Source organism: Enterobacter sp. NFIX59, from assembly GCF_900113755.1.
GTDB lineage: Bacteria > Pseudomonadota > Gammaproteobacteria > Enterobacterales > Enterobacteriaceae > Enterobacter > Enterobacter pseudoroggenkampii.
The window spans coordinates 1-56,864 of sequence record NZ_FOQN01000011.1; the positions used below are offsets into that span (position 1 = coordinate 1).

Sequence of the window (56,864 nt, forward strand, 5' to 3'; positions counted from 1 at the left end):
TCGATTCGAGCGTAGCGAGAAAGCGTTGCCGAAGGCAACGACCCGAAGGGCGAGGCGCATCGCGCCGAGTCATCCTTCCCCCACCACCATCACTTTCCCAACATAAAAAACCGAGTCCGCCTTTGTAGGCCGGGTAAGGCGCAGCCGCCACCCGGCGACAGAAACCTACATCGGCGGCAAACGACGCTTCACCGGCGAGCTCTTCACAATCGACGTATTACACTGGGCATGTTCTGCCAGGCCGTCCAGCAGCGCATCAAGCTGTTCGATTGACCGCACCACCAGCCTAATCACAAAGCAATCTTCCCCGGTGACTTTGTCGCTCTCAATACACTCCGGCATCGCCTGAATGTACTTATCCACCTTATGCAACAGCCCCGGCAAAGGCCGCACGCGCACCAGCGCCTGCAGCGTATACCCCAGCGCCGCCAGATTCACCCGCGCACCATAACCCTGAATCACACCCCGTTCTTCCAGCCTCTTCAGGCGTTCTGCCGTGCTGGGGGACGTCAGACCGATGCGGCCGCTGAGCACCTTCAACGACATGCGCGCATCCTCAACCAGGCAGGCTAAAATTTGTCGGTCGATATCATCGATAAGGCATTCCATTCTTTTCACCTAATTTTAAAAAGTCATTTACCTTTTCAACCTTATATCACCCCTGTAAAACCCGACAGCGATTTTCGACAATAGCGTCATTAATCAGGAGGTGGATGATGCGTGATTTACATAAAGGCGTCTGGCAAATGAGCCTGGCGATGTTAATTTCCGGCTCTATCGGCGCGTTTGTTTTGCTCACCGGTCTGCCGGTGACGGAAGTGGTGTTCTGGCGCTGTCTTATCGGGGCTATGGCGCTTTTTATTTTTATCCGGGTAAGTCAAAAACCCTTCAGTCCTCTCACCCGCACCACGCTGCTGCTGGCTATTCTCGGCGGCGCGGCATTAGTGGTGAACTGGCTGCTGCTCTTCGCCGCCTATGAGCGGATCTCGATTGGCCTTTCGACCGTGGTCTATAACACCCAGCCGTTTATGCTGGTACTGATGGGGATGTTTTTAGGTGAACGCGTCAGCCTGGTGAAATGGGGCTGGCTGTTCCTCGCCTTTGGCGGCGTGGTGATACTGCTCTCCAGCGAGCTGACCGGCGCGCATGGCGGTGAATGGCTCGCCGGAATCGGTCTGGCCATGGCCGCGGCCTTCTTCTATGCGGTCACGGCCATGATTGCCCGCAAGCTCAGATCCGTTGCGCCGCAGCATATTGCCTTTATCCAGGTGCTGACGGGCGTCGTGATGCTTTTGCCGTTTGCCCATATGCCGTCATTTTCCGGTGATTTCCCCTGGCCGATCCTGCTGACGCTGGGCATTGTCCATACCGGCATTATGTACCAGCTGCTCTACAGTGCAATTCAGAAGCTGCCGACGCCTATAACCGGCTCCCTGTCGTTTATCTATCCGGTGGTGGCCATTGTTGTTGATAATCTGGTGTTCGGATACGCGCTGAACCTGACGCAGCTGGCGGGCGGCGCGCTGATCCTGTTTGCTGCCGCTGGGAACAACCTGGGCTGGGGCGAAAAAAAACCCCGCGAGTGCGGGGTTGGTATCAAAACGGCAAATTAGCGACGGGCGCGTACTATCTGGTATTTGCGCGTCAGGTACTCCACCGGCGCGCTCCAGATATGCACCAGGCGGGAGAACGGGAACAGCACAAACAGCGTCATCCCCAGCACCAGGTGAACGCGGAAGATAAACGCCACGCCGTCCAGGTGCGCGGAGGCTCCGCCGTGGAAGGTCACCACGGACTGTGCCCAGCCCACCAGCTTCATCATTTCGCTCCCGTCCATATGCTGCGCCGAGAACGGAATGGTCAACAGACCCAGCGCACACTGCACCATCAGCAGGGAGAGGATCAGGATGTCCGCTGCAGTCGTGGTCGCACGCACGCGAGGGCTAAACAGACGACGTTTCAGCAGCAGCAGGCCACCGACCAGAGTCATCACCCCGCAGGCACCGCCCGCGATCATCGCCATCTTCTGCTTCACCTCAATCGGTAGCCACGCTTCATACATCCAGTGCGGCGTCAGCATTCCCAGGAAGTGGCCGGCAAAAATCCCCAGAATACCGATGTGGAACAGGTTAGAGCCCACATGCATTCCCTTACGATCCAGCATCTGGCTGGAGGCAGCACGCCAGGTGTACTGCCCGTAGTCGTAACGCAGCCAGCTTCCCACCAGGAACACGGTGCCCGCGATATACGGGTAAATGTCAAAGAAGAACATATTCAGGAAGTGCATTAGTGCCGTCCTCCGTTAGAGATATTCAAATATTGCGGGGCAACCGCGCCGGCAAAACGACGCTGGTGAGCGGAGATTTCAGACTCGCCGCAGTTCTGGTCAGCAAAGAATTTCACCTGCTCTTCTTCCCAGACCGCATCCAGCGCTTGTGGCGTATCATCGCGGGCTTCATCCGCAATTTTCTCCGCCACTTTTTCACGGTCGACCGCGGCGTTGGCCAGCTTCACCAGCAGATCGAGCAGAACCGCATAGCGGCTCTCGCGCTGCTGAAGACGCGCGCCGAGCAGCGCCAGGATCGGCGCGATGTCCTGCAGACCGCCCAGCGCCTCTTCTTTCGGCAGCTGCGCCAGGTACTCCAGATACAGCGGCAGATGATCCGGCAGCTCGCGGCTGTCGAGCTGCAGGCCGTGCTGTTCATACTGGGCCATCAGATCCACCATCGCCTGACCGCGGTCGCGGGATTCACCGTGCACGTGTTCAAACAGCAGCAGGGACGTTGCACGACCACGGTCAAACAGCTGGCTGTAGTCCGACTGGGCATCCAGAAGGTCGCGCGCAAGCAGGTCGCGGAGGAAAACACCCAGCTTCTGGGCATCGTCCTTATCCAGGTTTTCAGATGACGCGAGTGCATCAAAGAGTTCCTGCTGATGCTGCGCAAGCGCAGCATCCGGATACTCGAGCAGACGCGAAACAATGACGAGTTCAATCATTGGTGCGGCTCCGTTTTGCTGGTCACATCCATGGCATCAATGCGGCGGCTGTTGAACAGGTTGAATTTGCTGTCTGACCCGTGGCAACCGTCGCCAAAGGTAAAGCCACAGCCATTTTTTTCCGGGAAGGCTTCGCGGGCCAGCTCACGGTGGCTGCTCGGCACCACAAAACGGTCTTCGTAGTTAGCGATCGCCAGATAGCGGTACATCTCCTGCGCCTGCGCTTCGGTCAGACCGACCTCTTCCAGCGCGCGGGTATCGGTTACGCCATCCACAGTTTCGGCACGCTTGAAGTGGCGCATCGCCAGCATACGCTTCAGCGCCAGCAGGACCGGCTGGGTATCGCCTGCGGTCAGCAGGTTTGCCAGATACTGAACCGGGATACGCAGGCTCTCCACGTCCGGCAGGATGCCGTTGCTGCCCAGCTCACCCGCGTCAGCCGCAGACTGAATCGGCGACAGCGGCGGCACGTACCAGACCATCGGCAGGGTGCGGTATTCCGGATGCAGCGGCAGGGCCAGCTTCCAGTCCATCGCCATTTTGTACACCGGCGACTGCTGCGCGGCGTCAATCACGCTCTGCGGGATGCCGTCCTTCAGCGCCTGCTCAATCACCTTCGGATCGTTCGGATCGAGGAACACGTCCAGCTGACGCTGATAGAGATCTTTCTCGTGCTCGGTGCTGGCTGCGTTTTCAATCGCGTCCGCGTCGTACAGCAGCACGCCGAGGTAGCGAATACGGCCTACGCAGCTTTCGGAGCAGACGGTTGGCATCCCGGCTTCAATACGCGGATAACAGAAGATGCACTTCTCGGATTTGCCGCTCTTCCAGTTGAAGTAGATCTTTTTGTACGGGCAGCCGGTGATGCACATACGCCAGCCGCGGCACTTGTCCTGGTCGATCAGCACGATGCCGTCTTCTTCACGCTTGTAGATGGCGCCGCTCGGGCAGGTCGCCACGCACGCCGGGTTGAGGCAGTGCTCGCACAGGCGCGGCAGATACATCATGAAGGTATTTTCGAACTGGCCGTACATCGCCTTCTGCATGTTCTCGAAGTTCTGGTCTTTGGCGCGTTTCTCGAACTCGCCGCCCAGAATCTCTTCCCAGTTTGGACCGCTGGTAATTTTGTCCATGCGCTGGCCGGTGATCAGCGAGCGAGGACGGGCGATCGGCTGGTGTTTGCCTTCCGGCGCGTTGTGCAATTTCTGGTAGTCGTAATCAAACGGCTCGTAGTAATCATCGATGCCCGGCAGATGCGGGTTAGCGAAGATTTTTCCCAGAAGCCAAGCGCGGTTACCCATGCGCGGCTGCAGCTTGCCGTTGATTTTACGGATCCAGCCGCCCTTCCACTTCTCCTGGTTTTCCCAGTCGGTCGGGAAGCCGGTGCCCGGCTTGCTTTCGACGTTGTTGAACCAGGCGTATTCCATACCTTCACGGCTGGTCCAGACGTTTTTACAGGTGACCGAGCAGGTATGGCAGCCGATGCATTTATCCAGATTCAGCACCATGCCGACTTGTGAACGAATTTTCATTTTACGCTCTCCTGTACCTGGTCATTACCTTCGCCGTCTAACCAGTTAATATTCTTCATCTTACGTACCACCACGAACTCATCGCGGTTCGATCCTACGGTGCCGTAGTAGTTAAAGCCGTAGGCCAGCTGCGCATAGCCACCGATCATGTGGGTCGGCTTCGGCGTAATGCGGGTCACGGAGTTGTGGATCCCGCCGCGCTGCTCGGTGATCTCTGACCCCGGCAGGTTAACGATACGTTCCTGCGCGTGGTACATCATGGTCATCCCGGCCGGTACGCGCTGGCTCACCACCGCACGCGCCGTCAGGGCACCGTTACTGTTGAACACTTCGATCCAGTCGTTATCTTCAATACCCAGATCTTTGGCATCCGTTTCGCTCATCCAGACAATCGGGCCGCCGCGCGACAGGGTCAGCATCAGCAGGTTGTCGCTGTAGGTGGAGTGAATACCCCACTTCTGGTGCGGCGTCAGGAAGTTCAGCGCCTTCTCAGGGTTACCGTTCGATTTCGCGCCCATCACGGCTTTCACGGAGCGGGTGTCGATTGGCGGACGGTACACCAGCAGGCTTTCACCGAAGTCGCGCATCCACTGGTGATCCTGATACAGCGACTGGCGGCCTGACAGGGTACGCCATGGGATCAGCTCGTGAACGTTGGTATAGCCCGCGTTATAGGACACATGCTCGTCTTCCAGGCCTGACCAGGTCGGGCTGGAGATAATCTTGCGCGGCTGGGCCTGAATATCGCGGAAGCGGATTTTCTCTTCCTCTTTATTCGTCGCCAGGTGGGTATGGTCGCGACCGGTGAACTCGCTCAGGGCCGCCCAGGCCTTCACCGCGACGTGGCCGTTGGTTTCCGGGGCCAGGGTCAGGATCATCTCTGCGGCATCAATCGCCGTGTTGAGCATTGGCTGGCCTTTGGCCGGACCGTCCGCTTTGGTGTAGTTAAGCTTGCGCAGCAGATCCATTTCGCTCTGGGTGTTCCAGGCGATCCCTTTACCGCCGTTGCCGATCTTCTCCATCAGCGGGCCGATAGAGGTAAAGCGCTCGTAGGTTGCCGGGTAGTCGCGTTCAACCGGAATAATGTGCGGCGCGGTCACGCCCGGGATCAGGTCGCACTCGCCTTTTTTCCAGTCCTTCACGTCCAGCGGCTGCGCCAGTTCGGCGGCGGAGTCGTGCTGGATTGGCAGCGTCACCACGTCGGTCTCTTTGCCGAGGTGCCCCACGCAGACTTCGGAGAATGTCTTCGCGATGTCTTTGTAGATTTCCCAGTCGCTTTTCGATTCCCACGCCGGGTCAACGGCCGCAGACAGCGGATGAATAAACGGATGCATATCCGAGGTATTCATGTCGTCTTTTTCGTACCAGGTGGCGGTAGGCAGCACGATGTCGGAGTACAGGCAGGTGCTGGACAGGCGGAAGTCGAGGGTGACCACCAGATCCAGCTTGCCGTCGAGACCGTTGTCTTTCCACTCCACCTCTTCCGGCTTCACGCCGCCCTGCTTGCCGAGATCTTTCCCCTGGATACCGTTTTCGGTACCGAGCAGGTATTTCAGCATGTACTCGTGGCCTTTACCGGACGAGCCCAGCAGGTTGGAGCGCCAGATAAACAGGTTACGCGGATGGTTTTTACCGTTCTCCGGCTGTTCCGCCGCGAAGCGAATTGAGCCGTCCTTCAGGGATTGCACGGTGTAATCCACCGGTGACATGCCTGCCTGCTTTGCCGCTTCCGCAATGCGCAGCGGGTTCGTGCCCAGCTGCGGCGCCGACGGCAGCCAGCCCATGCGCTCAGCGCGCACGTTGAAGTCAATCAGATGGCCGCTGTAGCGGGATTTATCCGCCATTGGCGACAGCAACTCCTGCGCGGTGACCGTCTCGTAGCGCCACTGGCTGGAGTGGTTATAGAAGTACGAGGTGCTGTTCATGTGGCGTGCCGGACGCTGCCAGTCGAGGGCAAACGCCAGCGGCTGCCAGCCGGTCTGCGGACGCAGTTTTTCCTGGCCCACGTAGTGCGCCCAGCCGCCGCCGCTCTGGCCGACGCAGCCGCAGAAGATCAGCATGTTGATCAGGCCACGGTAGTTCATATCGAGGTGATACCAGTGGTTCAGACCCGCACCGACGATGATCATGGAGCGACCGTGGGTCTTGTCGGCGTTATCCGCAAACTCGCGGGCGATACGCACGATCTGCGCGCGTGGAACGCCGGTGATTTGCTCTGCCCATGCCGGGGTGTAGGCTTTCACATCGTCATAGCCGGTGGCGCAGTTTTCATCGCCCAGACCACGTTCCAGGCCGTAGTTCGCCATGGTCAGGTCATAGACGGTGGTGACCAGCGCGGTAGTCCCGTCGGCCAGCTGCAGGCGTTTCACCGGCAGCTTGTGCATCAGTACGTTTTTCAGTTCAACCTTGTTGAAGTGCTCGGAACCTTCACCGCCGAAGTACGGGAAGCCCACCTCGGCGATCTCGTCCTGGCTACCCAGCATGCTCAGGCGCAGTTCCGTCTCTTCACCGGTCGTGCCGTTACGCTGCTCAAGGTTCCACTTGCCCTTCTCGCCCCAGCGGAAGCCGATAGAGCCGTTTGGCGCCACCAGCTCGCCGTTGCTGTTATAGGCAACGGTTTTCCACTCTGGGTTATTTTCCTGGCCCAGCGCGTCCACCAGATCGGCGGCGCGCAGCGTACGGCCTGCTGCGTAGTAGCCGTCACGCTCTTCGAGCATCACCAGCATCGGCATGTCGGTGTAGCGACGGACGTAGTCGGTGAAGTACTGGCTTGGTTTATCCAGATGGAACTCGCGCAGCATGACGTGGCCCATCGCCATCGCCATCGCCGCATCGGTACCCTGCTTCGGTGCCAGCCACAGATCGCACAGCTTGGCGATTTCGGCGTAGTCCGGGGTGACCGCCACGGTTTTGGTGCCTTTATAACGGACTTCGGTAAAGAAGTGCGCGTCCGGCGTACGGGTCTGCGGCACGTTAGAGCCCCAGGCGATGATGTAGCTGGAGTTGTACCAGTCCGCGGATTCCGGCACGTCGGTCTGCTCGCCCCAGGTCTGCGGAGACGCCGGCGGCAGGTCGCAGTACCAGTCGTAGAAGCTCAGGCAGGTACCACCGATTAAGGAGAGATAGCGCGCGCCGGAGGCATAAGAGACCATCGACATCGCCGGGATCGGCGAGAAGCCCGCCACGCGGTCAGGACCGTAGGTTTTCACGGTGTAGACGTTGGAGGCGGCAATCAGCTCGTTCACCTCTTTCCAGGAGGAACGCACAAAGCCGCCGCGGCCGCGAGCCTGCTTGAAGCTTTTCGCTTTATCCGCGTCTTCAATGATAGAGGCCCAGGCATCCACCGGATCGCTGTGTTGCACTTTCGCTTCACGCCACATTTTCATCAGGCGCTTGCGCATCAGGGGGTATTTCAGACGGTTCGCGCTGTAGAGATACCAGGAGTAGCTGGCGCCACGCGGGCAGCCGCGCGGTTCGTGGTTCGGCATATCCGGGCGGGTGCGAGGATAGTCGGTCTGCTGCATTTCCCAGGTCACCAGACCGTTTTTAACGAAAATCTTCCAGCTACATGAGCCAGTGCAGTTCACGCCGTGGGTCGAACGGACGACTTTGTCATGCTGCCAGCGCTGGCGGTAACCGTCTTCCCAGTCCCGGTTGGTATCCAGAACCTGGCCGTGCCCATCGGCAAACGTTTCACCCTTCTGCTTGAAGTAGCGAAACCGGTCCAAAAATTTGCTCATCGGGTATCTCCTGTGTGGAGCCTGTGGCTCTCTAAATCGACATTGCTGATTTGCAGCGAAGGTAACGCCCTGAAAGAGGGGGAGAATTGATAACGATCAAGACGAGGAGGGACTTTCAGGCGAGGGATTACACCGAATACCACCAAAGCGGTATCGTTTAAGATTTTATATCCTAATGAAATATATCGTTATTTTTATTTTATCGTACAAACCGCCAGGCAAAATTTAACCTCTCAGGTATTAAGGGGTAGAGCGCCCTGTAAAGCGATGGCGATCACAGTGCTGCCTGCGGATTTCCTCTGCATGGCAACCAGTATGTTGTAACTATTTTGACGCCAAAAAAAACGCGGCCCGAAGGCCGCGTAAACGGATAATCATACTTACTTATTTTTCTTGGTATTACGGCCATATACCAGCCACGTAATCACGACGCAGGCGATATAGAAGACGAGGAAGACTTTCATGGCACCGGCCGGAGAGCCAGTCAGGTCCAGAGAGATACCGAACGCTTTCGGGATAAAGAAGCCGCCAATCGCGCCGATGGCGGAGATAAAGCCCAGCGCCGCAGCCGTATCCGTCGCCGCTTCGCGCATGGCCTGTTCTTCGCTTCCGCCCTGCGCTTTTACGCGGTCCATGGTCAGCTTACGGAAGATCACGGAGATCATCTGGAAGGTGGACGCGCTCCCCAGCCCGGCCGTCAGGAACAGCACCATAAACACGCCGAAGAAGGCGATGAAGTTACCGCCCTGTCCGTCGGCCGGCAGCGTGAGGAACAGCAACGCACAGAAGACCGCCATCACGACGAAGTTAACCAGCGTCACCCGGGTACCGCCCAGACGGTCAGACACCATGCCACCCAGCGAGCGAGCAAGGGCGCCAATAAATGGGCCGAAGAAGGCGAATTGCAGGATCTGCACGTCCGGGAATTGCGTTTTCGACAGCATCGCGAAGCCCGCTGAGAAGCCGATAAACGAACCGAAAGTCGCCAGATACAGCAGCGCCATCACCCAGAGGTGTCCACGCTTCAGCACCGGCAGCTGTTCGCTCAGCGACGCCTTCGACGCGGACAGGTCATTCATAAAGAACCAGGCTGCGAGGGTGAAGACCACGAGGAACGGTACCCAGATCCAGGCTGCGTTTTGCAGATAGAGGGAAGAACCGTCCGCCTGCTCAACGCCACCGCCGCCAAAGGCTGCAAAAATGGAGACCGAGATCGCCAGGGGAGCGATCAGCTGCATCACGCTCACGCCCATATTGCCCAGACCGCCGTTAATCCCCAGCGCGCCGCCCTGCTTCGCTTTCGGGAAGAAGAAGCTGATGTTGGCCATACTGGAGGCGAAGTTCGCCCCGGCAAAGCCGCACAGCAGGGAGATAATCACGAACACGCTGAACGGCGTGGAGGTATCCTGCACCGCGAAGCCCAGCCACACGCAGGGGACGATCATGATGCCCGTACTGAATGCCGTCCAGCGACGGCCGCCAAAGACCGGCACCATAAACGCGTAAGGGACGCGCAGCAGCGCGCCTGACAGCGACGGCAGCGCGGTCAGCATAAACAGCTGATCGGTCGTGAACGTAAAGCCGACTTTAGGCAGGTTTACTGCCACCGCGCTAAACAACATCCATACGCAAAACGCTAATAACAAACACGGCACGGAAATCCACAGATTTCGGCTTGCTACACGATGGCCGCGCTGTTGCCAGAACGCCGGATCCTCTGGACGCCAGTCAGTAATAACGGCACCATTTTCCCTTTCGGGAGCGGATGAGTGACTCATAGACACCTCTGATTCTCGAATGATGCTGCAAACATTAGGGTTTTAGGGCGGCGGTAAGTTGATATAAATCAAAGGAAAAGTGGGAGGATTTGCGGCACAAAAAAAGGTGTTATCCTTAGTGAGTAGGCTAATTCGGTAAAAAAGACGTGGTTTTTCACGGCACTGACGATTCCCTGTAACGCCCACCTCTTGCCCCCTACTCCGTTGGCAATTTAGGGGTAATCCTTTATTGGTATGGGTATACTCCAGGGTATGCACCAGAATAGCGCCATTCCTGCAAGCAGGCCACGTCAGGAGCACGCCCACTCAATGTTAAAAAGATGCTTATCTCCGCTAACGCTCGTGAATCAGCTCGCCCTGATTGTTTTGCTGTCCACCGCCATCGGCGTGACCGGCATGGCGATCTCCGGCTGGCTGGTACAAGGGGTACAGGGTAATGCGCATGCCATCAACGAGGCAGGCTCACTACGCATGCAGAGTTATCGCCTGCTGGCGGCGGTTCCCCTGACGCAGGACGATCGGCCTTTAATCGATGAAATGGAGCGCACAGCGTTCAGCCCCGAGCTGGAAAACGCCGCCATCCGCGCCGGCCAGCAGTCCCAGTTGAAAGCCCTTCAGGGGTACTGGCACACCCAGCTGCAGCCCGGCCTGAAACAGGCGCGCAGTACAGAAGCCGTTGCCCAGGACGTGGCGGGGTTTGTCTCCCGCATTGATGCGCTGGTCTCCGCTTTTGATCAGACGACCGAATTACGCATCGACCGGGTGGTGATGGTACACCGGGCCATGGCGCTGTTTATGGGGCTGCTGCTGATCTTCACCATCGTCTGGCTCCGCGCGCGGCTGTTAAATCCCTGGAAACAGCTGCTGGCGATGGCCCGCGCGGTGACCGCACGCGATTTTACCCAGCGCACGCACATCAGCGGGCGCAACGAGATGGCCATGCTCGGCCAGGCACTCAATACCATGTCGGCAGAGCTCTCCGAGAGCTACGCGGTGCTGGAACAACGCGTTCAGGAAAAAACGGCCGGGCTGGAGCAGAAAAACGAGATCCTCTCCTTCCTCTGGCAGGCCAACCGTCGGCTGCACATGCAGGTGCCGTTGTGTGAACGTCTTTCGCCGGTGCTGAACGGCCTGCAAAATCTGACCCTGCTGCGCGACCTGGAGCTGCGGGTCTACGATGTGGAAGACGAAGAGAACCACCAGGAATTTACCTGTCAGTCCGATATGTCCTGCGATGACAAAGGCTGCCATCTTTGCCCTCGCGGCCTGCCGCCGCTGACGACCGGCGGCACCACCCTGAAGTGGCGCCTGACGGACAGCCACACTCAGTACGGTATTCTGCTGGCAACACTGCCAGCCGGGCGTCACCTCAGCCACGACCAGCAGCAGCTGGTGGATACACTGGTTGAACAGCTGACGGCCACGCTGGCGCTCGACAGGCATCAGGAAAAACAGCAGCAGCTGATCGTCATGGAAGAGCGCGCGACCATTGCCCGCGAGCTTCACGACTCTATCGCCCAGTCGCTCTCCTGTATGAAAATGCAGGTGAGCTGCCTGCAGATGCAGGATGCGGAGATGCCCGAAAGCAACAAGCAGCTGCTCAGCCAGATCCGCAACGAACTGAACACCTCCTGGGTGCAGCTGCGCGAGCTGCTGACCACCTTCCGCCTGCAGCTGACCGAGCCGGGCCTGCGCCCGGCGCTGGAAGCCAGCTGTCACGAATTTAGCGCCCGGCTGGGGTTCCCGGTGAAGCTGGATTACCAGCTGCCGCCGCGGTTTGTCCCCTCCCATCAGGCCATCCATCTACTGCAGATCGCCCGCGAAGCGCTGAGCAACGTGCTTAAACACGCTGACGCGACGGCGGTCACGGTCACCGTCAGCCAGCACGATAATCAGGTCAAACTGACGGTTCACGATAACGGCCGCGGCGTGCCGGAAAATGCCGAACGCACTAACCATTATGGTTTAATCATTATGCGAGACCGCGCCCAAAGCCTGCGCGGTGATTGCCAGGTTCGCCGGAGAGAGACGGGCGGCACGGAAGTTGTCGTCACCTTTATTCCCGAGAAACCGCTCACAACTGTTCAAGGAGAAACCCATGACTAATCAGGAACCGGCATCCATCCTGTTGATCGACGACCATCCGATGCTGCGTACTGGCGTGAAACAGCTGGTCAGCATGGCACCCGATATCACCGTGGTGGGCGAAGCCAGCAACGGTGAACAGGGCATTGAGCTTGCCGAATCTCTCGATCCCGATCTGATCCTGCTCGATCTGAATATGCCCGGCATGAACGGTCTGGAGACCCTCGACAAGCTGCGGGAAAAATCGCTTTCCGGGCGCATCGTCGTCTTTAGCGTGTCGAACCATGAGGAGGACGTAGTCACGGCGCTGAAGCGCGGGGCAGATGGCTATCTGCTGAAGGATATGGAGCCGGAAGACTTGCTTAAGGCGCTACAGCAGGCGGCGGCGGGCGAAATGGTGCTCAGCGAAGCCTTAACGCCGGTTCTGGCCGCCAGCCTGCGCGCCAACCGCGCCACCTCTGACCGTGACGTCAGCCAGTTAACCCCGCGCGAGCGCGATATTCTCAAACTCATTGCCCAGGGGCTGCCGAACAAAATGATCGCCCGCCGTCTGGATATCACCGAAAGCACGGTCAAAGTACACGTGAAGCATATGCTGAAGAAAATGAAGCTAAAATCCCGCGTTGAAGCCGCCGTGTGGGTGCATCAGGAACGCATTTTTTAAGGACTACTCATCCGGCAGCAGCTTCCAGCGCGGATCGTCGTCAGGCAATGCGACCAGCGGCTGCACCACGGCAAGCGTGATCTCATTGGACGAGACGCGCTGGCCTTTCTCATCTTCCACCACCGCCGACAGGTGCCAGCGGTTTGTCGCCCCTTCCCGGTCATCCCAGGCAGGGATAATCACGCTCCAGCCGTCGCTGCTGTTGCTTTTCGCCGGTGACGTCAGGCTCAATGCCTGCGTATCCCCCTGCCAGTGGATCTGACGAATACCGTTCGTGCTGCGAACCTGTAGCTTCAGCATAACGGTCTCGCCTCCTTTCAGATCCCACGGCGGCGTGGCCAGCCAGACGGACAGCGTTTTACGCTGGCGGAACTCTATCACCGGCAGGCTGGTGCGCTCCGGTGAGTCATAGCGGCTGCCGCGCAGGGAGCGCGTGGCGGCGACTTCACCGGCGGATAGCTGCTTTGCCAGCGGCACGCCAAAGCGATAGTTGAGCTTCAGTCCGAGGTTATTCTGGCTCTCGCCGCTTTCGCCCTGCTTGTGCCCGGCGGTCAGCGTCACCAACGGAACGGGGGTATAGTTAAGCCCCAGATTGACCGCAACCGGGTTGTGGTAGCCGGTTCCGCTGTTGAACAGGTCGACGTTATCGCCAAAATATTGCTCAAAGCTGACGCTGGTATTCAAATGATGGAACCAGGGCAGCCAGGCTTTAGCGGTGACGTCATATCCGCGCGCCATGCGCTGCTCCTGAACGTCAGAGCGCTCGCGCCATCCGGCAAAGGGCTGATAATAGTTCGCTGACAGGCGCAGATTTTCCCCCCACGCTTCCGCCCCCAACCCGGCACGCTGCAGATTTTCATCCAGAAGATTATCGTAAAAAGTGTTGTAACCCAGCAGCCATTTCCCGGCGACCCAGCGCTGACCGATTCCAGCGTTACTGACCAGGCCATCCGTCTGCTGGGTCAGGCCAAGCTGGCTCCAGCTCAGGTAGCGGTTAGTATCGTTCCACGGGATAAACCAGCTCCCGCTGCTGCCGTTAAATTTGCCATCGTTATCCACCAGCAGGTTCACGCTGGCGTTTCCCCAGGGCGACAGCCAGGACTCAATCTGCTGGTTCACTTCCCCGCTTACCGCGTCGCGCACCTGACCAAAGGCAAACTGACGCGCCTGCTCGCCGGTCGTCAGGCCATTGTCGGTCATGCTGGCTTCACCAAAGGCTTTCACCATTTCGGCCAGATGCTTCTCCCCCTCGCCCGTTGGCGCCGCCAGGCCGAGGTCGGGCAGACTGTCCCCGTTATTATCAAAGGGGTGCTGTGCCTGATGCATAAAGGAATTCGGCGCACCGTGAACGGCTCCGGCCGACAAAAGGGAGAGTAATAGCAGAGAACGAATGCGAGACGATACAGCCATCAACGTCGGGTTTAGCGCCTGGATTTTTGTAAAATACGTCTTACCTTAACGCTATTAAGAAAGAATTGCAGCCTTACGGGAAATTTCAGGAATATCCTGAAGTTTATTGACGGCTGCAGGCAGCGTAAACTCGGTAAACCCTATATTATTCGTGCCTTTATAAGAACAGGAGTCAACATGCAAAAGATTGTTATCGTCGCCAACGGTGCGGCCTACGGGAGTGAATCCCTTTTTAACAGCCTGCGCCTGGCCATTGCGCTGCGTGAAAAAGAGAGCGACCTGGCGTTACGCCTCTTTTTAATGTCCGACGCGGTCACCGCCGGGCTGAAGGGACAAAAACCGGCCGAGGGTTATAACATTCAGCAGATGCTGGAGATCCTGACCGCGCAAAACGTGCCGGTGAAATTGTGCAAGACCTGCACCGACGGCCGCGGCATTACCGGACTTCCGCTGATTGATGGCGTAGAAATTGGTACGCTGGTTGAGCTGGCCGAGTGGACGCTGTCCGCAGATAAAGTATTAACTTTTTAATAATAAACCCGTAAAAATATTATTTTCTTATGGACGCGGTTTCAGCATCAAGTTTACCTGCTGGCTTGCCGATAGGCATGGAAACAACACAGCAGGTATTTCACTTATGTTCAGATCGATTCGTGCACGCATCATCGCGGCGACGGCAGGCTGTCTGGTCGTCGCCCTTCTCCTCAACACCGTTATTAACTTCCAGGTCACACGCCAGGATAACCAGCAGTCACAGCGCGATATCCTGACCAGCACCAGCGCCAGCCATAACATGGCGATTGCCGACTGGGTCAAAAGCAAGATGACGGTGATCGCCTCCGCGCAGACCGTCGCACTGAGTGACGATCCGGTTCCGGTGTTTAAACAGCTTGCACAGGCGGGTGGATTCACCAACGTTTATGTCGGCTACGCCAGCAAAACGGCGAAATTCTCTGAACCGGCGGGCGTTCCGGCGGATTATGACCCGACCATTCGCCCGTGGTATCAGCAGGTGGTCAGTACGGACGGTCCGGTTGTCACCGCGCCCTACGTTGACGCGGGGACCGGTAAACTGGTGGTGACCTTCGCCGTGCCGGTGAAAGAGAATGGCACACTGAAAGCGGTAGTGGCGGGCGATGTGGCCATGGACAGCGTGGTGGCGAACGTACGCGGGATCCATCCAACCCCGGCCAGCAGCGGGTTGCTTCTGAACAGTGACGGCAGCGTGATTGCCGCTAACGATCCGGCTCTGACGCTTAAACCGTTTGCTGAGACCATCAAAGGCATCGATTTTGCTGCGCTGAAAAGCGGTAACCCGGTTGACGGCACGCTGAACGATGCTGAAAAAACCTTCGTGGCGACAGCCGTGCCGGGCACAAACTGGCTGCTAGTCGTCGCCCTCGACAACGGCGACGCCACCTCCGGCATGCGTTCCCTGCTTAAAGCATCGGCGATTTCGCTGGTGATCCTGGCACTGCTGAGCGCGGCCATTGTTCACCTCCTGATTGCCCGCCTGCTGAAGCGTCTGTCCGACATTCGCGACGCGATGCACAACATTGCCAACGGGACTAACGATCTGTCGCAGCGTCTGCCGGACAGCGGCGAGGACGAGGTGGCGCAGATTGCGCAGGCCTTTAACGCCTTCAGCGATAAGCTGTCGGTGGTGATGGTGCAGCTCCGTGATGCCAGTGAATCGGTGAAAAACGCCGCCCAGGAGATTGCGGCGGGTAACCAGGATCTCTCCGGACGTACCGAGCAGGCGGCGTCCAGCCTGCGCGAGACGGCCAGCGCCGTGGAGCAGATCACCGCCTCCGTGACCCAATCGAACGAGTCGGCGGCAGAAGCGAACGACCAGGCGAGCAAGGCCTCAGCGGCCGCGGCGCGCGGCGGCGAGGTGGTATCCCAGGCGATCAGCACCATGCAGTCCATCGAAGTCGCATCGGCTAAAATTGGCGATATCACCAGCGTGATTGACGGCATCGCGTTCCAGACCAACATTCTGGCGCTGAACGCCTCCGTCGAGGCGGCCCGTGCCGGGGAGCAGGGTCGCGGGTTTGCCGTGGTGGCAGGCGAAGTGCGTAACCTGGCAAGCCGCAGCGCCCAGGCGGCGAAAGAGATCAAATCGCTGATCGATTCCACCACCGACAGCGTGGCCACCGGCTCCCGCTACGTGCATCTGGCCGGGGAAAGCATGGACGAGATCCGCTCCAGCATCGGCAGCGTCTCCGGCATCATGCGCGAAATCTCCATCGCCACCAGCGAGCAGATGAAAGGCATTCATGAGATCAATCATGCGGTGACCCATCTCGACAGGATGGTCCAGCAGAACGCCGAGCTGGTAGTGGAATCCGCCGCCGCCGCGGGTGCCCTGCAGAGCCAGGCTGGGGACCTTGCTGAAACCGCCGGCCATTTCCGCATTTAATTTTATTCCGGCGCGGGTTTACCGGGTAAAACCCGCGCCAGCTGAATGCTTTCAGGAATTTTGTCATTTTTGTTTAAACGTTATGCCATTTTTTGATCAAAATCATCATCCCTCGCCCCCCGCTTTGGTGTTATGCAATGAGTAATTTGTGAACAATATCACGCTCGGGATGGGCAAAATCGACGGGGTAAAAAAATGGCACTGGTAAAAACAAGTTTGAAGCTGTTTGGCGGGGATACGGTAGTGGTGCGTTGCTCAGAGCGCTGTCGTATTCACCTGATGAGTGCGAAAGCACATAAACAATCCCAGGCGGATATTCTCACCGTGCAGGATGATAAAGCGTGGCTTACCGTACCGTATACCGGCACGTGGGATGTGCTGATCGACAGCCACAGCCAGTCGCTGGAGCATTCCGTCAGCTACGTGGCTGCATAATAATAAACGCCCGGCGAGCCGGGCGTATCATCAGGCAAAGCCCGGTCGCAGCGTGCCGTTGAGCGGGTTCCTTTCCAGCAGAGCCTTCACCTTTACCACCAGCTCATTCAGACAATCGTCTTTCATGCCGAGGCGGGTCAGCTCCTGATCCAGGGAGAAGAGATATTGTGCATTGGTCCCCAGCGGTCCGCTGGCGGCAGCAATCAACGGGGCTATGACCTGCGTGCGGGTGTCCGCTTCATACAGCGGATGACGCGGGTCCATAATAAACACCAGCGCATTGACGGTGCGTCCGTCGTCCAGCTCCAGCTTGCACCAGCTCGGCATATAGCAGCCGGTGATCATCTCACGCTTCCAGAGCAGCGTAAGCTCCTCTTCCAGCGAGGCATCAGGAAGGCGATACGCCACGCCCGTGGTGCGCCCGCCCTCTTTCAGTGCAAGCATACGTCCCGGCTGGCACGCGCTGCCGCGTCCGGCCGTCAGACGCAGGCAAAATGCGCGATGCCAGCCAGGCAGCGTTCCCGTTGCCGATTCGACAAATTCCAGAGCCGGGTTCCACATCAGGGAACCGTAGCCAAAAATCCATACCGGGCCATCATCCGGGCGGCAGGCAAGCGTGGCAGCAAGTGACGCCGCACGTTGTTCAGCTGACCAGAGAAGCGATTCCTCAATAGCACCAAATGCCGTCTTACAATCTGCCTTCATTAAGAAATCACGCGTTAACACTTTACACCTCCGCCACTGCATGCTTCCTTGCGACATCTGTAATTCGCCTTCCCGGTATTATGTGCTGGTCATTTTGCCAGCAGTTAAATAACGATAAGCAATTAGCGGACCAGTTGCAATACAACGGCAGTTCAACCGCCTGAAAAGTCAAAATGAAGGCAGCGAATTATTTCACGGCTATTTCTTTTTATGCCATTTATCGTCGCCTCCTTTTTCATATTCATGTTTTACGGCGGACCAGGCGACTTTGTGTGCCGTCTCTTCACGGCTGGCATCATCCCGGCGATCGTCCTTATCTTTGTATTGATCCCAGGCGCTGTTAAACGCCTCTTTGTAGATATCCTGCGCGTGAGCGGGCAGCACGTTTTGCACGTTGTCTGGTAATTCGCGTTTCGTTTTATATGGCATCACTCACCTCTCTTTTGCTTAAAGAGATAAGTGTGGACGACGATATGGCAGCGTGCCACCCGGCCTTAATTTATGGTTTCAAACCAAATGTAATTTATTGTTATTTAATAAGTATTATATGAAAACAGTCAATTACATGAGTCAGGCATTAAATTTATGAAAAAGGGTAAAATTAAGTAAAAAATAAAGGGTATTTAACAGAGATCTGTTAGTTTAATGACCTCAAAAATCTATCTATAATTACAAGCACCTGCATTGATGGAGAAGCACATGACAGCAACACACGAGGCGGTAAAGACCCGCCACAAGGAGACGTCACTCATTTTCCCGGTTCTGGCACTGGCTGTGCTGCTCTTCTGGGGAAGCAGTCAGTCACTGCCAGTGGTGGTTGGTATCAATATTCTTGCCCTGGTCGGCATCTTAACCAGCGCATTTAGCGTCGTTCGCCATGCGGACGTCCTGGCCCACCGTCTGGGCGAGCCGTACGGATCGTTAATTCTCAGCCTTTCCGTCGTTATTCTCGAAGTCAGCCTGATTTCCGCGCTCATGGCGACCGGCGATGCCGCGCCGACGCTGATGCGCGACACGCTCTACTCTATCATTATGATTGTGACGGGCGGCCTGGTGGGCTTCTCTCTGCTGCTGGGCGGGCGCAAGTTCGCGACCCAGTATATGAACCTGTTCGGCATTAAACAGTATCTGATTGCCCTCTTCCCGCTGGCCATTATCGTGCTGGTCTTCCCGATGGCGCTGCCGGGCGCGAATTTCTCTACCGGTCAGGCACTGCTGGTCGCACTGATTTCCGCCGCCATGTACGGCGTGTTCCTGCTGATTCAGACCAAAACGCACCAGAGCCTGTTTGTTTATGAGCATGAAGACGACAGCGACGACGATGACCCGCACCACGGTAAGCCGTCGGCCCACAGCAGCGCGTGGCATACGGTTTGGCTGATCGTACATCTGATTGCGGTGATTGCCGTCACCAAGATGAACGCCAACCCGCTGGAAACGCTGTTAACCGAGCTGAACGCGCCGGTAGCGTTTACCGGCTTCCTGGTGGCGCTGCTGATCCTGTCTCCTGAAGGGCTGGGTGCGCTGAAAGCGGTGTTGAATAATCAGGTACAGCGCGCAATGAACCTGTTCTTCGGCTCCGTACTGGCGACAATATCACTTACCGTGCCGGTGGTGACGCTGATTGCCTTTATGACGGGCAACGAGCTGCAGTTTGCGCTGGGTGCGCCGGAAATGATTGTGATGGTGGCCTCGTTGCTGCTGTGCCAGATTTCGTTCTCCACCGGGCGTACCAACGTGCTGAACGGCGCGGCGCATATGGCGTTGTTTATTGCGTACTTAATGACGATTTTTGCGTAAGATTGATCCGGTGCGGCCTGATGCCCTCACCCCAACCCTCTCCCTGTGGGAGAGGGAGAAAACATAAAAAAACCCGCCGAAGCGGGTTTTTTTATTAGTTGCTGGTATCCAGCTCGTCGAAGCTCTTCACCAGATCGTCAATCGCTTTGATCTGTTTCAGGAACGGCTCCAGCTTATCCAGCGGCAGCGCAGATGGGCCGTCGCATTTCGCATTAGCCGGATCCGGGTGCGCTTCAATAAACAGACCTGCCAGGCCGGTCGCCATACCGGCACGCGCCAGCTCGGTAACCTGCGCACGACGGCCACCGGACGCGGCGCCAAACGGGTCGCGGCACTGCAGGGCGTGGGTCACGTCGAAAATCACCGGAGACTGGCCGGAGACATTTTTCATCACGCTGAAGCCCAGCATGTCGACAACCAGGTTGTCGTAACCGAAGTTAGCGCCACGGTCACACAGGATCACCTGATCGTTACCGCCTTCGATAAACTTATCAACGATGTTACCCATCTGACCCGGGCTGACGAACTGCGGTTTTTTCACGTTAATCACGGCACCGGTTTTCGCCATCGCGGCGACCAGGTCGGTCTGGCGAGCCAGGAACGCCGGGAGCTGGATCACGTCCACCACGTCTGCCACCGGCTGCGCCTGAGAGGCTTCATGCACGTCGGTGATCACTTTCACGCCAAAGGTCTGCTTCAGCTCCTGGAAAATCTTCATCCCTTCTTCCAGGCCCGGGCCACGGTAAGAGTTGATGGAGGAGCGGTTGGCTTTGTCAAAAGAGGCTTTAAACACGTACGGGATGCCCAGCTTCTGGGTCACGGTCACGTAGTGTTCGCAGATACGCATGGCGAGATCGCGGGATTCCAGCACGTTCATGCCGCCAAACAGGACGAACGGCAGGTCGTTTGCTACCTTGATATCACCAATGCTAACCACTTTTTGTTTCATAGGATCGCCTTATTCAGGTGTGAATCGGAATTAAGATTAATGCAGTGTAATTTGCTTGTGCGAGATCGCGTTGATCTGCGCACGAATCATTTCGCTAATAGGATCTTCCGGACACTGCTCGACGAAATAATTCAAATCATTCAGCGCCACGTGCTCACAGTCGAGCTGGGCATAGATCAGCCCGCGATCGCGAATTTCGTACGGGTCTTCCGGGTTGAACTGCAGCAGCACTTCGCTGGCGCGCAAGGCCAGCTCCATCTGACGCTCTTCCATTAATGCAGACTTCAGCGTATCCAGCAGCTTGCGAATGACCTCTGCGTTGTCCGCCTCGTCGAGATCTTCGTTGAAGAGTTCGGCCACCGGGCTGATATTGCCTTTCAGCCACACGTCCAGCGTATGTTCATCCAGCGTGTCGCCGTTGAAGGGATTAATGAGCCACATTTCGCCGTCCAGCCACTCTGCACGCAGGATCATCTGCGTCGGAAAAATGACCGGCACCAGCGGAATATCCAGACGCTGTGCGACCCATAGTAAAATAGACCCCAGCGCCACGGCGCTGCCCTGACGATTTTTTAAGACCTGGTCCAGCCATAATGCGTCAGACAGGCGATACACGCCCCGCGTGTCGCAGAAACCCCATTCGCCGTAGAAAAGCTCCAGCAGCTTCTCTAATTGCCAGTCTTGCGGGCGAGCCTGATTAATCTCTTCACGCGCCAGGCTGACCAGATTCTCCAGCTCATCATAGACAAACTGCGACGTAAAATCGTCGCGAATCATCTCTGAAATCAGGATCATGCCATCGCAAAGCGGCACTTTATTAAATTCGAAATCGGCTAAGGACCTCATGACTTACCCCAGTAACGCCTGAGCGAACAATGACGCTCAGGCGCGATAAAACTCAAAACGATGTAGATGATAACGCCAAACTGCCTTTCAGTCAGCCTTACGCCTTTATCAGTAAATGGCAGATACCCGGAACTCAAGACCACCGCCCCAGCGTCAGGCGTTCGTTGCCGCCGTAGTCGCGGCAGGTTTCGACAGCGTCATAACCTGCTTGCGTAAACAGTGCCCGCACGGCTTCTCCCTGCGTCCAGCCATGCTCCACGAGCAGCCAGCCGCCGGGAAGTAAATGTTCCCGTGACGTTGTCACAATGTGATCAAGATCGGCTAATCCCGCGTTGGCGGCCACGAGCGCCGTCAGCGGTTCGAAGCGAACATCTCCCTGCGCAAGGTGCGGGTCGTGTTCGTCGATGTAAGGAGGATTGCTGACAATCATCGCAAATGTGCGATTCTCCAGCGCGGAAAACCAGCTGCTTTGCAGCACCGTCACGTTGCGGACCCCGAGATGTTCCACGTTACGCTGCGCCAGCGCCACCGCGTCGGGCATGACATCCACCGCCGTCACCGTACAGTCGGGCCGCTCGGTGGCGAGCGCCAGCGCGATAGCACCTGTTCCCGTCCCGAGATCGAGAATGCTGCAGGCCGCCGCCGGTAAACGCGCCAGCGCCTGCTCCACCAGACACTCGGTGTCCGGACGCGGGATCAGCGTCGCCGCCGAGACGTACAGGGGTAACGACCAGAACTCACGTTCACCGACAAGGTGCGCCACCGGCTCTCCGGTTTTACGACGGGCAAGCAGCGCGGCGAGCTGCGCTTCCTGCTCCGCGGTCAGTTCGGTTTCTCCAAAAGCCAGCAGATACGTGCGGGCTTTACCCGTCACATGCTCAAGCAAAATTTCGGCATCGCGTTTCGGGCTTTCGCTTTCGGAAAGCTCACCTGCCGCCTCACGTAACCAGCGCTGAAAATCCATTATTCCTGCTCGGACAGTGCCGCCAGCTGGTCGGCCTGGTATTCCTGCACGATAGGCTCAATCAGCATGTCCAGCTTCCCTTCCATCACCTCGTCCAGACGGTACAGCGTCAGGTTGATGCGGTGGTCGGTGACGCGGCCCTGCGGGAAGTTGTAGGTGCGGTTACGGTCGCTGCGATCGCCGCTCCCCAGCAGGTTACGACGCGTAGACGCTTCCGCCTGCTGGCGTTTCGCCATTTCGGCCGCGTGGATACGCGCGCCCAGCACGGACAGCGCTTTGGCTTTGTTTTTGTGCTGTGAACGCTCGTCCTGACATTCGACGACAATGCCGGTTGGCAGGTGGGTAATACGGATGGCGGAGTCGGTGGTGTTAACGTGCTGACCACCCGCGCCAGAGGAGCGGAAAGTATCAATACGCAGGTCCGCCGGATTGATGTCCGGCAGTTCCGCTTCCGGCAGCTCCGGCATCACCGCCACCGTACAGGCGGAAGTGTGGATACGGCCCTGGGATTCGGTGGCCGGTACGCGCTGCACGCGGTGACCGCCGGATTCAAACTTAAGACGACCGTACACGCCGTCGCCGCTGATCTTGGCGATAACCTCTTTGTAGCCACCGTGTTCGCCTTCGTTGGCGCTCATGATCTCCACGCGCCAGCGACGCGACTCGGCGTAGCGGCTGTACATGCGGAACAGATCCCCGGCAAACAGTGCCGCTTCGTCACCGCCGGTCCCGGCGCGGACTTCCACGAACGCGTTACGCTCGTCGTCCGGATCTTTTGGCAGCAGAAGCACCTGAAGCTGCTGCTCCATCTCCTCAGAACGCGCTTTCGCATCCTGCAACTCTTCCTGCGCCATCTCGCGCATTTCAGGATCGTCGAGCATCATCTGCGCGGTTTCGATATCTTCCTGAACCTGTCGCCAGTCGGTAAAGCATTTAGAAACATCACTTAACTGCGCGTATTCACGTGAGAGCGCGCGAAAACGCTCCTGGTCCGCAATGGTCCCGGCATCGCCGAGCAGCGCCTGGACTTCTTCATGGCGCTCGTGCAGAGCTTCCAGTTTAGCGACGATAGAAGGCTTCATAGGCGTAAGTGCACCTTGTCTTAGAAAATGGGTATAGGGCGCTATTCCAGCCCGAGGCTGTTGCGCAGAATAGTCAGGCGTTCATCATCCCCGTCACGGGCAGCCTGCTGAAGAGATTTGGTTGGTGCATGGATCAGGCGGTTGGTCAGTTTCCACGCCAGATCCTGCATAATTGCATGTGCGTCGCCGCCCTGTTCAAGGGCCGCTAACGCTTTGGCAGTCAGGTCATCACGCACCTGCTCCGCCTGTCCGCGGTACTCGCGGATGGTCTCGCTGACGCTTTGCGCGCGCAGCCAGGCCATAAACTCACTGGTTTCCTGCTCAACGATGGTTTCCGCCTGCACCGCCGCCGCTTTACGCTGGGCGAGGTTGTGCGAAATGATGCTTTGCAGGTCATCCACGCTGTAGAGGTAGGCGTTAGGCAGCTTGCCCACTTCCGGCTCAACATCGCGCGGGACGGCAATATCCACCAGCAGCATCGGCTGATTACGACGGGACTTCAGCGCACGCTCCACCATCCCTTTTCCGATAATCGGCAGCGGGCTGGCGGTCGAGCTGATAATAATGTCCGCCTCTTTCAGACGTTCATCGATGTCGCTCAGGGCAACCACCTCTGCGCCCACTTCATCCGCCAGCACCTGCGCGCGTTCGCGGGTGCGGTTAGCGATAATCATCTTTTTCACTTTATGCTCGCGCAGATGGCGCGCCACAAGTTCGATGGTTTCGCCCGCGCCCACCAGCATCACGGTGACGGTGGAGAGGGATTCAAAGATTTGGCGCGCAAGGGTGCAGGCCGCGAAAGCAACGGAAACCGCACTGGCACCAATATCGGTTTCGGTTCGCACACGCTTCGCCACGGAGAACGACTTCTGGAACATGCGCTCCAGCTCGCTGGCCTTAAGATGCCCTTTTTGCGAATCCGCAAACGCTTTTTTCACCTGCCCCAGGATCTGTGGCTCGCCGAGCACCAGCGAATCCAGCCCGCTGGCGACGCGCATCAGATGGCTGACGGCATCGTTGTCCTGATGCCAGTACAGGCTATTGCGTAGCTCGTCTTCATTGAGATTGTGGTAATCGCATAGCCAGCGGATAAGCGCTTCATGCAGGTTGTCCTGCTCTTCCACGCTTAAATAGAGCTCGGTACGGTTGCACGTCGAGAGCACCACGCCACCCTGCACCATCGGCTGTGCAAGCAGGCTGTCCAGCGCCAGGTCGAGCGTATCCGGCGAAAACGTCACGCGTTCTCGCAGTGAAACCGGGGCTGTTTTGTGATTGATGCCGAGTGCTAATAGGGTCATGTTGAGCGGGAGTAGTACCAGCGTTAATAAGGTTAGCAGAACGCATCATACAGGATGCGCGAGATCAATAAAAGAGACAGCCCCCTTTCGGAGTAATAGCTTATACCCGTCATACTTCAAGCTGCATGCGCGTTGGCTGCGCTCGTTCACCCCAATCACATAGTTATCTATGCTCATGGGGATTCACTCTCTTGCCGCCTTCATGCAGCTTGAATTATTTAGGGTAGATACAACGCTTTGAGATAATTTGAACGTAGACGGTAGCCCCCTTCGACGCTAGCATTAACAGTTATAACTGCAACGTATCTCAAGGATTTGTCCTTATTATGACCCGACTGATTCGCCTGCTGCCGCTGGCAGCACTGGTTCTGACCGCGTGTACCGTCACCCAACCAAAAGGCCCGGGCAAAAGCCCTGATTCACCGCAGTGGCGTCAGCACCAGCAGGACGTCCGTAATTTGAACCAGTACCAGACTCGCGGCGCTTTCGCTTATCTCTCTGACGAACAAAAAGTTTATGCCCGCTTCTTCTGGCAGCAGACGGGTCAGGACCACTATCGCCTGCTGCTGCTGAACCCGCTGGGCAGCACCGAGCTGGAGCTTATCGCGAAACCGGGCGAAGCGCAGATTACCGATAACAAAGGCCAGCACTACACCGCGACCGATGCCGAAGAGATGATTGGCAAGCTGACCGGGATGCCTATCCCGCTCAACAGCCTGCGCCAGTGGATCCTCGGCCTGCCGGGTGACGCCACCGACTACACCCTGGACGATCAGTATCGTCTGAGCCAGGTGAACTACACCCAAAACGGTAAAACCTGGAAAGTGGTGTACAGCGCCTATGACAGTAAGAGTAAACCGTCGCTGCCATCGAATATGGAGCTGACCCAGGGCAGCCAGCGTATCAAGCTGAAAATGGACAACTGGATCGTTAAATGATGACCCAATGGCCCTCTCCGGCAAAGCTGAACCTGTTCTTGTACATCACCGGCCAGCGCGCTGACGGTTATCACACCCTGCAGACGCTGTTTCAGTTTATTGACTATGGCGACACGATCTCCATTGAACTGCGTCAGGACGGGCAGATTTGCCTCCTGACGCCGGTCGATGGCGTGGCGCATGAGGACAACCTCATCGTGCGCGCCGCGCGTCTGCTGATGAAAGCCGCGGCGGAATCAGGCCGTCTGCCCGCAGGAAGCGGTGCGGATATTCGTATTGAGAAACGTCTGCCGATGGGAGGCGGTCTGGGCGGCGGCTCATCTAACGCCGCGACCGTGCTGGTTGCGCTGAACCACCTCTGGGGCTGCGGGCTGTCGACGGACGAACTGGCAGCCCTGGGCTTGACGCTGGGGGCGGATGTCCCGGTGTTTGTTCGCGGTCATGCGGCCTTTGCTGAGGGCGTGGGTGAGGTCCTCTCCCCGGCTGAACCGCCGGAGAAATGGTATCTGGTTGCTCACCCTGGCGTGAGCATTCCAACCCCGGTCATCTTTAAAGATCCTGACCTGAAAAGGAATACCCCGGTTCGGTCAATAGAAACGTTATTAAATTGTGAATTCAGCAACGATTGCGAGGATATCGCAAGAAAACGTTTTCGCGAGGTTGATGCGGTGCTTTCCTGGCTGTTAGAATACGCGCCGTCGCGCCTGACTGGTACAGGGGCCTGTGTCTTTGCTGAATTTGACACCGAATCCGCCGCTCGTCAGGTGCTTGAGCAAGCGCCGGTTTGGCTGCATGGTTTTGTAGCGCGTGGGATGAACATTTCCCCCCTACAGCAGGCCATTCTGGCGCAGACTGAGTTTCGGTGACAACGTCACCCTGTTCCAGACGTTGCATCGCGCTCTTTAATACACCGCCTGGATAGCCTTCGCCTGGCCCGCACAGTTTGCGGCGAACGCTATCCACCACTGGACGCATGCCTGAGGTTCTTCTCGTGCCTGATATGAAGCTTTTTGCTGGTAACGCCACCCCGGAACTAGCACAACGTATTGCCAACCGCCTGTACACTTCCCTCGGCGACGCCGCCGTAGGTCGCTTTAGCGACGGCGAAGTCAGCGTACAAATTAACGAAAATGTACGCGGTGGTGATATTTTCATCATCCAGTCCACCTGTGCTCCAACGAACGACAACCTGATGGAACTGGTTGTTATGGTCGACGCCCTGCGTCGCGCTTCCGCAGGCCGTATCACTGCTGTAATCCCTTACTTCGGTTATGCCCGTCAGGACCGTCGCGTCCGTTCCGCGCGTGTGCCAATTACCGCTAAAGTTGTCGCTGACTTCCTGTCCAGCGTCGGCGTTGACCGCGTACTGACCGTTGACCTGCACGCAGAGCAGATCCAGGGCTTCTTCGACGTTCCGGTTGATAACGTATTCGGCAGCCCAATTCTGCTGGAAGACATGCTGCAGCTGAACCTGGATAACCCAATCGTGGTTTCTCCGGATATCGGCGGCGTGGTACGTGCCCGTGCTATCGCTAAGCTGCTGAACGATACCGACATGGCGATCATCGACAAACGTCGTCCGCGCGCTAACGTTTCTCAGGTGATGCACATCATCGGTGACGTGGCTGGCCGCGACTGCGTGCTGGTCGACGACATGATCGATACCGGCGGTACGCTGTGTAAAGCGGCTGAAGCGCTGAAAGAGCGTGGTGCTAAGCGTGTATTCGCCTACGCGACCCACCCGATCTTCTCCGGCAATGCCGTAAACAACCTGCGCAACTCCGTTATCGACGAAGTTGTGGTATGCGATACCATCCCACTGAGCGACGAGATCAAGGCACTGCCAAACGTGCGTACCCTGACCCTGTCCGGGATGCTGGCCGAAGCGATTCGTCGTATCAGCAACGAAGAATCTATCTCAGCAATGTTCGAACACTAATCGAACACGGCCGAAAAACCCGCTGCGGCGGGTTTTTTTGTCTCTGAGTTTTATTTGTATGATTAATGCCTCCTTCACCTGCCATTCACATGACAGATGATGCGCATACGGATGATAGATAATTGTGAAAAACGTAACCTCCTCACATGTTCTGCCCTTTCGCGCCCTCATCGACGCCTGCTGGAAAGAGAAGTACACCTCCTCACGCTTTGTGCGTGACCTGATTGCCGGGATCACCGTAGGCATTATTGCCATCCCGCTGGCGATGGCGCTGGCGATTGGCAGTGGCGTTGCGCCGCAGTACGGTCTGTACACCTCGGCCGTTGCCGGGATAGTCATTGCCCTGACGGGCGGCTCGCGCTTTAGCGTCTCCGGCCCGACCGCCGCCTTTGTGGTGATCCTCTACCCCGTTTCGCAACAGTTTGGTCTGGCAGGCCTGCTGGTCGCCACCCTGATGTCCGGGGTCTTTTTAATTCTGTTTGGCCTGGCCCGCTTTGGGCGGCTGATCGAGTACATCCCCCTTTCCGTGACGCTGGGGTTCACTTCGGGGATTGGGATCACCATCGGAACCATGCAGATTAAGGATTTCCTCGGCCTGCAGATGCCCCACGTACCGGAACACTACCTGCAAAAAGTGGGGGCCCTGTTTATGGCGCTGCCGACGGCCAACCTGGGCGATGCCGCCATTGGGATTGTGACGCTGGGTACGCTGATCGTCTGGCCCCGTCTGGGGATCCGTCTGCCGGGCCACCTGCCCGCGCTGCTGCTGGGCTGCGCGGTGATGGCTATCGTCAATATGTTCGGTGGTCACGTCGCGACTATCGGCTCGCAGTTCCACTATGTTCTGGCGGACGGCTCGCAGGGTAGCGGCATTCCACAGCTGTTGCCGCAGCTGGTGCTGCCGTGGGATATGCCCGGCTCCAGCTTTACCCTAAGCTGGGATTCCCTGCGCGCCCTGCTTCCCGCAGCGTTCTCTATGGCAATGCTGGGGGCGATTGAATCCCTGCTCTGCGCCGTCGTTCTGGACGGGATGACCGGCACCAAGCACAAAGCTAACAGCGAGCTGGTCGGCCAGGGATTAGGCAACCTTGTCGCGCCGTTCTTCGGCGGTATTACCGCAACGGCAGCCATCGCCCGTTCAGCTGCAAACGTGCGCGCGGGGGCAACCTCACCCGTTTCGGCGGTTATCCACTCCGTGCTGGTGATCCTCGCCCTGCTGATCCTCGCCCCGCTGCTCTCCTGGCTACCGCTTTCCGCCATGGCCGCCCTGCTGCTGATGGTGGCCTGGAACATGAGTGAGGCGCATAAGGTGGTGAACCTGCTGCGTCGCGCGCCGAAAGACGACATCATCGTGATGCTGATCTGCATGTCGCTGACCGTGCTGTTCGATATGGTTATCGCCATCAGCGTCGGGATCGTGCTGGCTTCTTTGCTGTTTATGCGCCGCATTGCGCAAATGACGCGCCTTTCCCCGGTTAACGTGGAGGTGCCTGACGATGTGCTGGTGCTGCGCGTGATTGGCCCGCTGTTCTTCGCCGCGGCGGAAGGTCTGTTCAGCGATCTGGAGTCCCGCATCGCGGGCAAACGGGTTGTGGTGCTGAAATGGGATGCCGTACCGGTGCTGGATGCAGGCGGCCTGGATGCCTTCCAGCGCTTTGTTGCACGTCTGCCGGAAGGCTGTGAACTGCGGGTGAGTAACCTGGAGTTTCAGCCACTGCGCACCATGGCGCGGGCGGGCGTGCAGCCGATCCCTGGTCGCCTTGCCTTTTATCCTAACCGTGAAGCCGCATTAGCGGATCTGTGAGCCACCTGGTGCAGAGAAACGTCTTTGCATCATCACCCCGATCGCCTGCTGGAGCCAAGCAAGCACGGCAGGCGTCATCCAGGTTCCTTTCATCAGATGCGGCTCCTGCTGCATGGCCGTGCGAAACTTTTGCTGAGTCTCCGGGCTGGTGCCCGCGTAAGACTGGAACAATGTCAGCCAGTTTTCAGCCAGCTTTTGCGCATCGTCAGAGGCGGGGTCGATATTTTCCCGCTGCGCCTGATGCAGTTTTGCCACCAGCGGCGGCCACTCCATCATGCGGTCAAAGTAGTGTGCCCGGGTAAAGGCCATCTCTTCGGCAGTGAGATACTTCTCCCATATGTTGAGCTTTGATTCCGCAAACGCGCGCGTGATGTAATCCGTCATCTCCGGCGTGATACCGGTCTGCACCTGCATCTGCGGTTCAACGCTATGCATTTCGTTCAGCCGGGTGAGAAATTCCGGCTTGCCCGCCGTATCCTGCTCCAGGCGTTCCATCCAGCGCGTCGCCAGGTCCATGGCCCGCGGGTCCGTAAAGGGTAGGTGCTGTTTCAACAGCGTGTTTGCCTCTGCAACCAGCCCTGACCAGATAGCCGCCAGCGCATCCTTCTGCACCGCAAACGGGAGCTGCTGTAACTCTTCTTTGCTAAACCAGCGATCGTACATATTCATTAACTCCAGAGTCTGTAGCCAGGATTCCAGATCCGGCGTCGCATCGTCGAGAAGCCCGGTCCGCAGCTCCACCAGCCGGTCGCGCAGCGTATGTATGCTGCGCAGCTGTTTATCCAGCAGCGTGATTTGCGCATCGAGTAACTCGGTTAACGACAGCGACTCCTGTTCCAGGAAATCCCTGATTTCAGCAAGTTCCAGCCCCGCTTTTGCCAGCGCCTGAATCATGTGCAGACGCTGGACATCCGCCAGGTTGTAAAGCCGATAACCTGCCGCGCTTCTGGCAGAAGGCAGCAACAACCCTGTTTGCTCATAGTGATGCAATGTGCGTACGGTGATCCCGGCCCGTTTCGCCAGCTCACCCACCTGAATCAACATAACTGCTCCTTTTACTTTGCCAGTGCCGCTACTCTGGAGCCTTACGTTACGTGAGGGTCAACCCTTGATGCAAAAAAAACGACTCCCTCAGGAGCCGTTTCGGTATTCTTTAACGTAGCGTCAGCTGTGCTTATGCTGATCGCGACGACAGCGTTTGTCGTAGTGACGCACCCACCAGTATTTGTCACACACTTCCTCATGGCCACTCACGCGTGCTCCCGCCAGCCACAACACTGCACCAATGAAGATGCTCAATATCGCGCCATGCGCAAAGTATTGCGGGAGATCAAGCTGCGGCAGCTGGTTTAAAATTGAATAACCCACGCCGGCTACCATCACGAACAGCCCCAACCCCATCAGCACGTTACCGAGTAACGAAGCGTTTTTGCGTTTCATGTGTCACCTCCGGAACTTTGGGTTGTCAGGGGAAAAGCCCCTAATCCTTGTGTGTAAAGTATAGACAACGCCCCTTTTATGAGTTGCGTGAATGATCACAATTACAGATAACTCCCAAACAAAAGTTTACAAATAACACTTTGAACAGCTTGAAATTCTAATTGTTCAAATCAGAAATTATTCGTATTTCGCTTCGACGATCGCAGAATTTTGTCAAGCGGCGCGCCAGACAGTAAACTACGCGCCAGATCTGGAACCCATTAGGAATTGAATCGTGACGATTAAACTGATTGTCGGCCTCGCCAACCCGGGCGCAGAATATGCGGCTACCCGCCACAATGCCGGGGCATGGTATGTCGATCTGCTGGCCGAGCGGTTACGTGCTCCCCTGCGTGAAGAACCTAAATTCTTCGGATATACCTCACGTATCAACCTTGCTGGCGCGGATGTTCGTTTACTGGTGCCTACCACCTTTATGAACCTGAGCGGTAAAGCCGTGGCGGCAATGGCAACGTTTTATCGCATCAACCCGGATGAAATTCTGGTGGCTCACGATGAGCTGGATCTCCCGCCTGGCGTAGCAAAATTCAAACTGGGCGGCGGGCACGGCGGCCACAACGGTCTTAAAGACATCATCAGCAAGCTGGGCAATAACCCGAATTTCCACCGTTTGCGCGTGGGAATCGGCCATCCGGGCGATAAAAACAAAGTTGTCGGTTTTGTGCTAGGTAAGCCCCCGGTTTCAGAGCAGAAACTGATAGACGAGGCGGTAGACGAAGCGGCGCGCTGCACCGAAATCTGGCTGAAAGATGGCTTAACCAAAGCGACAAACCGCTTGCACGCTTTTAAAGCGCAATAATCCATCCAGTACGGCTTTTTTACCGCGCGTGATGCGGGTTACGTGTATAATAGGCGTAGTTATTTACTTTTCATCAATCGGTTATCGTTAACGGATTGATTATCAAGATATTAAGGTGATTTAGAAATGGGATTCAAATGCGGTATCGTCGGTCTGCCAAACGTGGGCAAATCCACCCTGTTTAACGCGCTTACCAAAGCGGGTATCGAAGCGGCGAACTTCCCGTTCTGTACCATCGAACCTAACACTGGCGTGGTGCCAATGCCTGACCCGCGCCTGGATCAGCTCGCGGAAATCGTGAAGCCGCAGCGTATTCTGCCGACCACCATGGAGTTCGTGGACATCGCGGGCCTGGTAAAAGGCGCATCCAAAGGTGAAGGCCTGGGTAACCAGTTCCTGACCAACATCCGTGAGACCGAAGCAATCGGCCACGTTGTACGCTGCTTCGAGAACGACAACATCATTCACGTAGCGGGTAAAGTAAACCCGGCTGAAGATATTGATGTCATCAACACCGAGCTGGCGCTGTCGGATCTTGATACCTGCGAGCGTGCGATCCACCGTATCTCCAAGAAAGCCAAAGGTGGCGATAAAGATTCCAAAGCCGAGTTGGCGGTGCTGGAAAAATGTCTGCCACAGCTGGAAAACGCGGGCATGCTGCGTTCTCTGGATCTGAGCAAAGACGAGAAAGAGCTCATCCGCTACCTGAGCTTCCTGACGCTGAAGCCAACCATGTACATTGCCAACGTGAACGAAGACGGTTTTGAAAATAACCCGTACCTCGATCAGGTGCGTGCTATCGCCGAGAAAGAAGGTTCTGTCGTGGTTCCGGTTTGTGCCGCAGTAGAAGCCGATATCGCCGAACTGGATGACGAAGAGCGTGATGAGTTTATGGCAGAACTGGGCCTGGAAGAGCCCGGGCTGAATCGCGTTATCCGTGCTGGTTATGCCCTGCTCAACCTGCAGACCTACTTCACCGCTGGCGTGAAAGAAGTGCGTGCCTGGACCATTCCAGTGGGTGCAACTGCGCCTCAGGCTGCGGGTAAAATCCACACCGACTTCGAGAAAGGCTTTATTCGTGCGCAGACCATCGCGTTTGAAGATTTCATCACCTACAAGGGTGAGCAAGGCGCGAAGGAAGCCGGCAAGATGCGTGCGGAAGGGAAAGAATACATCGTTAAAGATGGCGATGTGATGAACTTCCTGTTCAACGTCTGAGTCGTCTTGAATGAAAAAAAACCACGCCCTGGCGTGGTTTTTTTATTGCGGGGTCAAAAGACATTGTCTAAGAGTTCTGTTTTCATGCTGGGTTCAAAAGGAATGATTTCAGCCGTCGCGAGCTTTAACCTCTGAAAAGGATCCTCGCGTAATCGCTCTTCAAGAGAGGCAAGACTCTCACATTTCGCGAGAATGACCCCACCGATTCTCGGCACCCGTTTTCCGGATGCGAGGAAAATTCCCTCTGCATACCCTTTTTTTAGCCACTCGACATGCGCAGGTATTGCTGCGTCAATCTCTTCGAGTGGTTTGATATAGGTTAAAATGACAATATAAACCGTGCTCATCCTTTGCCTCTCAGCTGTGTTTTTAGCCGTTTGTTGGAATTGTTTATGCAGTTCCTCTGTTGCCATCGGGTATCGTTATCATTTTGGGCACATTTGATCTTAATATGCAGGGCCCGATCGAGACAACGCGTTATTCTTCCTATTCCACGAATAGAACCAGTCATGCCAGCCGTTTTGCTTTACCACATAGCTACAGGCCACAATTACTTCCTTTGACTGGTTGAAAGTTAAGTAATAGAAAATAGCGCCTTCAGGAGGTGCAGACCAGAATAGTTTTTCGCCCTGAGCACTGAAGATGGTCAAAATAGTTGGTAATGGCTTTGGTTCGCTTAACGCAAAGACTAACTGGCGTGTTGAGTCGACCATTGCAGAGTCTAAAAATGGCATCCTAACCCGTATGTTACGTTCAGCACACGCCCACTGAAGCAGGTCATTTTCTTTAATACAAATGAGATTTTCAATCATCGGTAAACCTCAACTTTTAAAGTTTGATCTGTTTCAAATCACCTTCAAAAAGCCCCACAAGATATACCCGGTATCGTGCTGGCTGCACTTCTTTATACGTTAATACAGTAGAAAATTCCTTTACACACTTTGAACAAGTGTTTTTCGAAACATATAATTGGCTTTCATCGTAGATATACTTCTTATGTTCACTAACAAACTTCACACCTCTCATTTTCTTAACAAAAAAATCTTTCACCTCTTCAGAGAGCGAGTCAAATTCATATGAGTTTACGATAGAATAGATTATTACTCCCTCGCATTCAGGGCATGCTATTTCTGCGCCAGAATCTAAAAAGTCATTATCTATGCCATCCAGGACTAGTACCTTCTTTTTCAGTCGATTAGTTATTCTCATTTTCTATAACCTTTTAATTTTATTAATCAATAATGTCATTCAGTCAAACATTCCATTCGATATAAATTCCACAGTCGAAGCTTTTCTCATTAGACTGTACAATAATGCTTCCCCACTCATGATGCCACTGAGTTCCGTATGGAGGCGTACTAATTTTAAGTTTAGGGCGTGAGGTTATTTCACTATCAACCCATGCTGTCAAGCGCTGTTCTTCTTCAGATAAATTACGCAAATTGGCTCTTTTATCCCAATCCCATAAAGTTTTATAAAAATTCCCATTCTTACTGGTAAGGAATATGCAAGGAGAAAAAGAAAACACAGAAGGCCTCAGTTCTAATATGAAAGTTTGATCTTTCCAATCGATATTATCAATAGAGAAATAATAAGAGCCTATTGTATTCAACGGAGAGAATAACATGTAAAATTCGGAGTTTTTAAAAGTCTCAACATCCTTTAACTCGAGGGGGTAATTGTTAATAGCCACAAAGCCACTATTAACATCAAAATTCATTTCTAACATATCTAAACCACCTTGTCTGGAAGTGACTACATTATATTCCAGGTTAAATATATCCCGTGATTAAATGATTTTATCTCATATGAGACAGAAACCCGCCCCCATTCAAAGCGCCACCTAATCATGTCTGTTTCCGTGGTATCAGGCGTGTCCAGATTGAGTGATTCTTTTAGCCAATCAGATAAGCTTTTCACTGATTCATTTAGCATGTGAATATTAGCTCGCGCATTCCAGTCATTTAATGCGTTATAATACTGACTGTTTTTATCAACAAGATGAAGCATAAAAGGAAAACCATAGCACAACGGGCGTATAGTAACTTGAAATTCTTTGTCGAAAAACGCTACTGAGTCAACAAGGTAGTGATTCGGCATGGTTTTATTTACAGCTTTTCGCTTGTTTAATTCGTGGTATAATCCACTCTTACAAAATCCTTCTTCAGTATCAATTCCCAAAGGAAGATCATCAAATGTCAGATCACCGGTAATCGGATTTAAATTGAATTCAATCATGTTCCCCTGCTTTACTTTTGACTGTCTAACAAGATCTTAATGATATAGTCGACTTAATATGATAACAACTATATGACGATAATTTTCCGTGTAAAATCACATTTGTTATAACATTTACAATAATATCCACATAGCAATAAAGTCTTATTGCCAATGGTGCAATAAGTCAATCCACATTTCTTTTTCCCCAGCGATAACTTTTATGCCATCTTTATTTTGTTTTACATACTGCATGTATGTTTCATAAATAGCTCTTATCATCACCGTTTTTTCAGAGCGAGATCCTTCAATCAAAGTCATTATTTTTTCTAAATAAATTGATGAATTCACTCTTTCGTTGAAAAAAACAATGAGGTAATCGAGTACTTCGTTATATGAATCGTAATTCATGACAGGCTTCTCTGAGCTCTTATTTCGATTTATTTTAGTACATCCAACTTTTGGTTGCGCCTAAAACAGTGTTTCCATTTAACAAAGGAGTCATGTATGCAAGCGTTAATTGATACTGGAACGCTACGCATGGAGATTCTGGTTGGTTTGTACACCAGTTTAAGCAATAAAAACTAATCATTTTCTATGTCAGGAGGAGGAGTCGTAATGCCAAGAACATCTCGCCCAAATCGAATTTCTTCGTTGGTTTTCTTTTTTAATTTTAGGATTATAACACCCAGTAGAGCATTGTTTTTATCTGAATAAATTTTAAAGGAAAATGACTTAGTTAGGATATTAATTACTAAGACAGTTTCTTCATCATAGTTTTCAAGAGCAATAATTAATTCATCAAGACCTTCTACCTTCAACCCTGTAAGTTTTGTATTATTTTTATGCGCTTTCATTATTCGCAACTCATCTTGAGTATTGTTTATAAATGATGCACATTGAAGATTATTCTTTTTATTTAGAGAAGAACTATATTCATCCGGAATTTTTTCTCGCGCATACTCAATAAGGTCATCATCATTTATCATGGTAAATTCGCCTCAACGTAGCCTCTTAGAAGTCCTTTCAGAATGATTTCATGTTCCTTCATGCGTCAAAAGAAGACTCCCACGACCACGAGTCACCTTGTAAAGGAGTCTATTGAAAGTGCAGTGTCTATATCTGATCCACGCGACCGCGCTGTCATCTCTCTTCATTTCTGTACCTCAGAGTAATCGGCCAGTTCAAAAAATACCGAAACTGATTGTCGTGCAACCCTGCCGGTGCATCATCGCCGTCAATACGCGGCAATGAGCGATCGAGACGGTAGAATTCATCGCATGCGCTCAACAGCCCTGCGTGCGGAAGGGAAAAATTGCATCGTTAAAGATGGCGACATAATGATCGCCTTCTTTACGTCTGATTCTTTATAAATTAATCTTCTTTGGTTAGCTTTAAATTTAAAAAACACCTTCTTTAAGAGGATGATTTTTTATTCCACCCCAGGGATCGTCTAGCAAAAACTTAGCTGCAACAGTTTCTTTTGTCGGTACGAGCGTGAAATTATAATAAATTTCATCTCCTTCACAAACTTCATAAAACAGTGAATAAGTTTTATCATTTAATCCTAAGCTTAAATCAAATTTTTCAGTTGCTGAAGCGACTTGTAATTTATGTTGTTCCGTAACAAAAAATGGCACAACGATGCAGCGCTGAGAATTATCATCTAAATTGAAAGATTGTTCTACTTTAATATTCACGTTTGCGCCAAATGCATCATCTGGCAATGGATCAAATATGACATAATCCTTATGAAGCACAGCACCTTGTGAAATATTTCCTTTCCCCCACTGACTCAGTTTCTCATCATAGTCTCGGGATCGTAACAATATTTGACTATGCGAAATCAGTAGATTAACTATTTGTATGTTTTTATTGTTCATTACCTTACCTCGATTTTTATTCCCGTTACACCTGACTGCTCTGATAAAAATGTTACCAATATTACAACATGCACCACAATTACTGCTCTTTGATATCCGTCATCTCTTGCCAGTTTTGATTATAAAAATTTATTGCCATATATTGAACAACTGCCTCCATATCTCCTGTTCCTCATGAGCAATGACTCTATAATCTTGAGTCTTTCGTCTATATACCATAAAGCATGAGTCTATAGATCGAATAGAAACCGTTTTTTCTTTTCGACAACCCTCTAAAATAGATTGCATATCCTGGAGGCAATTATAATCAAGAATATATTTTTGAAAAAATAATTCCAGAAAATCCAATGCTTCATTATAAGATTGCAAATTTATCATAGTTCCTCTGAGAAAATATCAATCTTGTCGTAATTAATAACTCTATTTTCAGCATGCAGCTGTTGAACACGACCCTGGTGGTATTCAGGGTATGAACTGTGAAGCTACAGACAACATTTACTTCCTTTGACTTTTTCAATTTTAAGTAAAAAAACGCCTTCAGCCGGTAAAACAAAAGTATTTTTTCTTCCTGTACTTTGAAGATTATCTGAATGGTTGATTAGTGCTCTTCAGAATTTATTTTATGAGGGATTATCTCTCCTCTATATGGTATGTATTTCTATTACTCCAGTAAATAATTTTATATTTACCAAATTTGATGTTTTGTTCTTTATAATACTCTATTACTTCAGATGGATACCAACCATGTCCAAATAAAAAAGAGCACCTTCGTCAACTAACAGTCTTATTATTCTTTGTTTATTCTGTTCGTCAATTACAGGTAAAACCATAAACTCATCTTTTAATGAAAAACCTATCGCCTGCATTTTTTTAATTAAACTACTTCCCAAAACACGTATTTTTATACTAGTCCCAGCCACATCAATAACAACAATTGAATTATCTGGCATCTTATTCAATTTACATTTACCCTTATTAATTGTAGTGAATATATTGCTAACATTCAATGGCTTCTTATGAAAGATCTTCTTCTGTTACCAATCCATTAACAAAGATGGAAAATGAATTTGTCAGATATCTTTGAAGTTTTATATGATTCTCTTGCATAGTCAAATACTCATCAAAAGAATCTGTAGCAAAGTATACAATTGAGTAATTATCTAAATCCAGACAGAAGAAATTCCCTCCCCAATCATTTGCGAAGGGAAAAAGGTTTTTTGGGATCACTTGCCTATCCAACATGCTGACATAGCAACCATCAATTAAAGATCTAGGGTCATCATTTGTCTGACTATTATAAATAAACGGTTTAAACCCAGCCACCTCTACTGGTTCAAAATCTTCATCATCGGCCCACCAACTTTTCTCAGGAGTGCCACCATTAAATTGCAGATAATGTGAAATGAAATCATCAGGAAGAATAATAGATAATTCTTCTTCATTTTTAGCAATATCTGCACGTCCAATCTTTTTTTCACAGTTACTGAAATGATTCATATATTATTTGGCCAGATGATCAAAAAAATCGCGAATTTATTTAAGGTATTTATGAGCTGTTGCTGTATGAAAATTAGCTTAGGAAGCCCGCCTCCCCTGATGATCAAATATTTATCAGAACATTGTCGACAAGCTCAAAGCCTGAAACCCCCATTGTTGTGTAATTTGGATATTCAGCAACAGATAAACGCCTGATTTCGTCCTCCCCATCATATAAGCCGCCAGCATAATTAAATATTTTTAATTCTTTTTTTTCTTCAGTCAGATTAGCGTGGCCAATAATTTTCCAAATGCCTTTGCTAATATTCTGATTGCCAGTGAAAACAACCTTCATCTCTTTGCCAAACTTTTCAAAAGATAAAGGTCTCAGTGAACTGTTATCTTCAAGCTCCTCCGTATTCTGTATTGATAAAATGCAGAAACCTATTGCTTGCTTAAACTTTTCTTTTGGAGCAAATACAATCTGGCAAATCGCAAATTTCCCATTACTCATCGGAATGACAAAGATGTCACCCTCTTTGTATTTTACTTTCATAAGCTATTACCTTTCAGAATTGATAACGCATCTTTCAATACTTTTCCACCCCAATCACTGTTACGACCCGCAATATCCTATGTGCTAGCATTTAGGTTATAAGGACTAAATGATCTGATTTTATTTATGAGATTTTTTAAGGAGATCACTGACTTAGCTCCACCATTAAGAACCATAATCCTTTGTACCAGGAATTTAATTTCCGCTTTGGTCAAATTATTATCAAATATAATCAACTGTTGCAAATGTGATTTACCCGGTGTATTCGCATGGCTATTCAAACGAGCTGGAGCTTCCCCACGTCCTCCATAGATAATATTCTTTTCATCGTGAAGGGTTATCGTCCCGCTCTTCCCACACCAGGTTATTGCGGCAATCGTAATCCAGGCAGAGAGACCAGCGGTGGATCGCGGGTGTGGAAGGGGAAGATTATATCATTAAAAATTGCGATTTGATAAACTACTTTTTACTATTTGATTTGTTTTGAAAAAAAATTCACGATTTGACGAGGATTTTTCAATGTTCTGAACTAGATGATTAATAAATCAAACATTATAGCCTAAATATGCTATTACTTTCTTTATCCATGTCCAGACTTCCTAACGCTCCAAGATCTAAAGAATAAATCTCATCAGTACCTTTACGCAAATTCAAAAAGTATCCCAAATCACCATCTTGACCAATCAATAAAACGTCAGGCTCCACCGATTGAATTGTGTATGTATTATTTCTTTCAAGCAAGTCAAAACAATTGAAAACATAAAGCTGGCCACCATTTGCTCGTTGAATTTCATAAGAGTAGCTATCTTTGACGTTCTCAATCATAAAGCGCTTATATTCAGAAGGTAAAGACGTGTGTATAATCTTTTCAACTTCATTTAACTGATCAATTAAATCTTGCTTTTCCATATCGGCTTACCTATAAATGAATAAATTCTATATTAAGATAAATATTATCTCCATTAGGTTCGCATTTATTGAGGAATTAGTTGTAATTATTAATAAGGGCAATTATTGTTTCTTTCCTGAAACTAACCAGCCATTAATTGCATAATAAAAAATGGAATAAAAAAACCAATTTTTCTTATCAATGTTCTATATATTCAGCGCAATGGTTAAAGATTGATAGAATCTTTATTTATAAACACCAAGCTCTTCAGATCTTGAAATTAATTCATCTTGTAAGGAGCCTTGTATTTCATCACCGTCATATTCAAGTTTAAAATCCCCATCAATATTTGGAGGGAAACGTGAACCATCGATTGTTCCGAGAACAGTAGAAGTTGTATCTACAATGACCAACCTAAGGAAATTGAAAATTTTCTCCTGTTCTTCTGGGGATAGTTTATGAATTACACTTCTTGCCCGCGAATAAGGATCTTCATCACCATTTGACTTGGATAAATCAGATAAATTATCAATATAATAATTTAGCGTATCGCCTAAAAGCTCGGCAAGTAATGATCTCACAACTAACTCATCTTTATTCACATTATCTCCTATAATTACTTTTACCTTTAGGTTTTGATTTTCTCATTTCAGGATACATTGCTTTATTTTTTGCGATTAATTCCTGAAGAACGCTGTTTGCAATGTCTTGATAAACTCGCCTTAATTCTAAGATGTCTCTAGCAAGCAGTTCCCTCGCATTAGCAAATGGTTAGCCAGTTGAAGGATTAATTTTCTTCGTGAAACAATACCGACACCTTCTTTTGATATAGTATGGCTTTCTTAAGGTACTAAAATTGACGGGCCAGTTTTAGGGTCATAACCTTCTACAAGATCTTTCATAGTAGCTTTTTGCCCCGCTTGATGAGCATCAAGTCCTGTGTTACCTCGCAAAACTATATCTCTCAAATCAGTGTAGACGTAGGTCAGCGTCACGTCTCCATGCAGTTCCTTCAGCAGGCTGAACCCTTCCCGGACAAACCAGGTGGTCACCAGCTTACCGGCGGGCTGTCCGCCCAGCACCTGGCGGCTCGTTGGCGGGTAAAACATCCCGGCGATGCAGAAGCCCGAGGAGGTCGTACTCGCTGCGGGTGGTCAGCAACTACGGGGGCTATCCTGAGGTTGGGGTTATTCGTCACGAGTATAATGACCGATTATGGAGGTTAAGAGTAAGCAAAGTGCAAAAAAGCAAGCAAGGTGCGTGCAGAAGGAAAAAGAAAATTGTTAAAAATGACTATGTGATGAACTACTTGTATTATTCTATTTTTTCATTCAAAGATAAACTCCCTCTTCTAATGAGTTTTCAGTAATCGTTGCTTTTGCAAATGAAATTAGAATATTTGAATCTTGCTTTTTATATTTAACTTCGTAACTACCAGGTTCTAAAGTAATAAACTCACCTGAAATGGCATCTGAGTCGTCAGGCTCAAGATCTCCGCCAGTGACATCTTCTCCCGCCCCAATGAAAACCTTTCCAGAAGGTACGTTTAAAAATAGCGACCCGGTACATTCATCAACATCTCTTTTAATATGGACTTTATAGGTTCCATCATCTCCAAGATTGAGAAATAACACATTACCTTTATTTATTTCTTCAACTTCATCTTCTGGAAGGCTCCACCAATCTACATCATCGTTAAGTCTATGTTTTAGTGACATTAAATCATAAATCACAATTGTTGCTGTATTTGTTTGGAAATGTATTATTGCATGCATAATTTTCAATACTTAATCTTTTATGAAATAATTAAAAACACTATTATGTCAAGTTATAATCTGTAGTATCAATCCCAACTCACATTTCAGCGTTATATTTTTTGAGGATTCCAGTCAGAGTAATCAGCTACACGGATTTCATTAAGAACGAGATCCAGTGGAACATGTGCAATGCTATCTGCGATTTCATCATAAGGCGCTGGCAACTCAAATGAAAAACCAAAGTCGTCATTTATAATAATGAAACCATTAAAAATGCGTTGTTTATTAGTCAAGTCGATTATTTGCCTCATCGTTTGACCTGGTTGTAATATGTTATTATACCTCCCCTTATAGCTTACATTACAACCAATCGAAATGATCGTTCCATCTTCAAGGGTAGCGATTGTGATAGTGTCATCTACAATATATGCAAGCCTTTTCTCATTATCAGGCAAAAAATAATCAAAGTAATTTACCTTAAACCCGGTATATAACTCATTCATATATTTACTTATATTTTCACCCAAAAACACGTTACCTAGCGCTCTCCCTGATAAAATATCAGTATTAAAATCAATCATTTACACCCATCCATTCGGAAAAAGAATTAGATTATAGTAAATTCCATCTCCTTCACAATTCAGCGCAATGGTTAAAGATTAACATGATGCATCTACCATTGCACACTCAAAAAAAATGATATGTTGGAAATATATTTTTACCCTTTAGTGATTACAATGCTCCTATGATCTGTCTCATTTTTTATCCATAACATTTCATCTTGAGGTAACGATCCATCACTGCAGAAATCTACAAGTTCACCTTGCCAATCATCAGGAACATATTTGTGATAATGCATACTTTCGACATATTGGGAATATAGTCTTTTATTATCAAAGTCTATAAACAAATCTGGCATTAGATCATATATATCCCACCAGGTGGTTTTTTGCGAAAGCCTATTATAAAACTCCTCAGCTATATCATCCTTATTATATAAATAAGCATCTTTAATTAAACCATCAATGAATATCTTTGCGTTTTCTTCATTTACAACTGGTATGTTATATCTTTCCTTATGAATATCCTGTAGGTTTATTTCCATCCCACTTCTCACAAAATCTTCTACCCATTTTGCTCTGTCTAAAACCCACATTTCTTTAAAGGCCACGAACCAATAAAATCTTCCTTCGTTCTTTATTATCACAAGGAGTTCTTCATCTTTATTAATATTCATGTAATAACCTATTTTACACTCCCCGAGACTGGAATCGCTACTTCGTCAAGCCATTCTGCCCATATTGATGGTAATTCATACGATCTAACTGGCGTTGTCGGATCCACACGCTTTGGAATTAATCCCTCTTGATGTAACGGATTAGTACGATAACCAACCTGAGGTATTGCACTTTTTTCTTTTAAATCCGCCATCCGCTTAGGGACTTTAAAGGATAATACATTTGCCTCGCTCATGTAGATATTTTTAAAAGTTACAAAATGACCCTTTTCCCACATGAATTATCCGTAATACTTGGCGGAAATAACAAATTATTTTTTCCAATAAAGAATCCTCTGGTTAAGAAAATAATCCGCACGATTAATAGAGGCATCCGCCAAGGCACGGTATGAGAGATACCAAGTTTTCAACTTACAACGAGCAAACCGTAAATCTATTGTCCTGCCATGGTTTGGCCTTCAAGAATCGAGGGCTCTACAGCGGTTTGAACATTCAAAACCTAATGCCCCCCGACAGTGATCTAACATTAATGCCTTAAATCGAATATATTAAATTAAAAAGCATTCGGCCTTCATTTTTTTCAAGGCTGATGTCATATTCATTGCCAACCACCTTAAATATCTCGTCTTCATTCACAAAAAAAACTCTGTACACTATTGAGGAAATTATTTGTCTAAACATATCTGAAGAAACATGTCTTCTTAAAGTTTTGAGATCAGCCAAATTATTTCTAACAATATAATACGAATAATTCATTAGAATGAAATTTGATATTAGTAAATTCTTCGTGGATTGATACTTGTCAAAACAATGTTCCAAGGCTCTATAAATTGTTTTTTTAGATTTCTCATAAGTATTAATAAAACTATCAGGATCGCAAAGGTAGCAGTTTTTATCATTAAAAGACAGGTAACTTCTATCGTTGTTCGCAACAAACAAAAAATTCAGCACTGATAATTGATAATGTTTTATAGACTTAATATCTTCAAAGTTTTTCTTTTTTTCAAATTGTACATAAAATTGCTCAAGCAAAGACAATATTGAGACATTACCATGCTGAGAAGTATTTATACAAATCCCATCTTTAGTAATGCATAGCAAATTATAAGAGTCATCATCCATGCCCATTTCAAAACACAAAAATCTTAAAAAAAAGCTTTTTGCTTTTATAGCGTAATCTTCTTCGTTATCTTTTAAAGAAAACAGTTGATAGATATAAAACAAGATAAAGATATCTTTATCTATACGCTGTCGGTTATCTATTTGAAAAAGATAACCTAATCGAGAAAGGAAAACTTCAAATGCATACTTACCATCTTCACTTAGGCCTAACTTGTTTAACGCACGCTGAAACATAACTTTAGGAAAGCAAGTTTGCCAACGACTCAACTCTACATGCTTCCCATTTTCTTTTTTAAAACAAACGGGGAATAGGTCCGGTTCATCCTGAACATAGATATATTTTCCAAAACTTTCAATCTCTGCTCTCGCATTAGTGAAGTGTTCAATTTTATGTATAAACATTTCAAAAATCATTACGTAATCCTCTTACCACATTTCTTCCAATTACCTTTAGCATCTTTCTTTTCAATCTGGAATGAAGTGATTTTATCATTAAAACGAGGAAGGATATTTTTATCCAGGGTTAAATCCTGGTCGGCTATCATGATTAACCCATATGGCTTTATCACCTCGATTATTTGGGACCAATCCACCTTTACCACCACGCTCAGAAGCTGATGCAATCGCTTCATCTTTACTCGTATAGCGTATAACTTCCTCTTGTTTTAATCCCAGAAGGTCTATTCGCGTAAGACTATTTGCACCATACAGGTAAAGATTTATCTCCCCCGCCAGCCCTATCGGGTCCTTCTGCGTAAACCGTCCGCAGTCCGGGTCGTAATACCGGAACAGATTGTCGTGCAACCATCTCACAATGCAGGTGTTGACCCTGCATCCGCAGGCTCTGGGAATATCCTGATCCCTGCGTCTCGCTTTCCCGCAACAGCTTGCCCCAGGCGCTGTTCACCCCTTCCCAGCGCACCTGCCCTTCGATATCCGTCATCCGCTCCGGCGTGCCGTTCGGCTGGCAGTGGAACCAGAAAATCTCCGGCGCTTCCACGCCGTCAATTCGCGCCAGCGGGTCGTAGCTGTCCTGGTCGCTGTAGACATAGGTCAGAGGCACGTCTCCGTGCAGCTCCTGCAGCAGACGGAACCCTTCCCAGACAAACCGGCTTGCCGGTTAGCTGTCCGCCTTGCATTTGGCGTCGCATTTTGCTGATGCGTGGTCCGAGCGGGTCGTAGCGGAAGCTGACCTGCATCTGCGGCCTGTTGCGATCCCGCGGCTGGCTGATAACCTCCGTCAGGCGGTGTTCGCCGTCGTACCGGTAGTGCCAGCGGATCTGGCCGTTATCCTTCTCTACGGTACGGCCGTGGATGTCATAACGCCACTGAATACCGTTCAGTTGCGTGACCCGGTTATGGGCAGTCTTCTTTCCAGCGCCCTCTAACGGGTTACCAGCCGCATCCCAGTGCCACTGCTCCTGACCGGGCAGCGAGCCGTCCTGAGCGAGCAGGCCCCGGCGCTGTCGTACTGCCAGCGGTTCCAGTTAAACGGGTTATCGTCCCGTTCTTCCCGCACCAGGTTATTGCGATAATCGTACTCCAGGCGCCGGGACCAGCGGCGCGGCGACGGGCGCTGGGCATTGCCGGTAAAGTTGTCCCATCGATAAAGATTACATCGTTAAAGATGGCGACGTAATGAACTTCTTGTTTAACGTTTGATTTGTTTTGAATGGTATAAATTACTGTTCTTACGCCTTCTTACGCAGATAGAACTCAAGATATTTTTTAGGTCTATCCTGAAAAGCACGCTCTTTGCCGTAGTTATAAGCATCATTAAAATATTTATACGCTTCATTGAATTGATTCAACTCGTAACAGACCATACCCAAGTCGATTAACGGTGCAGTGTCTATATCCGATCCACGTGTCCGTAAAGCCGTCTCTCCCCATTTCTTTGCCTCAACGTAATCCGCAAGATCAAAATATGCGCTGTACATGCATGCAGAGATCCAGTTGGCAAATTCTGATTCGGACTTTGGTTCAGGAAGAGCTTGCCAGGCCTTTTGGTATTGTTCTAAAGCCTCGGCGTATTTTTGGCTGTCGTGTAACTCGTTTCCTTTTTCAATAGTATTTGTTATAGATATTTTCATACTCAAGCGCCTGTCATTTTAATTAAAAATCCTTTTCTAAGCAACAATCGAATTCAATAAAATGCATTATTAAATTATCATTTTATATTATAAAATTATTACATTGCAATCGATCATCTTATAGCAAATCTTTTTAAGTATCAATGACTCTATAACATCCCAATCACCTCCACCGAGGCCAGCGCCTATTCTTGGCATTTGTACTGAAAGGCGATTTACTAAAGCAAAGTCAGATAACTTTTCAAGACAAACTTCCAGGGATGCATAACATACGTATTGATTTTTGTCATTGACATTTTTCTTAATACCATCTTGTGCATACATATTAGCAATAAATATCTGTTCTTTAGCATCAACCGAGACAAAATCAACCGTACCTAATTCTGGGGTGTTATTTCCATTGAAGCTATTGAGATAGTATTCCTTTGCAGAAGGATATTTATTTGAAAGAGACAGAACAAAGCCTTTACCCCATTTCCCTTTATTATTCACAATGTGAGCAATAACTATGGATTTTTTCAAAGGTTCCACAGCATTTCCAGACAAGAGCTTTATTTGTTTTTTTTCTTGCAATGAACTCGTTGATGTTTTCCAGAAAGTTTCAAATTCCTCATTCGAAATTTCTTCAGTATCACTTAAGTCCAGATCGCTTTTTTTACCATCATACAGCAGAAAACCAACTTTCTCGTTTTTATCTAGCAAAGAGGAAGATGCATAACAATCGCCATCTATAATATTTATTTGTCGTGTGGCCACCTCCCCTATGAATTCATTGAGAATAATTCCTTCACCTGCAATAAAATCAACGTTACCTTTATAGTATTTTTTCACATCAACCACAACTCCTCGCACTTTTAACAATTCTTTCGGAGACATCAAGATCTTTTGTGTTTAAGATAAAGAATGTATTTTTCCGGGGTTCAATTACATCCAGGCCAGTAACATCTATGTCAACAAAATGGCTTATACCTTTTTATTTTCTCGTTTAGGATGGCAACTGTCCAATTTATATTGGAAACACTATGATATAGTCATATAAGTAACTTCAATTGAATCATATATTTTACCAGTTCTCCACTTACAATTCATGAGGGTCTAAGCAATAGTGGCAGAGAATTGTTCCTGTTAGGTTATGAGGGTCATAAGCAGCATCAACATGTCCCCACTCCCTTGATACAGGAAGAACAATAGTAGATTTAGTTTTGAACCATTCCCTTAAACATCGGGTGACTTTCCCTTCGGGTCTATTCTGTTTTCCCATCAATAATTTTTCTGGGGCGAAGCGCCAACTACGAATTATTGAGTTAGGATCATTGGGAACCAAGAAGTCAATTATTAGATATATATCTCCGAACTCATGGTCACCTTTAAGGATAGTTCTGTATGAGACTGTTTTATTGTCTTTTTTTTCAGGCCACCCCTCCCACCTTACATTTGTATTATTAAACAACTCTGTCTTAGTAACTCTTGGTCCTAATAGAACCCTTTTATTAAATTTAAGAACACCAGTTTCTGCGTCAAAATTCATTTTCACATCCCAATATCAAATGGAAGACCAATAGGTTTCAGAACTTTTTTATAATTCGAAAGGAAGAATTGGGTACCGCCACCGCTTCCTAACATTTCAGTATCTGGTGACAAAGCTTGTCCCGTACCAGCAATAGCATCTCGTTTGACTCTATACATCTGAATCTTACTTCTAAACCCATATTTTTCATGAGGTAGAACTTGTAAAGTTTCCCATAATTTTTGTCGACTACCACTAGCAGCTTCTAAAGTGGCTTTGTCGAAATAAAATCCTGACTGCCCAGGTGCTCCACCATAAACAATATCGCCTTCTTTAAGCATTGTGTTTGACCAAGAATAACGGCCTTGATAAATCCCTCTTCCTTGCCACTGCCTACCAAATGCCGCCTGGTTATGGTCATTTTATCGAGTCGGTGCACACTTCGCTTTCAATCCTAATGGATCAACCCAATTCAACGGATTAGTGGCGTAAACGTAAGTATTTATACCGCCATTAAAACCTATCGGGTCATCGGAACGATTCGGACGCCATCATACTTTTTAACACGTTAAATAATAAAACGCCGGGAAGATTTGATGCTCTTCCCGGCCAATTATTATTGAATATTATTCATAAACTCTTGCAGCCATTAAAATATCTGCAATAAATGTCCAGTTAACATTTTCTGGAACAGGTAATTTTTGATTTAAATAATATCCATCCATATCTTCAACCCAAGATGCCATCGATTCAAAATATGAGGGTAAGTCTTTGCTCTCCCACTCACTTAGATTATTTCTGGCATTTGAAGATAAATTCTCAAGAAATTTAATAAAATCGTCTCTAGTATTTATTCCTTTAGTATTCATAACAATATTACTCCAGTACTTTTTTATTCCATCACCCAATTTGAAAATAATCGACTTACCATCTGTTTTTGTTGTCATTTTCCACATCTGATCAGCAACTTCACTAGGTGAGGCCCATTTAAATGGAACTCGTTTCCTTTTTCTACAAGAGATGTAACTTTTTCATCAAATTTATCGAAACCGTTTTTCATATGCTTATTCATTATCAATCGAAAAGAGACCTCCTTGCCTATATAAAAGTGGTTTTAAGCGAAAAATGTTGTCAGAAGTAAGGAGGGTTCTAAAAGTGTTAGTTTTTATTATTAACCTAGCCAAAAAAGAATTGCTTAAAACCTTCCGCCTCAACATCCTTAAGCTTGCTTTTTAGCATTAAATCGATATCTTCCAGAAAGTCCTCTCTGAAATTAAAATCATCATCTGTAGCATCACCATCATATTTACTTTGTTCGATCTCAATGGCAGAACAAAAAGCATCCAAAAAGTCGGCTAACGAATTGGAAATAATGAAATTTCTTTTTTGAATACTACCATAAACAGGAGATGTGATATTTTGGGTATCACAAAAAAGAACATCTCCATTTCGTTCAGCAAAGATTATATATTCATCGCGCCAGGTCGTGTCATTTTGAACTCGCCAGCCTGATAACATTTTATTAAGCTCTTGGGGCTCAACAATCTGTATAATGAATGCACCATCAAATGTTGGGTGGTCATTTAAAATCAAATGGCTATAAAAAAATCGAATTTCACCATTTAAATTTACAGGAAAAGAAGTTTCATTTTCATCGTCTGCATAGTCTATCTCTCCCATATTTAAATCATTCATTTTGAATTTCTTGACAAAGTCTTGGATAGTATTTTTTATATGCATTATTCCTCTTTAAGAGTTATCATTATTGGCTACGCTTAAAATTACCATATCCATAGTTGAAAAATGTACTCATAATCCAAAGAACTTCTTCGCGCCATTAAAAAAGAAAAACAAAGAATCAATAATGGCACGACACCCTTCAATATTAAGGTAGTTTATTGCCCTTTCTTTTACGATTTGAGTGTATTTCGTAGAAATAATCTTCACAAAAAACGTCTAAAGAATTTTCCAGTGGAACAAGTTTCAACCCCCGGAATCCTTTACTGTCTATAACTTCCTTGACCTCTTGTTTAACAATGATAAAACCACCTAACAATGTGTCGTTCAACGAAAGTATATCATTTTCTAGCGCATCATCCTTGAATTCAATTTTAAAAGGTATGGTATCTCCGAACTTATCCTCTTCGAGAATAGATTTATCCTTATCTATAACATCGCCGCCTGGAAAATATGCATATTTAAAATCATCCCGAAGAACTTGACCATTCCCAATCGAAACTGGTGTAATATCTCGGCCAAAAAAAACATTGTGCTTATAATTTTCAAAAATCGAAAATAAAGACTTATCCATCAAGTGTCCAAAGTCTTTTTTATAATAGTCAAATTTCAAAGCCCCAACATTTTTATTGCACAACAAATAAATATGGTCTGGGCATGCATCGTCTGTAATTCGATAAGGGAAGGGAAAGGCAGAGCCTTCTATTTCCCAGTATTCATTAACCTGTAATCTTTCATCAACCATGCCCTGTAAATTTCTTGGCATGCGTGATGATTCAAAGTCATTCATGATCACATAATAGGACATTAATTCATTCCCCTGATTTTTTTGTGTGAACATGACCCATCCAAATTTTATTCTTCATATCAATCTGGATCCGCCTTATAGCTATCCTCGCCCCTTTAGCATCTAATCTTCCAGAAATATATCGTTACTCAACACGAGCAATGCGCCGACGGAGAATGTCACTATAGTTATGATAATTACTGCTATGGAAGATATCCATACCTTTCCCTGCATCTTGTTTCATCGCTGATGCGCTACCTGGAAAATTAATACCATTAAACGCAGAGTTCATGTCTTTTCCGATGCCAATATTATTGAAGAATGATTGCTCCTCTTTCCACACCTCAACGGGTATAACATGGTGAGCAGAATTCGCTCCGGCGTGCCGTTCGGCTGGAAGTGGAACCAGAAAATCTCCGGGGCATCAACGCCGTCAATACGCGCCAGCGGGTCGTAGCTGTCATGATCGCTGTAAACGTAGGTCAGCGGCACATCCCCGTGCACTTCCTGCAGCAGCCGGAACCCTTCCCAGACAAACCGGGTGGTAACTGGCTTACCGGTTGGCTGTCCGCCCAGCATCTGGCGGCGCGTTTTGCTGATGCGGCGACCGAGCGGATCGTAGCGGAAGCTGACCTGCGTCTGCGGTTTGTTGCGATCCCGCGGCTGGCTGATGACTTCCGTCAGGCGATGTTCGCCGTCGTAGCGGTAGTGCCAGCGGGTCTGGCCGTTATCCTTCTCCACGGTGCGGCCGTGGATGTCATAACGCCAGCGAATGCCGTTCAGCTGCGTCAGGCGGTTGTGCGTGACCTTATCAGCGGAACCTTCAAGCGGGTTATCAGCACAATATGACAACCTTATTTAATAGTTAATTCCACGTTAAATAAATACCGCAATTAAATGATTTAATATCATAGCAAATAGTTATATCACCCCATTCCAAGTGCCACATTATACTATGTTTTTCTTTTTCATCTGGTTTGCCAAGATCATATTCACCCGACACCCATTGATATAAAAATTCGACTTCTTTATTTAGCATATCAATGTTAGAAACCTTATTCCAATCATTTATTACCTTATAATACCCTCCCTCTTTATAAATTAATTGCACCGTAAATGGCAAATTACTGAAGCATAATGGTTGTATTATAATCTCGAATTCCTTTCCCGACCAAAGAACGGTATTAACTGTATAATGATGGGGAATTAATTTCTGCATTTTATTTTCTGATTCAAGATATTTGTAAAGATCAGAAGTTATAAATTCCTCCTCCCTTTGTATTAAAAGACATTTATTGTCTAACTCAACCTTACCATTTACCACGTTAATTTTAAAATTAATCATATGCTAATGACCTTCCCCGGTATCAAAAGATTTTTAAATTCCTCAGGGATAAAGAATTGCCCCCCCCTCGACCATATATCTCATTAGCCAATGCTCTTCCATATGCTACATCAATATCCTCACTTACATAATAAGCTCTAACTTGCGTTCTTAATGTACGATGAGGATCTATTTTAACCTGAAGTGCTTCATGGTAGCCTATAGCATTTCCTTTATTTTGCCTAACGGTTGGATAAGTCACTGCATATGATGGAGGAGTATCACCGTTTGGATATAATGCATACAGAATCGTGCCTTTTTTCAGTTTCCTGTTTTTGTAGACATCTATACTTTGTAATCACCTTGACCTTGCCATCTCGTAGCTTCTTTAGATGGATCCTTACATTTACGGCTCAACCCCCACGGATCCACCCACCCCAGCGCATTCGGCGCATACTGGTAAAGGTTTATCCCCCCCGCCAGCCCTATCGGGTCCTGCTGCGTAAACCGTCCGCAGTCCGGGTCGTAATACCGGAACAGATTGTCGTGCAGTCCTGTCTCACGGTCCAGGTATTGCCCCTGCATCCGCAGGTTCTGAGAATATCCTGATCCCTGCGTCTCGCTCTCCCGCAACAGCTTGCCCCAGGCGGTGTTCGCCATCGTACCGGTAGTGCCGGATCTGGCCGTTATCCTTCTCTACGGTACGGCCGTGGATGTCATAGCGCCAGCGAATACCGTTCAGTTGCGTGACCCGGGCTTTGATTTTAATATATTAAGCCAGCCAATAGTGTTCTTTTATTAAAAATTATCTGTTTTTTGTTGTTTGAGTGAGCACTTCAAAAACAGACGCTGCTTAATTATAACCTCGCAAAAATCAATCCTTCTCTTTGCTTAATATCAGGGCATCATTTTTTTAATATCAAGTGCGTAATTAACAACATCATCTAAAAGTTTTTCTTCCCTGAGGGAAAAGTTTGCGTATTGAGCCATAGCTCTGCATGTTGACAGACTTTCAATTATTTCAAATGGAATTTTGTCTCCAAAAATTATTATCTGTTCATAACGAGTTTGAAAAAAATTTACCGATTCATGTTTACCATTGGCATTAAGTTCAAAAATTATTTTTTCAAGTGCATTTTTTAAGTTATTCAATTTCATTACCAGGGAACCCTTAAAGTTTTAACCACCCATGCTCTTGGAAGATTTGATACCACAGCCTGGTATCCCATCCCAGGATATCCTGCCCCTTGAGCTGCAGCAGGACCTTCACTCACCCACGTTCCTTTAGGAACTCTAAACTCTGATACATTAGTAATATTAACACCCCAATCATGGCGAATAGCTAGATTTTCTCGCAAAACCTCCTCGGAATTGTATTTTTCATTTGTCAGCCAAGAAATTTTTCTTCCTGTTCTATTATTTACACCATGATATTTATAAAAAGTCTCGTCTCTTTTCAGCTGCCTGTTTTTATAAACGCTTTTATCAAATGTTTCTGCAATTCCTCCAGGAAGTTGCGGCCCTGGTTTTTTCCCTGTATTGCATCGGCTTAACCCCCACGGATCCACCCACCCCAGCGCATTCGGCGCATACTGGTAAAGGTTTATCCCCCCCGCCAGCCCTATCGGGTCCTGCTGCGTAAACCGTCCGCAGTCCGGGTCGTAATACCGGAACAGATTGTAGTGCAGCCCTGTCTCACGGTCCAGGTATTGCCCCTGCATCCGCAGGTTCTGAGAATATCCTGATAGCTGCGTCTCGCTTTCCCGCAGCAGCTTGCCCCAGGCGCTGTTAACGCCTTCCCAGCGCACCTGCCCTTCGATATCCGTCATCCGCTCCGGCGTGCCGTTCGGCTGGCAGTGGAACCAGAAAATCTCCGGCGCTTCCACGCCGTCAATACGCGCCAGCGGGTCGTAACTGTCCTGATCGCTGTAAACGTAGGTCAGCGGCACATCCCCGTGCACTTCCTGCAGCAGCCGGAACCCTTCCCAGACAAACCGGGTGGTAACTGGCTTACCGGTTGGCTGTCCGCCCAGCATCTGGCGGCGCGTTTTGCTGATGCGGCGACCGAGCGGATCGTAGCGGAAGCTGACCTGCGTCTGCGGTTTGTTGCGATCCCGCGGCTGGCTGATGACTTCCGTCAGGCGATGTTCGCCGTCGTAGCGGTAGTGCCAGCAGGTCTGGCCGTTATCCTTCTCCACGGTGCGGCCGTGGATGTCATAACGCCAGCGAATGCCGTTCAGCTGCGTCAGGCGGTTGTGTGTAACCTTCGCAGCAGATCCTTCGAGCGGGTTACCGGCTGCATCCCAGCGCCACTGCTCCTGACCAGGCAGCGTGCCGTCCTGAACGAGCAGGCGCCCGGCGCTGTCGTACTGCCAGCGGTACCAGCTGAACGGGTTATCGTCCCGCTCTTCGCGCACCAGGTTATTACGGTAGTCGTAATCCCAGCGGCGGGACCAGCGGCGCGGCGACGGGCGCTGCGCATTGCCGGTAAAGACGTCCCGGCGGTGCAGTCGGCCGAGGCGGTCATACTCGCTGCGGGTGGTCAACAGCCCCTGGGTGCGGCTGGTCTCACGGTGGAGTTCGTCGCGAGTAAAATCGGAGACCGACAGCTTATCGAGAGCAATGCTGAGCAGATGTCCGCTGCCGTAGTAGAACTGCTTCAGCTCGCGGCCATCGGGCAGCGTGACGGAGGTGCGGTTGCCCAGCGCGTCATACTCCCACGTCAGCTCACCGTGCTCGCCCGCTTCGCGCGTCACGCGACCGAGCGCGTCATACTCAAAGACGAGCTCCTGCTCTGCCTCGGTGCTCCACGCGTCGGCTGCAAGCGCAGGATGCAGCCCAATCCGGCTTAATAGCCCGGACGGCGTGTAATGGTAGCGGGTCTGCCCTTCCGGCGTGGTGCGGGCGACCAGCTGACCGCTCGCGCTCCAGGCGAAGGCGTGGGTGATAGCCTCCGGATGACCGGCGGCAAAGGTGCGCGCAATCGTGCGCCCGCAGGCATCATAGCGATACTGCGAGGCTACGCCATCGAGCCCCACCTCTTCCAGCAGCAGCGAGTCTGGCCCCCAGCGGAACTGATACGCTTCGCCGTTCTCGTTTTCCAGGGCAATCAGACGCCCGCGGCTGTCCCAGCGGCGGCGCACCTCTTCACCCTGCGTATTACGGGTGGCGGTTAAGCGCCCCGCCTCGTCATATCTGAACTCGCTCTCTTTCCCGTCGGCGCCCGCATGCTTCACCGGCAGGCCACGTTCGTTCCATTTGAGCGATTCCGTCCAGCCTTCCGGGCGATCGAGCTGCACCGGACGCCCTGCGGCGTCGTAGCGGTAGCGCGTCTCTTCACCGTCGGCGCCAGTCTCGGCCACCAGCCAGCCCAGCGGATGATAGCGATAGCGGGTAATTCGCCCGGAACAGTCCGTCGCACGAACGATCTGCCCGGCCTCGTTGTACTCCTGGTAGCGGCTGTTGCCTGCGGCATCGACCTCTTCCACGACCAGGCCGAACGCGTCCCGGCGCAGCTGCGTAGTCTGCCCCATCGGATCCACCACGCGCTTCAGCCCGTGATGTTCGTCGTACCAGAACCGGGTGGCGCTGCCGTCGGCTTCGATAATGGCCGCGGGAAGCGCGCGGTGCTCCAGCCAGGTAGTGGTGCGGGTATTGCCGTCGGCATCGGTCTCCTGCACCCGGTTGCCCATCTCGTCGTAGACGAAGGTGACGGCGTTGCCGAGCGGATCGATGCGACGCGTGAGAAGCTCGTTATCATCCCACTCGTAGCGCCAGTTTTCACCGCGCTCGTCAACATAGCGGACAATCAGATTCTGCGCGTTCCAGTAGTGGCGGCGCGTCTGACCATCGTAGTGCTCGACGGTCGTCAGCCCGGCGGCTAAATCATAGCTAAAGCGGCAGCCGTCGCCGGTGCTGGTGCGGTTTTCCACCACGCGCCAGTGGTCGAATTTTTGCCAGCGGTATTCGCTCTCCAGACCGCCCGGCAGGCAGTGCCAGACCATCAGCCCGTGCTCGTTATAACGGTATTCACGCGTCACCACGCCGGAGGCGTCCGTCGCGCTCGCCAGCTGGCCGCGCGCGTCGTAGCCCCACTGCATCAGCGGCCAGGTTTGGTTGCCGTCGAAATGGCTGGCCGAGGTCACGCGCAGCGGGAAGCGCTCATCTTCATAGCGCAGGGTGACGTCTATCGCCCACGGCTCATCATGGATACCAACCAGCCTGCCGTGCTCGTCCCACGCCGTCAGCAGCGCGTTGCCGTATTCATCGCTAAGGGAGGCCAGACGCAGGATAGAAGGATTGATGCGGGTCGGTTTGTACAGACGCCACACCGCGCCGTCATCGTCGGCAATCGCCACGTCGCCGTTCTCATTGCGGCGGATAATGATGCCTTCGCTGATGCTGTAAAACGCACGGTCGACAGGCGGCAGTTCAAAGCTCAGCTCGCGCCCGGTTTCATCGAACCAGGTCGCATTGTTATCTTCCAGCGTCAGATAGCTGTCAAAAGTCGTTGCCCAGCCCAGACCAAACAGCCCTTCACGGGTCGTCAGGCTGTTGTAGCTGCGCTGCCAGCGAAGCGGGAAGCGCCCCGGCAGCGAGAAGTCGAGCTCATCGTCGTCGTTCAGCACCTTCACGCCGGTGGCGGCGTGGACCGGGTGCGAGGAGCCAAACACGGCGTTGACGGCCATATCCGCCAGCATCCCGCCGCCGGCCGCCGCCAGCGCGCAGGGCATGTTTTTCAGGAGCTTGCCCGGACGCCCGCGCAGCAGGGAGAGCGCAATCATCCCCAGCGCCAGACCCGGCGTTTTACCGCTTTTGATATCGCGAACCGTGAGCGTGTCCCCGCCGATGATCACGTTCGGGGAGACATCGTCGGACACGGTGCCTTCGCAGGTGGTGCGATCTTTCGCGCGCACCGCGGGCTGTCCGTTGATGAAGACGCTTTTAGAACCTTCCGCCAGATACTGCGGCCCGGAGTGCTTTTCACACGCCACCTTGTCTTCTTCCAGCGGCGAGGTCCCCGCCGCGGCAGAGGCCACGCTCGGCTGCCACATTTCGCTGCCAAACTGTCCGGCAGCGGAAAGCAGCATGCCCGCGTAATCGGCAAAGCTGCCCGGCGACTGCGGCTCAGGGGACGGTGTATCGGCGGGCGTCAGCGTGCCTGCCGCGCGGGCGGCGGGGATTGCGTTGGTCAGAACGTTGTTCGAGCCGGTGGTAATTTTACCCGCAGGCGACGGCGGGAAGAGCGCATTGCCTAACCCTTCCGCGGCGTTGCTGATATCGTCGGTGATCCCCGCCACGTTCGCCAGCACGCCGCCAATAATCCCGCTTAACAGACAGCTGGATCCAATTGCCGCCACGCCTGCTGCGGCGG

Annotated in this window: 60 protein-coding genes, 1 other RNA gene and 4 pseudogenes (1 of these 65 running past the window's edge); 14 read left to right on the forward strand and 51 right to left on the reverse strand. The window is 50.7% G+C overall.

Going from position 1 to position 56,864, the window contains the following annotated elements; all coding sequences use genetic code 11:
- Positions 1-89, forward strand: a non-coding RNA gene (locus BM007_RS21875) — RtT sRNA; the annotation flags it as partial.
- Between the two features lie 76 nt (positions 90-165).
- On the opposite strand, the gene BM007_RS21880 is transcribed toward BM007_RS21875, so the two are convergent.
- Complete coding sequence (locus BM007_RS21880; RefSeq protein ID WP_024907089.1) at positions 166-609, reverse strand: Lrp/AsnC family transcriptional regulator; 444 nt, start codon at positions 607-609, stop codon at positions 166-168.
- Between the two features lie 107 nt (positions 610-716).
- Here BM007_RS21880 and BM007_RS21885 point away from each other — a divergent pair, with 107 nt between their 5' ends.
- Complete coding sequence (locus BM007_RS21885) at positions 717-1,613, forward strand: DMT family transporter (protein WP_090420972.1); 897 nt, start codon at positions 717-719, stop codon at positions 1,611-1,613.
- Here BM007_RS21885 and narI read toward each other — a convergent pair.
- From narI to BM007_RS21910, 5 genes are all read right to left on the reverse strand, one after another.
- Complete coding sequence (gene narI, locus BM007_RS21890) at positions 1,610-2,287, reverse strand: respiratory nitrate reductase subunit gamma (RefSeq protein ID WP_023312107.1); 678 nt, start codon at positions 2,285-2,287, stop codon at positions 1,610-1,612. The two genes, BM007_RS21885 and narI, sit on opposite strands and share 4 nt — an antisense overlap.
- Positions 2,287-2,997 carry a nitrate reductase molybdenum cofactor assembly chaperone gene (gene narJ, locus BM007_RS21895; protein WP_090420975.1) on the reverse strand — a complete coding sequence of 237 codons (711 nt, stop codon included), beginning with the start codon at positions 2,995-2,997 and terminating at the stop codon, positions 2,287-2,289. The genes narI and narJ overlap by 1 nt, the downstream gene beginning before the upstream one ends.
- Complete coding sequence (narH, locus tag BM007_RS21900; RefSeq protein WP_090420978.1) at positions 2,994-4,529, reverse strand: nitrate reductase subunit beta; 1,536 nt, start codon at positions 4,527-4,529, stop codon at positions 2,994-2,996. Before narH ends, narJ begins: the two co-directional genes overlap by 4 nt.
- Positions 4,526-8,269: a nitrate reductase subunit alpha gene (locus BM007_RS21905; RefSeq protein ID WP_090420982.1), complete on the reverse strand. Its 3,744-nt coding sequence runs from the start codon at positions 8,267-8,269 to the stop codon at positions 4,526-4,528. Before BM007_RS21905 ends, narH begins: the two co-directional genes overlap by 4 nt.
- Positions 8,270-8,649: 380 nt before the next feature.
- A complete protein-coding gene (locus BM007_RS21910) occupies positions 8,650-10,047 on the reverse strand; it encodes a NarK family nitrate/nitrite MFS transporter (RefSeq protein ID WP_014884177.1) in 1,398 nt (465 codons plus the stop codon).
- A 309-nt stretch (positions 10,048-10,356) separates the two neighbouring features.
- Between BM007_RS21910 and narX the strand changes: the two genes are divergently transcribed.
- Together narX and narL are read left to right on the forward strand one after the other, a co-directional pair.
- Positions 10,357-12,153, forward strand: coding sequence for a nitrate/nitrite two-component system sensor histidine kinase NarX (gene narX, locus BM007_RS21915; RefSeq protein WP_090420984.1), 1,797 nt, complete (start codon positions 10,357-10,359; stop codon positions 12,151-12,153).
- Entirely contained in the window at positions 12,146-12,796 is a 651-nt protein-coding gene (gene narL, locus BM007_RS21920) for a two-component system response regulator NarL (RefSeq protein WP_008499531.1), read from the forward strand. The genes narX and narL overlap by 8 nt, the downstream gene beginning before the upstream one ends.
- A 3-nt stretch (positions 12,797-12,799) precedes the next feature.
- Here the strand turns inward: narL and BM007_RS21925 are convergent, their stop codons facing one another.
- Entirely contained in the window at positions 12,800-14,206 is a 1,407-nt protein-coding gene (locus tag BM007_RS21925) for a YchO/YchP family invasin (RefSeq protein WP_090420987.1), read from the reverse strand.
- A gap of 177 nt (positions 14,207-14,383) precedes the next feature.
- On the opposite strand from BM007_RS21925, the gene BM007_RS21930 reads away from it, so the two are divergent.
- The 3 genes from BM007_RS21930 (at position 14,384) to BM007_RS21940 (ending at position 17,063) form a co-directional block, all read left to right on the forward strand.
- A complete protein-coding gene (locus tag BM007_RS21930; protein ID WP_008499522.1) occupies positions 14,384-14,737 on the forward strand; it encodes a DsrE/DsrF/TusD sulfur relay family protein in 354 nt (117 codons plus the stop codon).
- Between the two features lie 106 nt (positions 14,738-14,843).
- Positions 14,844-16,628, forward strand: coding sequence for a methyl-accepting chemotaxis protein (locus BM007_RS21935; RefSeq protein ID WP_048989615.1), 1,785 nt, complete (start codon positions 14,844-14,846; stop codon positions 16,626-16,628).
- A 195-nt stretch (positions 16,629-16,823) separates the two neighbouring features.
- Positions 16,824-17,063: a DUF1883 domain-containing protein gene (locus BM007_RS21940; protein ID WP_024907074.1), complete on the forward strand. Its 240-nt coding sequence runs from the start codon at positions 16,824-16,826 to the stop codon at positions 17,061-17,063.
- 30 nt (positions 17,064-17,093) lie between these two features.
- On the opposite strand, the gene BM007_RS21945 is transcribed toward BM007_RS21940, so the two are convergent.
- On the reverse strand, positions 17,094-17,789 hold the full coding sequence (locus BM007_RS21945; RefSeq protein WP_090420990.1) for a gamma-glutamylcyclotransferase: 696 nt from the start codon (positions 17,787-17,789) through the stop codon (positions 17,094-17,096).
- Between the two features lie 177 nt (positions 17,790-17,966).
- Positions 17,967-18,197 carry a putative cation transport regulator ChaB gene (gene chaB, locus BM007_RS21950; RefSeq protein ID WP_090420993.1) on the reverse strand — a complete coding sequence of 77 codons (231 nt, stop codon included), beginning with the start codon at positions 18,195-18,197 and terminating at the stop codon, positions 17,967-17,969.
- 270 nt (positions 18,198-18,467) lie between these two features.
- Between chaB and chaA the strand changes: the two genes are divergently transcribed.
- Complete coding sequence (gene chaA / locus BM007_RS21955; RefSeq protein WP_024907071.1) at positions 18,468-19,568, forward strand: sodium-potassium/proton antiporter ChaA; 1,101 nt, start codon at positions 18,468-18,470, stop codon at positions 19,566-19,568.
- A 94-nt stretch (positions 19,569-19,662) separates the two neighbouring features.
- On the opposite strand, the gene kdsA is transcribed toward chaA, so the two are convergent.
- The 6 genes and pseudogenes from kdsA to hemA all read right to left on the reverse strand — a co-directional run bounded on the left by kdsA (position 19,663) and on the right by hemA (position 24,707).
- Positions 19,663-20,517, reverse strand: a complete 855-nt coding sequence (gene kdsA, locus BM007_RS21960) for a 3-deoxy-8-phosphooctulonate synthase (protein WP_023335996.1) — start codon at positions 20,515-20,517, stop codon at positions 19,663-19,665.
- Positions 20,518-20,553: 36 nt separating this feature from the next.
- Positions 20,554-21,363, reverse strand: coding sequence for an invasion regulator SirB1 (gene sirB1 / locus BM007_RS21965; protein ID WP_032647631.1), 810 nt, complete (start codon positions 21,361-21,363; stop codon positions 20,554-20,556).
- Between the two features lie 41 nt (positions 21,364-21,404).
- Positions 21,405-21,515: pseudogene (locus BM007_RS23465) on the reverse strand (siroheme synthase); the annotation flags it as partial.
- A complete protein-coding gene (prmC, locus tag BM007_RS21975) occupies positions 21,497-22,327 on the reverse strand; it encodes a peptide chain release factor N(5)-glutamine methyltransferase (RefSeq protein WP_090420996.1) in 831 nt (276 codons plus the stop codon). The pseudogene BM007_RS23465 and the gene prmC, both read right to left, overlap by 19 nt.
- A complete protein-coding gene (gene prfA / locus BM007_RS21980; RefSeq protein WP_021240360.1) occupies positions 22,327-23,409 on the reverse strand; it encodes a peptide chain release factor 1 in 1,083 nt (360 codons plus the stop codon). The genes prmC and prfA overlap by 1 nt, the downstream gene beginning before the upstream one ends.
- 41 nt (positions 23,410-23,450) lie before the next feature.
- Positions 23,451-24,707, reverse strand: coding sequence for a glutamyl-tRNA reductase (gene hemA / locus BM007_RS21985; RefSeq protein ID WP_024907067.1), 1,257 nt, complete (start codon positions 24,705-24,707; stop codon positions 23,451-23,453).
- 326 nt (positions 24,708-25,033) lie between these two features.
- Between hemA and lolB the strand changes: the two genes are divergently transcribed.
- The 4 genes from lolB to dauA all read left to right on the forward strand — a co-directional run bounded on the left by lolB (position 25,034) and on the right by dauA (position 29,388).
- On the forward strand, positions 25,034-25,645 hold the full coding sequence (lolB, locus tag BM007_RS21990) for a lipoprotein insertase outer membrane protein LolB (RefSeq protein ID WP_024907066.1): 612 nt from the start codon (positions 25,034-25,036) through the stop codon (positions 25,643-25,645).
- Positions 25,642-26,511 carry a 4-(cytidine 5'-diphospho)-2-C-methyl-D-erythritol kinase gene (gene ispE / locus BM007_RS21995; protein WP_090420999.1) on the forward strand — a complete coding sequence of 290 codons (870 nt, stop codon included), beginning with the start codon at positions 25,642-25,644 and terminating at the stop codon, positions 26,509-26,511. Before lolB ends, ispE begins: the two co-directional genes overlap by 4 nt.
- Positions 26,512-26,636: 125 nt before the next feature.
- Positions 26,637-27,584 (forward strand): ribose-phosphate diphosphokinase, encoded by a 948-nt coding sequence (prs, locus tag BM007_RS22005; protein WP_003856663.1) that lies wholly within the window; start codon positions 26,637-26,639, stop codon positions 27,582-27,584.
- A 124-nt stretch (positions 27,585-27,708) separates the two neighbouring features.
- Positions 27,709-29,388 carry a C4-dicarboxylic acid transporter DauA gene (gene dauA, locus BM007_RS22010; protein WP_090421002.1) on the forward strand — a complete coding sequence of 560 codons (1,680 nt, stop codon included), beginning with the start codon at positions 27,709-27,711 and terminating at the stop codon, positions 29,386-29,388.
- Here dauA and BM007_RS22015 read toward each other — a convergent pair.
- Entirely contained in the window at positions 29,374-30,432 is a 1,059-nt protein-coding gene (locus tag BM007_RS22015; RefSeq protein WP_090421005.1) for a MerR family transcriptional regulator, read from the reverse strand. The genes dauA and BM007_RS22015 overlap by 15 nt on opposite strands.
- 120 nt (positions 30,433-30,552) lie before the next feature.
- Positions 30,553-30,828 carry a stress-induced protein YchH gene (gene ychH / locus BM007_RS22020; protein ID WP_024907062.1) on the reverse strand — a complete coding sequence of 92 codons (276 nt, stop codon included), beginning with the start codon at positions 30,826-30,828 and terminating at the stop codon, positions 30,553-30,555.
- 274 nt (positions 30,829-31,102) lie between these two features.
- Here ychH and pth point away from each other — a divergent pair, with 274 nt between their 5' ends.
- Together pth and ychF are read left to right on the forward strand one after the other, a co-directional pair.
- Entirely contained in the window at positions 31,103-31,687 is a 585-nt protein-coding gene (gene pth / locus BM007_RS22025; RefSeq protein ID WP_023336005.1) for an aminoacyl-tRNA hydrolase, read from the forward strand.
- Between the two features lie 126 nt (positions 31,688-31,813).
- Positions 31,814-32,905: a redox-regulated ATPase YchF gene (gene ychF, locus BM007_RS22030; protein WP_090421008.1), complete on the forward strand. Its 1,092-nt coding sequence runs from the start codon at positions 31,814-31,816 to the stop codon at positions 32,903-32,905.
- Between the two features lie 53 nt (positions 32,906-32,958).
- Here the strand turns inward: ychF and BM007_RS22035 are convergent, their stop codons facing one another.
- The 34 genes and pseudogenes from BM007_RS22035 to BM007_RS22190 form a co-directional block, all read right to left on the reverse strand.
- Positions 32,959-33,252 carry a YciI family protein gene (locus BM007_RS22035; protein ID WP_024907061.1) on the reverse strand — a complete coding sequence of 98 codons (294 nt, stop codon included), beginning with the start codon at positions 33,250-33,252 and terminating at the stop codon, positions 32,959-32,961.
- Positions 33,253-33,351: 99 nt separating this feature from the next.
- Complete coding sequence (locus tag BM007_RS22040; RefSeq protein WP_024907060.1) at positions 33,352-33,717, reverse strand: hypothetical protein; 366 nt, start codon at positions 33,715-33,717, stop codon at positions 33,352-33,354.
- Positions 33,718-33,733: 16 nt separating this feature from the next.
- Positions 33,734-34,114, reverse strand: a complete 381-nt coding sequence (locus tag BM007_RS22045; protein ID WP_047958859.1) for a hypothetical protein — start codon at positions 34,112-34,114, stop codon at positions 33,734-33,736.
- Positions 34,115-34,157: 43 nt separating this feature from the next.
- A complete protein-coding gene (locus tag BM007_RS22050) occupies positions 34,158-34,634 on the reverse strand; it encodes a hypothetical protein (protein ID WP_061714950.1) in 477 nt (158 codons plus the stop codon).
- A 26-nt stretch (positions 34,635-34,660) separates the two neighbouring features.
- Complete coding sequence (locus BM007_RS22055; RefSeq protein ID WP_024907058.1) at positions 34,661-35,143, reverse strand: hypothetical protein; 483 nt, start codon at positions 35,141-35,143, stop codon at positions 34,661-34,663.
- A gap of 144 nt (positions 35,144-35,287) precedes the next feature.
- Positions 35,288-35,533, reverse strand: a complete 246-nt coding sequence (locus tag BM007_RS22060) for a hypothetical protein (protein ID WP_024907057.1) — start codon at positions 35,531-35,533, stop codon at positions 35,288-35,290.
- A 173-nt stretch (positions 35,534-35,706) separates the two neighbouring features.
- The gene (locus BM007_RS22065; protein ID WP_024907056.1) at positions 35,707-36,111 is read right to left on the reverse strand and encodes a hypothetical protein; all 405 of its coding nucleotides are present in this window, start codon (positions 36,109-36,111) and stop codon (positions 35,707-35,709) included.
- A gap of 411 nt (positions 36,112-36,522) precedes the next feature.
- Entirely contained in the window at positions 36,523-37,005 is a 483-nt protein-coding gene (gene comJ, locus BM007_RS22070; protein WP_048990650.1) for a competence protein ComJ, read from the reverse strand.
- A 722-nt stretch (positions 37,006-37,727) separates the two neighbouring features.
- Positions 37,728-37,964 carry a hypothetical protein gene (locus BM007_RS22080; RefSeq protein WP_254780658.1) on the reverse strand — a complete coding sequence of 79 codons (237 nt, stop codon included), beginning with the start codon at positions 37,962-37,964 and terminating at the stop codon, positions 37,728-37,730.
- A 55-nt stretch (positions 37,965-38,019) separates the two neighbouring features.
- Positions 38,020-38,502 carry an SMI1/KNR4 family protein gene (locus BM007_RS22085; protein WP_023292200.1) on the reverse strand — a complete coding sequence of 161 codons (483 nt, stop codon included), beginning with the start codon at positions 38,500-38,502 and terminating at the stop codon, positions 38,020-38,022.
- Positions 38,503-38,605: 103 nt separating this feature from the next.
- Positions 38,606-39,037, reverse strand: coding sequence for an immunity 26/phosphotriesterase HocA family protein (locus tag BM007_RS22090; protein ID WP_024907053.1), 432 nt, complete (start codon positions 39,035-39,037; stop codon positions 38,606-38,608).
- Between the two features lie 552 nt (positions 39,038-39,589).
- Positions 39,590-39,946, reverse strand: coding sequence for an SMI1/KNR4 family protein (locus BM007_RS22095; protein WP_023292198.1), 357 nt, complete (start codon positions 39,944-39,946; stop codon positions 39,590-39,592).
- Positions 39,947-40,171: 225 nt separating this feature from the next.
- Positions 40,172-40,528, reverse strand: coding sequence for a hypothetical protein (locus tag BM007_RS22100; RefSeq protein ID WP_073961520.1), 357 nt, complete (start codon positions 40,526-40,528; stop codon positions 40,172-40,174).
- A 240-nt stretch (positions 40,529-40,768) separates the two neighbouring features.
- Entirely contained in the window at positions 40,769-41,035 is a 267-nt protein-coding gene (locus BM007_RS23250) for a hypothetical protein (RefSeq protein WP_061714946.1), read from the reverse strand.
- A gap of 222 nt (positions 41,036-41,257) precedes the next feature.
- Entirely contained in the window at positions 41,258-41,701 is a 444-nt protein-coding gene (locus BM007_RS22110) for a DUF6386 family protein (protein ID WP_061714945.1), read from the reverse strand.
- A gap of 92 nt (positions 41,702-41,793) precedes the next feature.
- A complete protein-coding gene (locus BM007_RS22115) occupies positions 41,794-42,264 on the reverse strand; it encodes a hypothetical protein (RefSeq protein ID WP_175557814.1) in 471 nt (156 codons plus the stop codon).
- 137 nt (positions 42,265-42,401) lie between these two features.
- The gene (locus BM007_RS22120; RefSeq protein WP_024907047.1) at positions 42,402-42,920 is read right to left on the reverse strand and encodes a hypothetical protein; all 519 of its coding nucleotides are present in this window, start codon (positions 42,918-42,920) and stop codon (positions 42,402-42,404) included.
- An 8-nt stretch (positions 42,921-42,928) separates the two neighbouring features.
- Positions 42,929-43,198: a hypothetical protein gene (locus tag BM007_RS23140; protein ID WP_139210938.1), complete on the reverse strand. Its 270-nt coding sequence runs from the start codon at positions 43,196-43,198 to the stop codon at positions 42,929-42,931.
- 256 nt (positions 43,199-43,454) lie between these two features.
- Positions 43,455-44,456, reverse strand: coding sequence for a hypothetical protein (locus BM007_RS22125; RefSeq protein ID WP_090421010.1), 1,002 nt, complete (start codon positions 44,454-44,456; stop codon positions 43,455-43,457).
- Positions 44,456-45,654, reverse strand: a pseudogene (locus tag BM007_RS22130) (RHS repeat domain-containing protein); the annotation flags it as partial. The pseudogene BM007_RS22130 and the gene BM007_RS22125, both read right to left, overlap by 1 nt.
- A gap of 79 nt (positions 45,655-45,733) precedes the next feature.
- Positions 45,734-46,135 (reverse strand): hypothetical protein, encoded by a 402-nt coding sequence (locus BM007_RS22135; RefSeq protein ID WP_024907040.1) that lies wholly within the window; start codon positions 46,133-46,135, stop codon positions 45,734-45,736.
- A gap of 87 nt (positions 46,136-46,222) precedes the next feature.
- Positions 46,223-47,011: a macro domain-containing protein gene (locus tag BM007_RS22140; RefSeq protein ID WP_139210940.1), complete on the reverse strand. Its 789-nt coding sequence runs from the start codon at positions 47,009-47,011 to the stop codon at positions 46,223-46,225.
- Positions 47,012-47,213: 202 nt separating this feature from the next.
- A complete protein-coding gene (locus BM007_RS23150) occupies positions 47,214-47,663 on the reverse strand; it encodes a hypothetical protein (protein WP_072050682.1) in 450 nt (149 codons plus the stop codon).
- Between the two features lie 2 nt (positions 47,664-47,665).
- Positions 47,666-47,983 carry a hypothetical protein gene (locus tag BM007_RS23470; RefSeq protein ID WP_254780659.1) on the reverse strand — a complete coding sequence of 106 codons (318 nt, stop codon included), beginning with the start codon at positions 47,981-47,983 and terminating at the stop codon, positions 47,666-47,668.
- An 81-nt stretch (positions 47,984-48,064) separates the two neighbouring features.
- On the reverse strand, positions 48,065-48,166 hold the full coding sequence (locus BM007_RS23475) for an RHS repeat-associated core domain-containing protein (RefSeq protein ID WP_080690917.1): 102 nt from the start codon (positions 48,164-48,166) through the stop codon (positions 48,065-48,067).
- 102 nt (positions 48,167-48,268) lie between these two features.
- The gene (locus BM007_RS22150; protein ID WP_228117518.1) at positions 48,269-48,589 is read right to left on the reverse strand and encodes a DUF7660 family protein; all 321 of its coding nucleotides are present in this window, start codon (positions 48,587-48,589) and stop codon (positions 48,269-48,271) included.
- Between the two features lie 229 nt (positions 48,590-48,818).
- Positions 48,819-49,337, reverse strand: coding sequence for a hypothetical protein (locus BM007_RS22155; protein ID WP_224752844.1), 519 nt, complete (start codon positions 49,335-49,337; stop codon positions 48,819-48,821).
- 190 nt (positions 49,338-49,527) lie between these two features.
- Positions 49,528-50,220, reverse strand: a complete 693-nt coding sequence (locus BM007_RS22160; protein WP_254780660.1) for an Imm43 family immunity protein — start codon at positions 50,218-50,220, stop codon at positions 49,528-49,530.
- A gap of 91 nt (positions 50,221-50,311) precedes the next feature.
- Entirely contained in the window at positions 50,312-50,509 is a 198-nt protein-coding gene (locus tag BM007_RS22165; RefSeq protein ID WP_071994455.1) for a hypothetical protein, read from the reverse strand.
- 26 nt (positions 50,510-50,535) lie between these two features.
- Positions 50,536-51,000 (reverse strand): annotated as a pseudogene (locus tag BM007_RS22170) (type IV secretion protein Rhs); the annotation flags it as partial.
- Positions 51,001-51,031: 31 nt separating this feature from the next.
- Entirely contained in the window at positions 51,032-51,511 is a 480-nt protein-coding gene (locus BM007_RS22175; RefSeq protein WP_090421019.1) for a hypothetical protein, read from the reverse strand.
- Between the two features lie 390 nt (positions 51,512-51,901).
- A pseudogene (locus BM007_RS23480) lies at positions 51,902-52,087 on the reverse strand (RHS repeat-associated core domain-containing protein); the annotation flags it as partial.
- A 300-nt stretch (positions 52,088-52,387) separates the two neighbouring features.
- Positions 52,388-52,648, reverse strand: a complete 261-nt coding sequence (locus tag BM007_RS22185; RefSeq protein ID WP_024907031.1) for a hypothetical protein — start codon at positions 52,646-52,648, stop codon at positions 52,388-52,390.
- On the reverse strand, positions 52,648-56,864 hold the 3' portion of the coding sequence (locus tag BM007_RS22190; RefSeq protein WP_090421023.1) for an RHS repeat-associated core domain-containing protein. Its footprint extends 160 nt past the window's final position; 4,217 of the gene's 4,377 nt are visible here — the last part of the coding sequence; its start codon lies beyond the right edge, outside the window; it ends in the stop codon at positions 52,648-52,650. The genes BM007_RS22185 and BM007_RS22190 overlap by 1 nt, the downstream gene beginning before the upstream one ends.

Coding starts and splice junctions, on each gene's coding strand:
- prfA (WP_021240360.1), bottom strand. CDS start 23,409: ATGAAGCCTTCTATCGTCGCTAAACTGGAAGCTCTGCACGAGCGCCAT.
- ispE (WP_090420999.1), top strand. CDS start 25,642: ATGATGACCCAATGGCCCTCTCCGGCAAAGCTGAACCTGTTCTTGTAC.
- comJ (WP_048990650.1), bottom strand. CDS start 37,005: ATGAACAATAAAAACATACAAATAGTTAATCTACTGATTTCGCATAGT.
- BM007_RS22060 (WP_024907057.1), bottom strand. CDS start 35,533: ATGAATTACGATTCATATAACGAAGTACTCGATTACCTCATTGTTTTT.
- lolB (WP_024907066.1), top strand. CDS start 25,034: ATGACCCGACTGATTCGCCTGCTGCCGCTGGCAGCACTGGTTCTGACC.
- BM007_RS22160 (WP_254780660.1), bottom strand. CDS start 50,220: ATGTTCACACAAAAAAATCAGGGGAATGAATTAATGTCCTATTATGTG.
- BM007_RS21925 (WP_090420987.1), bottom strand. CDS start 14,206: ATGGCTGTATCGTCTCGCATTCGTTCTCTGCTATTACTCTCCCTTTTG.
- BM007_RS21930 (WP_008499522.1), top strand. CDS start 14,384: ATGCAAAAGATTGTTATCGTCGCCAACGGTGCGGCCTACGGGAGTGAA.
- chaA (WP_024907071.1), top strand. CDS start 18,468: ATGACAGCAACACACGAGGCGGTAAAGACCCGCCACAAGGAGACGTCA.
- narX (WP_090420984.1), top strand. CDS start 10,357: ATGTTAAAAAGATGCTTATCTCCGCTAACGCTCGTGAATCAGCTCGCC.
- ychF (WP_090421008.1), top strand. CDS start 31,814: ATGGGATTCAAATGCGGTATCGTCGGTCTGCCAAACGTGGGCAAATCC.
- narL (WP_008499531.1), top strand. CDS start 12,146: ATGACTAATCAGGAACCGGCATCCATCCTGTTGATCGACGACCATCCG.
- BM007_RS21940 (WP_024907074.1), top strand. CDS start 16,824: ATGGCACTGGTAAAAACAAGTTTGAAGCTGTTTGGCGGGGATACGGTA.
- BM007_RS23470 (WP_254780659.1), bottom strand. CDS start 47,983: ATGCTTAAAGAAGGCGATATTGTTTATGGTGGAGCACCTGGGCAGTCA.
- BM007_RS22185 (WP_024907031.1), bottom strand. CDS start 52,648: ATGAAATTGAATAACTTAAAAAATGCACTTGAAAAAATAATTTTTGAA.
- BM007_RS22045 (WP_047958859.1), bottom strand. CDS start 34,114: ATGAGAATAACTAATCGACTGAAAAAGAAGGTACTAGTCCTGGATGGC.
- BM007_RS22065 (WP_024907056.1), bottom strand. CDS start 36,111: ATGATAAATGATGATGACCTTATTGAGTATGCGCGAGAAAAAATTCCG.
- BM007_RS22135 (WP_024907040.1), bottom strand. CDS start 46,135: ATGAAAATATCTATAACAAATACTATTGAAAAAGGAAACGAGTTACAC.
- hemA (WP_024907067.1), bottom strand. CDS start 24,707: ATGACCCTATTAGCACTCGGCATCAATCACAAAACAGCCCCGGTTTCA.
- BM007_RS22120 (WP_024907047.1), bottom strand. CDS start 42,920: ATGAATATTAATAAAGATGAAGAACTCCTTGTGATAATAAAGAACGAA.
- BM007_RS23250 (WP_061714946.1), bottom strand. CDS start 41,035: ATGTTTTACCCGCCAACGAGCCGCCAGGTGCTGGGCGGACAGCCCGCC.
- BM007_RS22125 (WP_090421010.1), bottom strand. CDS start 44,456: ATGATTTTTGAAATGTTTATACATAAAATTGAACACTTCACTAATGCG.
- BM007_RS21885 (WP_090420972.1), top strand. CDS start 717: ATGCGTGATTTACATAAAGGCGTCTGGCAAATGAGCCTGGCGATGTTA.
- BM007_RS21935 (WP_048989615.1), top strand. CDS start 14,844: ATGTTCAGATCGATTCGTGCACGCATCATCGCGGCGACGGCAGGCTGT.
- BM007_RS23140 (WP_139210938.1), bottom strand. CDS start 43,198: ATGTGGGAAAAGGGTCATTTTGTAACTTTTAAAAATATCTACATGAGC.
- BM007_RS22090 (WP_024907053.1), bottom strand. CDS start 39,037: ATGAAAGTAAAATACAAAGAGGGTGACATCTTTGTCATTCCGATGAGT.
- narI (WP_023312107.1), bottom strand. CDS start 2,287: ATGCACTTCCTGAATATGTTCTTCTTTGACATTTACCCGTATATCGCG.
- BM007_RS22085 (WP_023292200.1), bottom strand. CDS start 38,502: ATGAATCATTTCAGTAACTGTGAAAAAAAGATTGGACGTGCAGATATT.
- BM007_RS22015 (WP_090421005.1), bottom strand. CDS start 30,432: ATGTTGATTCAGGTGGGTGAGCTGGCGAAACGGGCCGGGATCACCGTA.
- BM007_RS22040 (WP_024907060.1), bottom strand. CDS start 33,717: ATGATTGAAAATCTCATTTGTATTAAAGAAAATGACCTGCTTCAGTGG.
- BM007_RS21880 (WP_024907089.1), bottom strand. CDS start 609: ATGGAATGCCTTATCGATGATATCGACCGACAAATTTTAGCCTGCCTG.
- BM007_RS22155 (WP_224752844.1), bottom strand. CDS start 49,337: ATGAATGATTTAAATATGGGAGAGATAGACTATGCAGACGATGAAAAT.
- BM007_RS22110 (WP_061714945.1), bottom strand. CDS start 41,701: ATGCATGCAATAATACATTTCCAAACAAATACAGCAACAATTGTGATT.
- BM007_RS21905 (WP_090420982.1), bottom strand. CDS start 8,269: ATGAGCAAATTTTTGGACCGGTTTCGCTACTTCAAGCAGAAGGGTGAA.
- chaB (WP_090420993.1), bottom strand. CDS start 18,197: ATGCCATATAAAACGAAACGCGAATTACCAGACAACGTGCAAAACGTG.
- BM007_RS23150 (WP_072050682.1), bottom strand. CDS start 47,663: ATGAATTTTGACGCAGAAACTGGTGTTCTTAAATTTAATAAAAGGGTT.
- BM007_RS22035 (WP_024907061.1), bottom strand. CDS start 33,252: ATGAGCACGGTTTATATTGTCATTTTAACCTATATCAAACCACTCGAA.
- ychH (WP_024907062.1), bottom strand. CDS start 30,828: ATGAAACGCAAAAACGCTTCGTTACTCGGTAACGTGCTGATGGGGTTG.
- BM007_RS22050 (WP_061714950.1), bottom strand. CDS start 34,634: ATGTTAGAAATGAATTTTGATGTTAATAGTGGCTTTGTGGCTATTAAC.
- kdsA (WP_023335996.1), bottom strand. CDS start 20,517: ATGAAACAAAAAGTGGTTAGCATTGGTGATATCAAGGTAGCAAACGAC.
- BM007_RS22140 (WP_139210940.1), bottom strand. CDS start 47,011: ATGTCTCCGAAAGAATTGTTAAAAGTGCGAGGAGTTGTGGTTGATGTG.
- BM007_RS22115 (WP_175557814.1), bottom strand. CDS start 42,264: ATGATTGATTTTAATACTGATATTTTATCAGGGAGAGCGCTAGGTAAC.
- BM007_RS22150 (WP_228117518.1), bottom strand. CDS start 48,589: ATGACAACAAAAACAGATGGTAAGTCGATTATTTTCAAATTGGGTGAT.
- prmC (WP_090420996.1), bottom strand. CDS start 22,327: ATGGATTTTCAGCGCTGGTTACGTGAGGCGGCAGGTGAGCTTTCCGAA.
- narJ (WP_090420975.1), bottom strand. CDS start 2,997: ATGATTGAACTCGTCATTGTTTCGCGTCTGCTCGAGTATCCGGATGCT.
- BM007_RS22055 (WP_024907058.1), bottom strand. CDS start 35,143: ATGATTGAATTCAATTTAAATCCGATTACCGGTGATCTGACATTTGAT.
- sirB1 (WP_032647631.1), bottom strand. CDS start 21,363: ATGAGGTCCTTAGCCGATTTCGAATTTAATAAAGTGCCGCTTTGCGAT.
- BM007_RS22175 (WP_090421019.1), bottom strand. CDS start 51,511: ATGATTAATTTTAAAATTAACGTGGTAAATGGTAAGGTTGAGTTAGAC.
- narH (WP_090420978.1), bottom strand. CDS start 4,529: ATGAAAATTCGTTCACAAGTCGGCATGGTGCTGAATCTGGATAAATGC.
- BM007_RS22095 (WP_023292198.1), bottom strand. CDS start 39,946: ATGGAAAAGCAAGATTTAATTGATCAGTTAAATGAAGTTGAAAAGATT.
- BM007_RS21910 (WP_014884177.1), bottom strand. CDS start 10,047: ATGAGTCACTCATCCGCTCCCGAAAGGGAAAATGGTGCCGTTATTACT.